The following is a 57671-nucleotide window of genomic DNA, read 5'->3' as shown; positions in this document are numbered from 1 at the left end:
GTGCCCGGATCGTAGGCGATGTCCAGGTCGTAGTGGCGGGCGTCGAAGCCGCCGTTGCCGAGCTGCGGGAAGTAGGGGTCGCCGATGCCGGCTGCGCCGGGCGTGGGGGCGGAGGAGGCGCCGATGACCAGGAACGAGGCCGCCGCGGTGGCGAGGGCCCCTAAACGTGCCGAACGGGAGGGTGCCATGGTCGTCCCTTTCGAGCGTGTGCCGATCGGTGGACGGACACGGACGACTCTGCACTCTCCCGTTCGGGCATGTTCATGACTTTGCCCAGTTGTCATGCGCTACTTGTCGGTTGACTCCTTCGAGCCCGACTCGGGCGCCTCGGCGGTGGCTTCGGCGGCGGCCTCGGCCGTGTCCGAAGCCTGCTCCCCGGAGGCCTCTTCGGAAGCCTCTTCGGCGGACGTCACCTCCTCGGAAACGGCCTCGTCCTCGGACGCCTGCTCCCCGGACGCAGCCTCGTCCTCGGCAGCCTCCTCCGCGGCACTCGCCTCGGCCTCGAGCGCGGCCGACGTCTGCGCCGACTCCTCCAGCACCGCGTCCGGGACCAGCTCCGAGGCCTCCTTCGCCGCCGACAGCAGGACCGTGTCCTGCGGGGCCTGGTCGGCGAAGTTCTCCGGGTGGTGGCAGGCGACCTGCTGACCGGTCCTCAGCTCGACGAGCTGCGGCTCGGTCGTCTTGCAGATCTCCGTCGCCTTCCAGCAGCGGGTGTGGAAGCGGCAGCCGGAGGGCGGGGCGATGGGCGAGGGCACGTCGCCGCGCAGCAGGATGCGCTCGCTCTTCTGGCCCCGGCGCTTCGGGTCCGGCACCGGCACGGCCGACATGAGCGCCTTGGTGTACGGGTGCATCGGCGACTCGTACAGCGCGGCGCGGTCCGCCAGCTCGACGATCTTGCCGAGGTACATCACCGCGATCCGGTCCGAGACGTGCCGCACCACGGAGAGGTCGTGGGCGATGATCACGTAGGTGAGGCCCAGCTCCTCCTGGAGGTCGTCCATGAGGTTGACGACCTGGGCCTGGATGGACACGTCGAGCGCGGAGACCGGCTCGTCGGCCACGACCAGCTTCGGCTTGAGGGCGAGCGCGCGGGCGATGCCGATGCGCTGGCGCTGGCCGCCGGAGAACTCGTGCGGGTAGCGGTTGTAGTGCTCGGGGCTCAGGCCGACCAGCGACAGCAGCCGCTGGACCTCCTTCTTCACCCCGCCCTCGGGTTCCACACCCTGCAGCCGGAACGGCGCCGAGACGATCGAGCCGATGGTGTGACGCGGGTTCAGGGAGCCGTACGGATCCTGGAAGATCATCTGGATGTCGCGGCGCAGCGGACGCATCTGCCCCGTGGACAGCGTGGTGATGTCCTGGCCCTCGAAGGTGATCCTGCCGCCGGTCGGGTCCTGGAGGCGGGTGATGACCCGGCCCATGGTCGACTTGCCGCAGCCCGACTCGCCGACCACGCCCAGGGTCTCGCCCTTGCGCACCTCGAAGTCGATGCCGTCGACGGCCTTCACCGCGCCGACCTGGCGCTGGAGGATGCCCTTCTTGATCGGGAAGTGCTTGGTCAGGCCCTCGACCTTGAGCAGCACCTCGCGGTCCTCGGGCGCCGACGCCTGCTTCGGGACCACGGCCTCTGCGACGGTGTCCGTCTTCTTCGTCTCACTCACAGCTTCGGCGCAATCTCTTCGGTCCAGATCCGCTCACGGTCCTCGGCCGGGAGGTGACAGGCGGACCAGTGCCCGGTGCCCGCCTGCTCCAGCTCGGGGCGCACCGTGCGGGTGACGTTCCCCTTGGGGATGTCCGCGTACGGGCAGCGCGGGTGGAAGGCGCAGCCCGAGGGGACGTTGATGAGGCTCGGCGGCTGGCCCTTGACCGGGATGAGCCGTTCTGAGGTCTCGCGGTCGATCCGGGGCATGGAGCCGAGCAGGCCCCAGGTGTACGGGTGCTGCGGCTTCTCGAAGACCTCACCGGCCGAGCCGCGCTCCACGCACCGGCCGCCGTACATCACCAGGACGTCGTCGGCGATCTCGGCGACCACACCGAGGTCGTGGGTGATCATGATGACCGCGGAGCCGAACTCCTTCTGCAGGTCCCGGATCAGGTCGAGGATCTGCGCCTGGACGGTCACGTCGAGGGCGGTGGTCGGCTCGTCCGCGATGAGCAGCTCGGGGTTGTTGACCAGCGCCATCGCGATCATGGCGCGCTGGCGCATACCGCCGGAGAACTCGTGCGGGTAGCCGTCGACGCGCTTGGCGGGCTCGGGAATGCCGACCCGGTCGAGCATCTCGATGGCCCGCGTGCGGGCGACCTTCTTGCTGACGTCGTGGTGGACCCGGTAGGCCTCCACGATCTGGTCGCCGACCTTGTAGTACGGGTGCATCGCGGACAGCGGGTCCTGGAAGATCATCGCCATCTCGCGGCCGCGGAGCTTGCGCACCTCGTCCGGGGAGGAGGAGACCAGTTCCTTGCCGTCCAGCCAGATCTCGCCGGACATCTGCACGTTCTTGCCACGGGCGCCGAGCCGGTGCAGACCCATGATGGCCTGCGAGGTCACCGACTTGCCGGATCCGGACTCGCCGACGACAGCGAGGGTCTTGCCCTTCTCCAGCGAGAAGCTGAGCCCGTCGACGGACTTGACCAGGCCGTCGTCGGTCGGGAAGTGCACCTTGAGGTCGCGGACCTCGAGGAAGGCTTCGGGTGCCTTGCCGGGGGAAGTGGGCTCGCCCACGGCGGCGCCGGTCTTGGAGAGTTCGGTCACGAGAGCCTCACGCGCGGGTCGGCGGCCGCGTAGAGCACGTCCACCAGGAGATTTGCGATCACGACGAAGAAGGCGGCGAGCAGGGTCACGCCCAGGATCGGCGGCAGGTCGTTGTCGTTGATGGCCTGCACCGCGTACTGGCCGACACCGTGCAGCGAGAACACGCTCTCGGTGATCACCGCGCCGCCGAGCAACAGGCCGAGGTCCATGCCGAAGACGGTGATGATCGGGGTGAGGGCGGCCCGCAGCCCGTGCCGGACCACGACGTTCCGCTCGCGCAGGCCCTTGGCGCGGGCCGTGCGGATGAAGTCCTCGTTCATCGTCTCCAGCATGCCCGAGCGGGTGAGCCGCGCGTAGATGGCGGAGTACAGCAGGGCGAGCGAACACCATGCGGGGAAGAGGGTGTTGGCCCACTCCGAGGGGTTCTCGGTGAGCGGGACGTAGGTGCGGCCGAAGATCGGCCAGGTGTAGGTGAAGAGCAGGATCGCCAGGTTGCCCGTGAAGAACATGGGCAGGGAGACACCGGCGAGCGCGACGCCCATGAAGGTGCGGTCGAAGACCGAGCGCGGCTTCAGCGCCGAGATGACACCGATCACCACACCCGAGAGCAGCCACATCACCGCGGCGCCCGCAGCCAGCGAGAGGGTCACGGGAAGACGGGAGGTGAGCTGCGGCCAGACCGCCTGGTGGTTCTTGAACGAGTAGCCGAAGCAGGGTGCGTTGCAGTGCACCGTGGTGGGGCCGAGGTCGTAGGTGGCGCCGGCCACGATCCCCTTGATGAAGTGCCAGTACTGGACGTAGACGGGCTGGTCCAGACCGAGGTTGTGCTTGACCGCGGCGATGTCCGCCTTCGACGGGCTCTTGCCGATGTACTGCTGCGCCAACTGATCCGCTGTCTGGCCGGCGAGTCGCGGCAGCAGGAAGAAGATGGCGAAGGTGACCGCGGTGACGACCAGCAGCAGGATCACTGCCGCGAACGTCCGACGGAGGATGTACGAGATCACGGGGACCGGCGCTGGTGCCCGCGGGCCGCGTAGCCCGCGGGCACCAATGCCTTCACCTGCCTTCCGGGGCTGCTACTTCTTCGTGGTGCCGAGGTTGAGGTAGTCGTACTGACCACTGAAGGCGGCCGTGGAGACCACGTTGGTGGCGTACGGCGAGCGGTACAGCAGGACCTTGAAGTAGGTCAGCGGCACGATGACGGCGTCGTCCATCGTCTGCTTGTCGATCTGCCCGTACAGCTCGTTGCGCTTGGCCGAGTCCTCGGTCGCGATGGCCTGTCCGAGCAGGTCGTTGACCTTCTTGTTGTCGTACTGCGACAGGTTGGTGTTGCCGGACTGGCTGATCGCCTTGCCGTTCAGGATCTGCTGCAGGAAGCCGTAGCCCGAGGGCCAGTCGGCGCCCCACTGCATCATGATCAGGCCGATGTTCTGCTTGTTGGTGAACTTCGGCACACCCGCGTAGTCGGTGAAGTACTTACCGGACGGGTACTGCTTCAGGCTGGCGTTGATGCCGACCTTCTTCAGCGAGTTGATGATCGCGGTGGCCGCATCGATCTCCTGCGGGCGGTCGGAGCGCGCCGAGATGTTGGTGCTGATCGACGACTTGCCGCAGGCCTTGAGCTGGTCCTTGGCCTTCGCGACGTCACCCTTGTTGCCCGCGCTCGGGTAGGTGTCCGCCTTCTGGTAGCCGGTGATGTCCGGCGGCAGAACGGTGGAGGCGACGTCACCGCGGATCGGGCCGCCCTCGGCGGTCTGCACGGAGACCTTGTCGATGGCGTACTGGACGGCCTTGCGGCACTCGACCTTGTCGAACGGCGCGACCTTGGTGTTGATCGCCATGTAGACCAGGCGGCCACCGTAGGTGTTGTCCGTCGCGGCCTTGCCGTCGGCCGAGTTGATCAGCTCGGCCTGGGTGGAGGCCTGGACGCCGGAGCCCGCGAGGTCGACGGTGGCGTCGCCGGACTGCAGATCCTTGTCGATCGTCTCCGGGTTGACCTTCAGGTTGACGACGATCTTGTCAGGCAGCTGCTTGCGCAGCGGGTCGGTCTTCGGGTCCCAGTTCTTGTTGCGGACGAGGACGGCCTGCTTGCCCTCGTCGTAGCTCTGGAACTGGTACGAGCCCGAGGACACGATGTGCTTGACGTAGTCGACGCCGTCGTCCTTGGCCTGCGGCACCGGAGCCGTCTGCGGCGCGGCGACCAGGTAGTCGAACTCCTGGAAGGCGCGGTTCAGGTGGAAGACGATCGTGGTGGCGTCGGGCGTCTCGATCGAGGACAGGCCCTTGGCGCTCTTGTCCTTGTACGGACCCTTGTACTTGTCGCCGTCCTTCATGAACTGCTGGAAGTAGTTCGGGCCGAGCGAGAGCACGTCACGGGCGAAGTTCGACCGCTCGACGGCGTACTTGACGTCCTTCGAGGTGATCGCCGTGCCGTCCTGGTACTTCAGGCCCGAACGCAGCTTGTACGTCCAGGTCTTGCCGCCGTCGCTCGGGACGCCCTTGCTCGCGGCGAGGTCCGGGACGAGGGTGTTGCCCTTCTCGCCGGGGCCGGGCTGGAACGTCATCAGCGGGCGCGCGTAGAGCCGGCTGAAGTTGTACATGTACGCGTAGTACGTGTTGCCCGGGTCGAACGAGTCGGGCACGTCCGACATCTCGTAGGTGACCGTGCCGCCCTTTTTGTCGGACGCATTGACGACACCCGTGGTCGCCGCGTTGGCACCGGCCGCCTTCGGAGTGTTGCCGTCCTTGTTGTCATCGGCCTTGCTGCAACCTGCAACCAGCAGGCTTGCGGAGCCGATGGCCGCGACCGCGGCCAGCGCTGACCTTCGCATGATGGTCTGCTTCCCCTCCATAGATAGGAAACTTGATGGACTCTCGGGGCTGCCTAGCGGCTGCGGGGGTCGAGAGCGTCTCGGAGACCGTCGCCGAGCAGATTGAACGCCAGGACGGTGATGAAGATGGCGAGGCCCGGCACGATCATGTACTGGGGATCGACCTGGTAGTAGGTGACGGCTTCCCGGAGCATGCCGCCCCAGGACGCCTGCGGGGGCTGGATGCCCACACCCAGGAAGCTCAGGGAAGCCTCGAACAGGATGTTGGTCGGGATGAGCAGCGTCGAGTAGACGATGATCGGGCCGACCAGGTTGGGCATCAGCTCGCGGAAGAGGATGTACGGGCCCTTGGCACCCATGCCGCGGGCCGCGTCCACGAACTCACGCTCACGCAGGGCAAGCGTCTGGCCTCGCACGATCCGGCCCAGGTAGGGCCAGTTGAAGAAGCCGATGACGAAGATGAGCACGCTCAGGTGCAGCGGCAGTCCGTTCAGGCCGAAGGCGCCGCCCTGCAGGGTGGCGGAGATGGCGATCGCGAACAGCAGGAGGGGGAAGGCGAGGAAGATGTCCATCAGCCGGCTGATGATCGAGTCGACCCGGCCGCCGTAGTAGCCCGCGACCACACCCATGATCGCGCCGATCACGTTGGACAGGATCGTGGCGCCGAAGGCGACCACCAGCGAGACCCAGGAACCCTCGAGGATGCGGGTGGCGATGTCCCGGCCGAACTTCGGGTCCACACCCAGCGGGTGATCCATGCTCATGCCGCCCCAGCCGCCCTTGGGCAGCGAGGTGTCGGGCACGATCAGGTCCTGGTGGAAGGCGTTGGGGTCGAGGCCGAGCATGGCCTGGATGGGGCGCGAGAGGATCGCGAGGAGGATCAGCAGGATCACGATGACGCCGCCGACGACGGCGACTCTGTCCCGCTTGAACCGGGACCAGGCGATCTGGCCCAGGGAACGACCCTCGATCTGCCCCTTCTCGGCACCCGCCAGCACAGCCTCCGGCTGTGCCTCGGCTGCCGCCCCGGTGGTCTCGATCGGTGCGGTCACGGTGAGCGACCCCTCTCGCCGGTGGTGACCGGCCTGCGCCTGCCGCGGTTTGCGGCTTTGTCGACTTGCCATCGATCACGAGGTCTTCACCTCGTGTCTGAGTCGGGAGTCTTCAGCGTCGTTGCGATCACCCGCCAGAGCTGACCGCGAAAGTATGCGCAACCGTGATGCAGTGCGGGGGAATCCGTTATCCGAACAGTTGGTAACGGCCCTCGGACGCGGGCCAGTTAAGACAGAACGGCAGATTATGCCCGGTTCTGGACGTACGGGGGAGGTCTACGCGCGCAGAAGCCCACCGGTCACGTCCATTCTGCGATCCGGGCCGGGAACGCGCCGCGCGGCCCCGTCGATCAGTAGCCGTGGACGGGCGGGTACCCGTAACCGGCGGCCGGGGCCTGAGCCTGGGGCGAGGCCTGGAGCTGGGGCTGGGGCGGAGCCGCGTGGGCCTCGCGATCGTAGAACGGGCGGGCGTTGACCCGCATCCACATCACGACCGGGTCGTAGTCGTCCGTCATCGCGACCGTCGAGACCGGCAGCCCCTCCGGGACCGCGCCGACGGACTGCTGCATCATCGCGCGCACCGAGTCGACCGCGGCCGGCGAGGTGTCGTACACGTCCAGGCCGATGGAGAGATACGGCGCCCCGAGCGCGGGCTGCACCCAGGCGCGGCGCAGGGAGCGCAGGGCAGGGGTGCGGTGGGCGTTCTGCGCGAGCAGGGCGTAGAACTGCGGGATCTCGACACCGGGCTCCGACAGCCGGAGGGGGCCGGCGGGCTGGCGGTCCAGGCCGGTGGCGATGCGGCGCAGGTCCAGCCAGGGGATGCCGACGCCGCCGCCGGGAGCATGCGGGTTGAGCCAGAGGCCGTAGTGGTCGGGATAGAGGGTGCGGGCCACGTCGAGCCCGTCGACCACTTCGTAGGAGCGGTTCCAGCCGCTGGCCGAGAGTTCCTGGGCGGAGGTCACACAGGGGGCGTAGCTGAAGCCGTCGACCTCCATGTTCCCGTACTGGGCGTCCGGAGAGCCGGCCTGGCCGTGCCACAGGAGCATCCAGATCTGGCCGGAGGAAGGGGTGGCGAGGGCGCGCAGCAGTGCCTCGTAGGCGTCGTAGCGCCCGGGGGTGACCTGGCGCAGCATGTGCTCGACGCTGCCGCTTGGGCTCGCGCTCACCTGTCTTACCGCCCCTTCGATTCTTGCCCCGCGTTCGGACACAGCTTAAGCGCCGAATGGCTCGGGACCTCGTGTCCGTCGGCGAGTGCGGGTTCGTGGTGGGTTCTCGCGCAGTTCCCCGCACCCCTGGGGGTCGGCTGAGGCTGCGTCGGCTTCTAGTGGCCGTACTGGTAGAAGGGGCGGACGTTTGATTTGAGCCAGTGACCCACGGGGTCCTCGGCCACGTCCAGGAGGACCAGGTTGACCGGCCACTGGACCGGGACCTTGCCCAGAGCTTTACCCAGGGCCTCCAGGGGAAGGGCTCGCAGGTCGCCCTCCCACTGGGAGAGTTCCACGCCCACGAACATCACCGGGTCGGCGGTTTCTATGACGGCCAGGCAGCGGCGGGCCGTGAGGACCACACCCGTCGCCGCGAACTCGGCGGAGGCCGCGGAGAGGAAGTCGACCGGGTCGTCCTGCCAGTCGGGCTCGAAGAGGCGGACCCGGCCACCGCTGCTGGGGCCGTCCAGCGGGGTGCGGCCCGTGCGGCACAGCTCGGCCACCGCCTCGGGCGGGAGCGGGATGCCGACCACGCCGTCGGGGTTGACGGCGATGCCGACCTGCGGGGGCAGGCCGCGGGCGAACTCCACCGCCGGGGCGATGGTGAACGACATGTGGGAGCCGGCCACCTGGCGGAGCTGCTCCTCGGAGCTGAAGACCGGGACGTGGACCTGGCCGTCGATCTCCAGGGTGGGCAGGTCGAGCGGGCCGCTGTCCGGGCCGCCGCCGTTGGGCAGCGGGATCCACAGGAAGCTCCGGCCCAGGACTTCGATGATCCGGCCGCCGGCGGAGGGTATGCCGAGGGAGGCCGAGAGCACCTCCTCCAGCTCGTTGCCGGGCCAACCGCTGTGCGGGTGGGGGTGTGTCTGTGCCGGAATGTCCGCGGGAAAGCCCGCCGCCGAGAAGTCCATCTGCCTGCCGCCTGCTGGGAACCGCCGTTGTGATTCAAAAGGCTAGCGGGTGCCTGTGACACCGTTCAGTCCGATGGCCGGCTCGGTCCGGTGAACGACTCATTCCGGTGACCGGCCCGGTCCGTGAGCGGCTCCGGTGATCGGCTCGTTCCGGGGCCCGACCGGGCCCGGGGACGGTTTCTCCGGACCGATGACACCGCTCGGCCCCGCTCCGGCTCCGTCCTCACTCCGGCCGGGCGGCGAAGCCGATGCGGCGCAGGACGTCCGCCGCGTCGCGGTCCAGCAGCACCGCCGAGCCGCAGCCGGCGGGCAGCTCGCCCCGCTCCACCGCGCCGACCAGACGGGCGGCCGTACGGCGGTGGCGGCCGAAGGCGTACCGGGACACGCCCCTGCCCCGTTGCCGCTGCCCCTCCCTGGCCGCCGCGGGAGCCACGTCGAGAAGGAGCAGGTGCAGGGTGCCGCCGCGGCGCCGGGCCTCGCGGGCCAGCCAGGCACGCACCCAGGCCTGGGTGCCGCAGTCGTGCACGACGACCCCCTCGCCGGTGCGCAGGGCGCGGCGCAGTCCGGCGTAGTGGGCGAGGCGGACCAGCGGGCGGTAGAGGGCGTACGGCAGGAGGCGTGGCAGGCGGGCCGCCCAGCGGTCCCGGGTGTCCTGGGAGTCGACGCGGTGGCCGAGGACCGCGCGGTGCATCAGGGTGGACTTGCCACTGCCGGGCAGGCCGGCGATCACCACCAGGTCACGGGGGCCGAAGAGCAGGGCGTGCGGGCCGCGCCCGGCGCGGTCGCGCAGGTCGCGGACGACGGGGGCCGGGCGTTCGGCGCAGCGCTCGCGGGCCGGGGCCGGGCGCTGCCCGGGCACCGCGACGCCGGTGGCGGCGTAGGCCGTGGTCCTGTTCACCGTGATCGTCCTCCCCTGTGGGCCTGCAAAGGTCATGCCCCTCGGATGCAAAGAGAAGGTAATGCGCGGTGTCCGGCCGTTGGGTGCGCGTACTGCCACAGGTCGGTTACAGATGCGGGCCCTGACGGGTGGGGGTCCGGCGTGCAATGATGTGGCCGCCAACTGCATATCGGCCGCTTGAATCCGCGCGGGAGAGTTCCCAGCAGCCTTCGCTGGGACGCCGAAGGAGCAAGTCCCTCCCTTGAATCTCTCAGGCCCCGTTACCGCGCGGGCGAGGCACATCTGAAAAGCGGGCCGCTGTGTCAGTGGCTCCACCCAAGGTGCAAACCGTGATCGTCCCTGTGGCGGTCCCGGCGAACCTCTCAGGTTCCGATGACAGATGGGGAGGAACGTTCCTCGCCTGTCATACCTGCCCTTGGGAGACGACCGACCGATGAGCAGTACCGAACCCACCGAGCTGCGCCACACCGCGCTGGACGCGCTGCATCGCTCGCTCGGTGCGACGATGACCGACTTCGCGGGCTGGGACATGCCCCTGCGCTACGGCTCCGAGCGCGACGAGCACGTCGCGGTGCGGACCAGGGCCGGACTCTTCGACCTCTCCCACATGGGCGAGATCACCGTGACCGGACCGCAGGCAGCCGCCCTGCTGAACTACGCCCTGGTCGGCAACATCGCCTCCGTCGGCGTCGGCCGCGCCCGCTACACCATGATCTGCCAGGCCGACGGCGGCATCCTGGACGACCTGATCGTCTACCGGCTGGCCGAGGCCGAGTACATGGTCGTGGCCAACGCCTCCAACGCCCAGGTGGTGCTGGACGCGCTGACCGAGCGCGCCGCCGGCTTCGACGCCGAGGTCCGCGACGACCGTGACGCGTACGCGCTGATCGCGGTCCAGGGTCCCGAGTCCCCCGGGATCCTGAAGTCCCTCACCGACGCCGACCTGGACGGCCTGAAGTACTACGCGGGCCTGCCCGGCACGGTCGCCGGCGTCCCCGCGCTGATCGCGCGCACCGGCTACACCGGCGAGGACGGCTTCGAGCTGTTCGTGAAGCCCGAGCACGCCGTGGAACTGTGGCAGGCGCTGACCAAGGCCGGCGAGGGCGTGGGCCTGGTGGCGTGCGGCCTGTCCTGCCGGGACACCCTGCGCCTGGAGGCGGGCATGCCGCTGTACGGGCATGAGCTGACCACCTCGCTCACCCCCTTCGACGCCGGGCTCGGCCGGGTGGTGAAGTTCGAGAAGGAGGGCGACTTCGTGGGCCGCGAGGCGCTGACCGAGGCCGCCTCCAGGGCTGAGCAGAACCCGCCGCGGGTACTCGTCGGGCTGATCGCCGAGGGCCGCCGGGTGCCGCGCGCCGGCTACCCGGTCGTCGCCGGCGGCGCGGTGATCGGCGAGGTCACCTCCGGTGCCCCCTCCCCCACCCTGGGCAAGCCGATCGCCATCGCGTACGTCGACGCGGCGCACGCGGCGCCGGGCGCCGAGGGCGTCGGCGTGGACATCAGGGGGAGCCACGAGCCGTACGAGGTCGTGGCTCTGCCCTTCTACAAGCGCCAGAAGTAGACACTGGGCGCGGTCCGTACCCGAAGCGTGACCCTGCGCACATTCATCTGCTCACCAGCAGAACCAGTAGTCCCCCATTCATCAGCACTCCCGCGCGTACAGGAGAATTCAGGCCATGAGCAACCCCCAGCAGCTGCGCTACAGCAAGGAGCACGAGTGGCTGTCGGCCGCCGACGAGAACGGCGTCGCGACGGTCGGCATCACCGAGTTCGCGGCCAACGCGCTCGGCGATGTGGTCTACGCCCAGCTCCCCGAGGTCGGCGACACGGTGACCGCGGGCGAGACCTGCGGCGAGCTGGAGTCGACCAAGTCGGTCTCCGACCTGTACTCCCCGGTCACCGGTGAGATCGTCGAAGCCAACCAGGACGTGGTCGACGACCCGTCGCTGGTGAACTCCGCCCCCTTCGAGGGCGGCTGGCTGTTCAAGGTTCGCGTCACGGAGGAGCCGGCCGACCTGCTCTCCGCCGACGAGTACACCGCCCAGAACGCCGGCTGAGGAGTCGTAGCCGTATGACTGTCCTGAACACGTCCCTGCACGAGCTGGACCCGGAGATCGCCGCCGCGGTCGACGCCGAGCTGCACCGCCAGCAGTCGACGCTGGAGATGATCGCCTCCGAGAACTTCGCGCCGGTCGCGGTGATGGAGGCCCAGGGCTCGGTCCTGACCAACAAGTACGCCGAGGGCTACCCGGGCCGCCGCTACTACGGTGGCTGCGAGCACGTCGACGTCGCCGAGCAGATCGCCATCGACCGGATCAAGGAGCTGTTCGGCGCCGAGTACGCCAACGTGCAGCCCCACTCCGGAGCCTCCGCGAACCAGGCGGCCCTGTTCGCGCTGGCCCAGCCCGGGGACACCATCCTCGGCCTGGACCTGGCGCACGGCGGCCACCTGACCCACGGGATGCGGCTGAACTTCTCCGGCAAGCAGTTCAACGTGGTCGCCTACCACGTGGACGTCGAGACCGGTCTGGTCGACATGGCCGAGGTCGAGCGGCTCGCCAAGGAGCACCGTCCGAAGGTGATCATCGCGGGCTGGTCGGCTTACCCGCGTCAGCTGGACTTCGCCGAGTTCCGCCGGATCGCCGACGAGGTCGAGGCGTACCTGTGGGTCGACATGGCGCACTTCGCGGGCCTGGTCGCCGCCGGTCTCCACCCGAACCCGGTGGAGTACGCGGACGTGGTGACCTCCACGACCCACAAGACGCTCGGCGGCCCGCGCGGCGGCATCATCCTCGCGAAGAAGGACTTCGCGAAGAAGCTGAACTCGTCCGTCTTCCCGGGCTTCCAGGGCGGCCCCCTGGAGCACGTGATCGCGGCCAAGGCGGTCTCCTTCAAGGTCGCGGCGAGCGAGGACTTCAAGGAGCGCCAGCGCCGTACGGTGGAGGGCGCGCGGATCCTCGCCGATCGGCTGACCGCCGCCGACGCCCGCGAGGCCGGCGTGAACGTGCTGTCCGGCGGTACGGACGTGCACCTGATCCTGGTCGACCTGCGCGAGTCCGAGCTGGACGGGCAGCAGGCCGAGGACCGTCTCCACGAGGTCGGGATCACCGTCAACCGCAACGCCGTGCCGAACGACCCGCGTCCCCCGATGGTCACCTCGGGCCTGCGGATCGGTACGCCCGCCCTCGCCACCCGCGGCTTCACGGCCGAGGACTTCGCCGAGGTCGCGGACGTGATCGCCGAGGCGCTGAAGCCGTCCTACGACGTCGAGGCCCTCAAGGCCCGGGTGAAGGCCCTGGCCGACAAGCACCCGCTGTACCCGGTTCTGAACAAGTAAGACACCTTTTGCGGGGCACCGCGCACACTGGAAAGAACAGCGCGCGGTGCCCCCGCACCCCGCACCATCCCTGCACGACCCCGCACCACCCCGCATTGAGGAGTTCCCGTGGCCATCTCGGTCTTCGACCTGTTCTCGATCGGCATAGGCCCGTCCAGCTCCCACACGGTCGGTCCGATGCGCGCGGCGCGCATGTTCGCCCGCCGGCTGCGCAACGAAGGCCTCCTGGAGAAGGCCGCCGCCGTCCGCTGCGAGCTGTACGGCTCGCTCGGCGCGACCGGCCACGGCCACGGCACCCCGAAGGCGGTGCTGCTCGGCCTGGAGGGCGCCTCGCCGCGCACCGTGGACGTGGAGACGGCCGACGAGCGGGTGGAGAGCATCAAGAGCACGGGCCGGCTCTCCCTGCTCGGCGAGCACGAGATCCCCTTCTCCTTCCACGACGACCTGATCCTGCACCGCCGCAAGGCCCTGCCGTACCACGCCAACGGCATGACCATATGGGCCTACGACACCGCGGGCACGGAGCTGCTCTCCAAGACGTACTACTCGGTCGGCGGCGGCTTCGTCGTGGACGAGGAGGCGGTCGGCGCGGACCGCATCGTGCTGGACGACACGGTCCTGAAGTACCCCTTCCGCACCGGTGACGAGCTGCTGCGTCTCACCGCAGAGACCGGCCTGTCGATCTCCTCCCTCATGCTGGAGAACGAGCGGGCCTGGCGCACGGAGGCGGAGATCCGTGCGGGCCTGCTGGAGATCTGGCGGGTGATGCAGGCCTGTGTCGCGCGGGGCATGTCCCGCGAGGGCATCCTGCCCGGCGGTCTGAAGGTCCGCCGCCGCGCGGCCGTCTCGGCCCGCCAGCTGCGCGCCGAGGGCGACCCTCTGGCGCACGCGATGGAGTGGATCACGCTCTACGCGATGGCGGTGAACGAGGAGAACGCGGCGGGCGGCCGGGTCGTGACCGCCCCGACGAACGGCGCGGCCGGCATCATCCCGGCGGTCCTGCACTACTACATCAACTTCGTGCCCGGCGCCGACGAGGACGGCATCGTCAGGTTCCTGCTGGCCGCCGGCGCCATCGGCATGCTCTTCAAGGAGAACGCCTCGATCTCCGGCGCCGAGGTCGGCTGCCAGGGCGAGGTCGGCTCCGCCTGCTCGATGGCCGCGGGCGCCCTCGCCGAGGTCCTCGGCGGCTCCCCCGAGCAGGTCGAGAACGCGGCCGAGATCGGCATGGAACACAACCTCGGCCTGACCTGCGACCCGGTCGGCGGCCTGGTCCAGATCCCCTGCATCGAGCGCAACGGCATGGCCGCGGTGAAGGCGGTCACGGCCGCGAAGATGGCGATGCGCGGCGACGGCTCGCACAAGGTGTCGCTGGACAAGGTCATCAAGACCATGAAGGACACCGGCGCGGACATGAGCGTCAAGTACAAGGAGACGGCCCGCGGCGGGCTCGCGGTGAACATCATCGAGTGCTAGGGAAATAGGCCCTGACCAGCGCGTTCGTTCCTTTCGGCGCTGTCAGGTCCTTCTGCTCGGCGGTTCGCGGCGCCCTCGGTCACCGTTCGGAGACGGACGACCGTCCCGTGGGGTGTACCGGCGGGCGGACGCCCCGGAGAAGCAGGAGCGTGTGCCTGTCCCGCCCGCGGGACAGGCACACGAGCTGCTCTTGGTGGCCGGGGTCGGACAGTCCGACGAGGACCGCCCCACCCCGCCGGGTCCGGCTGGAGTACTAGCGGGCGGAACCCTCCCTGCGATAGAGGACACCCTCGCTCCACACCAGGTCGAGCTGGCCCCACTCGATCGCCGACGCGACGTCGGGGAAGAAGCTGCGGCCGTTGTAGTTCGCACTCGTATTGCAGAGGACCGGAATTCCGCTGCACTTGTAGTACTCGCGCAGAATGGCGTGCAGGTTCGGGTCGTCGGACTCGTTGACGGTCTGCAGCCGTGCGGTGCCGTCCAGGTGCATGACCGCCGGAACCCGGTCGATCCATTCGGGGCGGACCCAGTGCTCGAAGAGCATGTGGGGATCCGGCGTGCCCGGCTCGAAGACGGTGGGAGCGTGCTCTTCGAGGCAGATGGGCGCGACGGGCCGGTAGTGCTCCCGGCGCTTCACGTCGTTCAGGAGCTTCTTCATCTTCGCGTCGGTGGCGGGGGCGATGATGCTGCGCCCGCCGAGAGCCCGGGGCCCCAGTTCCGCGCGGCCGTTGAGCACGACCACGGGCTCGCCCGTGGTGTGCAGGAGCCGGGCCAGCTCTTCCGGGCTGCACGACGACGTGCTCCAGCCCTGCGGCACCTCCTGCGTCGGCTCGAGGGCCGGCCCGAGCCGGGTGCCCCATTCGATCGGCCGGAGGCCGTCACCGCCGGCCGCGGCGAGGCAGGCCGTGCCGATGGCGACACCGGAGTCGTCGGGGAACGGCGGCACCCACATGGCCTTGATCGTCGGGTGGGAACGCAGTGCACTGTTCCACTTGATGTTCAGCGCACAGCCGCCCGCGAAGCAGAGGTTCCACGCGCCGCCGCCCTTCCACGCCTGGATCTTCCTGGTCACGCGGTCGATCAACAGCTCCTCGAGGAAGGCGTGGACGCTGGCCAGCACGTCCTCGTCGCAGACACCGAGGACGGTGGTGCGCCGCTGCACCGCCGTGAGGAACTCGTGCACGTAGGCGTGCGACTTCTCGCCGGTGCTGCCGCACCCGATGATGTTCTGGCGGTAGGTCCGCACCCGGGGTGAGTCGGCGTCGAAGTACTCGAAGAACTCCTCCCGGAAGACCGCCTTGATCTCCTCCCGCGGCGTGCCGAGGGCGATGTACGCCATCATCTTTCCGGCGACGGAGAGGTCGTCGACATTGGTCGACTTGTTCTGACGCTTGAACGGCCCCCAGTACTGCGAGGTCATCGAGTACGTGTGGCCGATGAGCGGGAACGCCTCGCCACCCGGCTCGATGCGCCCGTCGGCGTCGACGCAGTACAGCCGGGGGAAGCAGCCGCCGTCCCAGACCAGGACCATCGACGGCTCGCCGCGACGGGCGAACGGGCTCGTACAGTAGGCCGACGCGAGGTGGCCGGCCACGTGGACGTAGCTCTCGTAGTCATGGGCCTGGCCGCCGATGGCTATCCGACCGTGGTGGCCGGGCAGTCCCGGGTCGGGCACCCGGTCCGTCTCCCGGTAGGGGGCGACGAGGAGTTCGGTCCGGGTACCGCCGCTGAGTACCGACACGTGACCGTTCGTGGCGCCGTCCCAGCCGTCCACCGCCCACTTGCCGACGTCGCCGAGCCCGAAGCCGAACCCGGACATGATCGTGACCAGGTCGTCGAGTTCGTCCACGTTGCTGTACCGGGCACCGTTGGCGATCTTCTGCATCTCGATGTTGAACACGAGGCGGTCCTCGTCGAGCAGCGCGATGCCGCCGCTCTGGGTGAGCTTCAGGCCTGCCGTGATCATGGTTGTGCTTCTCCCGTGTGTATGAGGACTCACATGGCTGTGCGTCGGGTGACTCAAAGTTCTTCGTGGTCGAGTTCGGCCAGCGGCCGCCGGCCGTCGGCGACCATGGCGTCGAGCAGGTTTCGGTAGAACTGCGGGATGCACTCGACGAGATCGGGGTGAACGAGGTCCGCCGCGATCTCGAAGTCGCAGCGGAATCCGTCCGCGCGATCGACGATGTTCAGCGCCAGGGGGTTGCCGGTGTGCGTGATCGGCAGCGGGTCGGCCTCCGACACCGCGAGCCCGTCCATGGCAGGCACCGCCACCTGGCGGTAGAACGACATCGACGTCGTGAACAGCTCGCTGCGCAGTCCGGCTCCGGACGGGGCGAACTCCGTGATCAGGTCCGCGAACGGGTGGTCCTGGGCCTCGAGGCCGTCCACCAGCTGCGCCAGGACCTCGGCCACGTAGTCCGCGACCAGGATGTCCGCCGGGCGCCGCAGGCGCAGCGGCAGCAGGTTCGAGCAGTAGCCGACCACCTGGTCCAGTTCCGGCGGCCGCCGGGCGGACGCCACCGGTACGACGACGTCGTCCTGACCGGTCAGACGGTGCTGCAGGGCGGCCCAGGCCGCGACCAGATAGGCGAACACCGTGACGCCCTCGTCACGGGCGGCGTCGCGGATGCGACCGCAGAACTCGGGGTCGAGGAGGATGCTGTGCCGCACCGCACGGTAGGGGAAGCTCACGTGCTCCCCCGACGTCGGGAGTGCCGGTGTGGGCGCCTCCTTCAGCAGGGTGTGCCAGTAGTCGCGGTGCTCGGCGGCCGCGGGCCCGGCGGTGACCCGCTCGTGCCAGGCGACGTAGTCCCTGAACTGGGCGGCCGGCGACAGCTGGGGGCTGGTGCCCCGGCAGCGCGCGTTGTACAGCGCGACGAGGTCGTCGAGGATGACGCTGTAGGACCAGCCGTCCACGACCGCATGGTGCATCGAGATCAGCAGCAGGTGCCGTTGCGGGTCGGCCTGCACCACCGCGGCGCGGAACACCGGCCCGTCGACCGGGTCGAGCGGCCGCTCGGCCCAGCTCCGCAGGAAGTGCTCGAGCTCGTCCTCGTTCGCGCAGGTGTGCTCGGTCAGCAGCCCGCCCGGCGCCGTCGGTGCCGAGGAGTGGACGACGAGCGTGTCGCCGTCCGCAGCGAACGTGGTCCGCAGGGCCTCGTGGCGGGCGACCACGCCCTGCACGGCGGCGCGCAGCGCCTCGTGGTCGAGCGTTCCGTCGAGCCAGAACCCTAGGGACATCTCGTAGGCGCGCACGTCTCCCTCGTCGAGGGCCCGCAGCTGCCGCTGCGCGAGGGTGCTGCGCGGCGCCGCCGGAAGCGGCCGGGTCCCGGCCGGGCTCGTCCGGCTGTCACCGAGCATGCCGTTGTCCCGCAACTCGGCGACGGACTCGCGAACCGCGTTGCGAATGTGGTCGAGATCGGCCTGCTCGTGCGCGGTGGACAGGAAGAAGTTGCGCAGCTCCCAGACGAACACGCCCCGGTCGAGCAGGTTGAAGTAGAACGGATCCATGTTCCTCTCGTGCTCGAACTTGAAGATCGAGGAGAACCGGCGGACCTCGATCGGCATGTCGAGCTCGCGGAAGTCGGCGTTCAGCTGGTCCACGAACGTCTCGGTCCTGCGGTCCAGGTCCCGCTGCAGACCGGGACCCTCCGCGCGGAGGTGGTCGAGGACCGCCTTGGCCGCCACCATGGACAGCGGGTGCTGGTTGAACGTGCCGGCGAAGAAGGTGGATTCCACCGTCGGGCGGGAGTCGTCGCCGAAGTTCCAGACGCCGCCGTCGATGGAGTCCATGACCCCGCCGCGTCCGGCGATCACGCCGAGCGGCATGCCGCCACCGATGATCTTGCCGTAGGTGGCCAGGTCGGCCTCGATGCCGTACAGGCCCTGGACGCCGGCCTGGTGACAGCGGAAGCCCGTCACCATCTCGTCGAAGATCAGCTTCGTGCCGTGCGACCAGGTGATCTCCCGCAGCCTGCGCAGGAATTCGGGCTTCTGCACGCCGGGGGTGCGCAGCGTCACCGGCTCGGTCATGACCGCCGCGAGTTCCGAGCCGTGCTTGTCGATGAAGTCGAGCGCCTCTTCCGTGCCGAACTCGAGCACGTACACGTTCTCCACCGCTCGCGGCGAGACACCCGGTGCGAGCGGCTTGGTGTGGAACACGCCGTTCTCGTTGGACGGCACGCCGAGCACATTGTCGAAGTGGCCGTGGTACGCCGTGGAGAAGACCACGATCTTGTCGCGGCCGGTCGCCGCCCGGGCCAGGCGAACCGCCGTCATGACGGCTTCGGTGCCGGTGTTGAGGAAGGCGGCCCGCTCCATGCCGGTGAGTTCGAGCAGGCCGGCCGCGACGTCCTCGACCAGCTGGGTGCGCGGCCCGAGGCTGAAGCCGATGTCCATGCGCTCGCGCACGGCCGACATGACGGCGGGCGGGTTGTGTCCGAGCAGGTGGACTCCGTACCCCAGGGTGAGGTCGACGTACTCGTTGCCGTCGATGTCCCACAGCCGCGCGCCCTGACCGCGCTCGGCGGCGATCGGGTACAGCAGCTCCTTGGTCGACGGCCGGAAGCCGATGCTGGACCGGCTGTCGGCCACCATCGTGCGGAACCGCTGGGCGAACTCCTTCGAGCCCCTCGTGCGGGCGCCGAGCCGATCGGCCAGAGCCTTCATGTAGCGGGCGCGCTGCGCCGTCTCCACGGGGTCGGACTTGGCGCCACGGCTGCCGGGGGCGAGTGGGATCACCGACTTGGCCTCAGCCGGCCGCACGGCGGGCACCGGTACGGTCGCCGACGCGCCCGCCGGGGGCCCGGTGGCCGGGCGGACCGCAAGGGTCGGCTCGGCGCCCGCCAGCAGATCGAGCTGGCGCTGCATGACCAGGAGCTGCTCCTTGATCAGGTTCTGCACCGCCGTCGAGACACCGGTGGTCGAGACACCGGCCGTCGAGACACCCGTCGTCGGGGATCCGACCGCCGGGGATCCGACCGCCGGCGTCACGACCGCCGGCGTCACGACCGCCGGCGTCACGACTGCCGGTATGCCGCCGATCGGCGCCGGCGCCGGGGGGTCGGCCGCCGGGGTCGGCATCGGCACGACCGGCTCGGCCACCGGGGTGGACGTCGTGCCGACGGTGGTGACGGCAGGGGCGGCCGCGGCGGGCCTGACCGTCCCGGCTCCCGGCAGCTTGTCCGCCGGCGCGTGCGCGGCGAAATAGTCGGCCAGGTCGGCCGGGGTCTGCACGTCGCCGAAGAGCTGCCGGAGCGACACCTTGCAGCTGTAGCGGTCGTCAAGGACCCGCAGCAGTCCGAGCAGCGCCATCGAGTCCGCGCCGAGGTCCGTGAACGAGACGTTGGGGTCCAACTGGTCCGGCTGGATGTCGAAGTAGCCGCCGACAATGGTGACGACCTCTTGGAGCAGTGGCTCCACGGTGCTCTCCTGGTGGTTGGTTCGGCGATCAGCGTTGGGGGCTTCGGACATCAGGTGGTTCCCGCCCGGCGGCGTGGCGCCCGAGGCGCGGTCGCCGAGGACTCCGCCCGGTCCGGGTCCAACCGGGCCGCCAGCTGATCGATCGTCGGATGCGTGAGGAGTTGGATCGCCGTCAGCGGCACGCCGAGTTCCTGCGCGATGCGCCGGGCGAGCCTGACCGCGAGCATCTCGTCGCCGCCCAGGTCGAGGATGCTCACGTCGTAACGGTCGACCTCGGTCCTCAGTGCCTCGGACCAGATCTTTGCCAGCGCCCTCTTCAGCTCCTCGCCGCCCAGCCGCCGGGGAGCGACCACGGCGGGCCGCACCGGCTCCGGGCCGGCCCACTGCTGCTGGATGCGGCGCTCCAGCTCGGTGCCGGAGACCGCGAGCCGGGACGGCGCGTCGTGACGCAGTACGAGGTCGAGGACGTCGACGCCCTGCTCCGCCGAGAGCGCCTCGCAGTTGACGGCGACCAGTCCGCCCGTGCCCGAGGACCGGGCGTCGAGGAAGCGGCCGGCGGCCGCGTCGCCCGCGTCCCCGGTACCGCCCAGCAGCGAGGCCAGGGAGGACATCATGATGCCGAAGTCGGCCGGTGCTTCGGCGAAGACCTCGTCCAGCACCAGCGCTCCGCGGACCCTCGGGGCGAGGATCTCCCGCCAGGCGGCCCGGTCGGTACGGTCGATCCGGCGGTTCGCCCGGTCGAGCGGCACGCCGGCACAGTGGAACCAGCCGTCGATCCGGCCGAACCGGTGCTGCGCGCCGGCGACCAGCTCCCGCATCGCCTGCGCGTCGGTGACGTCGGCGGCTGCCGCCATGACGGTTCCGCCGAGCCGTTCGACGGCGCGGACGACCTCGATCTTCCGGCTGACCGGATCGGCGGCTCCGTGCTCGGCGATCCACCGGTCGAACGCGTCCGCGGGCGGGAGGGGGGTCCGGCCGGTGAGCACCAGCCTGGCCCCGGCGACGCGGGCCAGGTGGCCGGCGACGGCCAGGCCCGTCCGCCCGAGACCGCCGGTGACGAGGTACACACCGCCGCGCCGCAGCCGGCTCGTCGGCTCGAGGTGGCCGGGGTCGGCCGCCACGGGGACGAAGTGCCGTGTCCAGCGCTGCCCGTGCCGGAACGCGACGGGGGTCGCGGTCGGGGCGGCGACCTCCGCGAGGAGGGCTTCCGGCGCGACGGCGGCCGTGCCGATGTCGATGCCCCGGCAGCGCAGCCCGGCGAATTCCCGAGCCATGACGGTCAGCGCGGCATCGGTCATCGCGGCGGCCGGCGCGACGGCCTCGGCGCCCGTGATGTCGTGCACGTCGCGGGCCACGACCGCGACGTGTCCGCCTGCACCGCCGCGGCCGAACTGCCGGGCGATGTCGAGTACGGAGAACAGCCCGAGGTCGCAGGCACGGTCCAGGTCGTCGGTCGCGTCGCTCCCCGGAGCGATGTCGAGCGACCACAGGTGCACAACCCGCTCGGGGGTCAGCCCGTCGGCGGCGAGCGCGGCGAACAGCCGCTCGTAGTCGCCGGGGTCCGCGGGATCGACGGCGAAGCCGGCGTCGACGCGGCTGAAAGCATCGCCGGGACGCACCAGGACCACGGCGGCTCCGCGTGCGCGCAGGGCGCCTGCCAGCAAGTCGCCGACTCCACCGGAATCCGCGAACACCAGCCACGGGCCGGCGGGCAGCGTTTGGGCCGCGTGCGCGCCGGCCGCCGGACCGAGGCGCTGCCACGACTGCGTGTAGAGCGACTCGGCCGGGTTCTGGGCGCGGGCCGGTTCCTCGGCCAGAGCGCGGGCCGGTTCCTTGGCAAGAGCGCGGGCCGGTTCTGCGGCGGAGATCCTGGCCGGTTCCGCGGCGGAGGTCCTGGCCGGTTCCGCGGCGGAGGTCCTGGCCGGTTCCGCGGCGGAGGTCCTGGCCGGTTCCGGGGCGGAGGCGGTGGGCGGCTCAAGGCGGAGGAAGGTGCGGTTCAGCGGCTGCACCGGCAGCGGGACGCGGCGGGGGCGCCCGCCGGACCAGGCCGACCAGTTGACCGGCACGCCCCCGGTCCACAGGCGTGCCGCGGCGGTCAGCAGCCGGGTCACGGGCGGCAGCCCCTGTTCGGCGTCGAGGCCGAGATCCGCGGGCAGCACGCCGGGCGGGGTCCCGATGGCCAGCACGACCGCACCGTCGCCGGACCGGCCCGCGAACGCCTCGGCGAGTCGGCCGCCCTCCCACACGTCCCGGGTCCAGTGCAGCGGGTCGAGCGCCCGTGCCTGCGGCAGTTCGCCGCCGACGAAGGCCGACAGGACGGGGATCCTCGGCGCCCTCGGCCGCACCTCGGGCGGGCCGTCGAGCAGCCCGGCCCGCCAGGACAGCAGCGCCAGTGCGTCGTCGGGGTCGAGGACACCGGCGAAGCAGGCCGCGAGGACCTCGCCGGCCCCTTCTCCCCCGGCCGCCTCCGGCCGGACGCCGGACTCCGTCCACAGCGTCGCGAGCACCTGACCAGCCGTCACCTGCGCCGTGGGCGGCTCGCCGGGGTCGATGTCGGCAGCCCCGGTGAACCGCTCCGCCGCGTCGGCGACTGCGGGCAGCTGCGCGGCCAACGCCTGGAACTCCTCGGCCGTGACGTCGCCGAACAGGAGGGAGACGGCCGGGGTGGTCTCCGCCGCCGTTCGGCCCGCGGCCTTCCCTTCGGCCAGCGCGCGCAATCCGGCCGCGGCGGCGACGTGCCCGTCCGCGGCGACGGCGTAGCGGTGGGGGAAGCCGCGCCGGCCCTCCCGCAGCGTGTAGGCCACGTCGGCGAGGTCGGGGGCGTCCGCCTGCTCCAGCGCGTCGGCCAACCGTCCGGCCAGCTCCCGCAGCGCCGTGTCGCTCCTGGCGCTCACCGCGAGCAGCTGCGGACCGCCGGCGGCGGCCGGCCGGTCGGGCAGCGGGGGTGCCTCCTCGAGGACGACATGGGCGTTGGTGCCGCCGACGCCGAACGAGCTGACACCGGCCCGCCGGGGGGTTTCTCCCGCAGGCCAGGCCATCGGCAGGGTGTTGATGTAGAACGGGCTGCCGACCAGGTCGATCCGGGGATTGGGCCGGGTGAAGCCCGGGTGGCCCGGGATCTCCCGGTGCCGCAGCGCCAGCACCGTCTTGATGAGACCGGTGATCCCCGCCGCGGCGGCGAGGTGCCCGACGTTCGCCTTGGCCGAGCCCAGGGCGCACTGGCCCGGCCGGGCGCCGCCCTCGACGAAGGCCTCGTTCAGCGCGTCGAACTCGATGGGGTCGCCCAGGACCGTGGCGGTCCCGTGGGCTTCGACATAGGTGATGGTGTCGCTGTCCACCTCGGCGACCGCCTGCGCCTCGGCGATCACCGCGCGCTGCCCATCGATGCTCGGGGCCGTGTAGCCGATCTTGTCGGAACCGTCGTTGTTGATCGCCGAGCCCTTCACCACGGCAAGGATCTGATCGCCGTCCTCGATCGCCTCGGCCAGCCGTTTCAGGGCGACCAGGCCCACCCCGTCGCCGAAGGTCGTGCCCGCCCCGTCGGCGTCGAACGGACGGCACCGCCCGTCCGGGGAGAACATCATCCCCTCGCTGAAGACGTAGCCCGGGTAGGGGTTGGCGATCACCGAGACGCCACCGGCCAGGGCGACGTCGCACTCACCCGCGAGCAGGCTCTGCACCGCGATGTGCACCGCGACCAGCGACGTCGAACAGGCGGTCTGCACATTGACGCTCGGCCCCTTGAGACCGAGCTTGTAGGAGATCCTGGTGGTCAGGTAGTCCTTGTCGTTGGCGATCATGAGCTCGGTGCCGGTGTAGCCCAGCGGGTCGCAGGAGCGGGCCACGACGTTGGTCAGGTACGTGTTCATCGACGCGCCGGCGAAAACTCCGATGGCCTGATCGCCCGCTCCACCGGAGTAGCCGATGGTCTCGAGCAGTTCCCAGGCGACCTCGAGCAGGATCCGCTGCTGGGGATCGAGCAGGCGCGCTTCGCGCCGGGTGAAGCCGAAGAACTCGTGGTCGAAGTCGAACGCGTCCGGCAGGTGCGCAGCCCGCCCGACATAACCGGGATCGCGCAGTACCTGCTCCGGCACCCCGGCGGCCACGAGTTCGGCGTCGGTGTACGTGGTCAGCATGTCGTCCCCGGCGCGCAGCCGGCTCCAGAACCGTGCCAGATCAGGAGCGCCGGGGAACCGGCCGCACATCCCGATCACGGCCACATCGTTCGCCCGGGGCGCCGGGCCGAACGTGTCGATGTCAGACATCCCTACCTCCATCGGCATCCGGGCGGTGGCGCTCTCGCGCGCGCAGCCGCGCGCTGCGGGCCGTTCCCTCCGCCAGCTGCACCCGCCGGCTCGTCGCCCGGCCCCGGCCGGTGCCCGCACCCTCCGCGGCGACGGTCCGGGCCAGGCGCCGGGCCAGGCTGGCCACAGTCGGGTAGCGGAACAGCTCGGGCACCTTCAGCGGCCCGTCCGCGGCCTCGTCGGCGAGCTGCTCGTGGACCTGCATCAGGAGCATGGAGTTGCCGCCGAGATCGAAGAAGTTGTCGTCGCGTCCGATGCCCTCGCGTCCGAGCACCTGCTGCCAGACGGCCGTGACCCGCCGTTCACGGGCGCCGAAGGCGGCGCCGCCGCCGGGCTCGGTCTGCGGGGCCGCGCCGCCGGCCCGGCGCACCGGTGCGGTGCGCCGGTCGACCTCGGTCGCCATCGGCAGTTCGGCCACACTGCGGCCGGGGTCCGCGACGGCGGCCCGCAGCAGCGCCAGGTAGTTCCGGCTCGCCCCACGGGCCGCCGGGGTGGGGAAGACGGACTTGCGGTGCTTGAGCACCCCGACGAGCCGGTCGCCGTCGTGCACGACCTCCAGCACGAGCTCGAGCTGGTCGTCCTGCTGGTCCAGCCGGTACGGCACCGCGGTCAGCCCGGCCCAGGCGACCGGGGCGGCGCCGTCGTCGGCCACGTACAGGCCCGCCTGCGCCGGGTACCGGCTGGGCTTCTGATAACTGAACATCGCCTGGAAGACCGGGTTGCGGCCGTCCAGCCGGCGCGGTGCCAGCTCGCTGACGAGCAGCTCGAACGGGTAGTCCTGGTGCTCGAGCGCCTCCACGACGGTGCGGCGCGTCCGGGCGAGCTGCTCCCGGAAGGACACCGCGGCGCCCAGATCGGCGCGCAGCACGACGGGATTGACGAAGTTTCCGACGCACTCGGCCAGCGCCGTGTCGGTCCGGCCCGAGACCGGGGTTCCCACCAGCACGTCCCGCTGTCCGGAGTATCGGCCGACCAGGACCTGGAAGACCGACAGCAGCACGGCGTAGGGCGTGACCCCTTCCTGCTTGGCCAGCGCGAACACGCCCTGGGCGAGCTCGGCGGGGAAGGGGAACACCACCGATCCGCCGTCGTCGGCGTCCGCCGGGTCGGGATCGAACCGGGGCCATTCGGTCGGCTCGGGCTGACCGGAGAGCTGGTCGTGCCAGTAGGCGCGTGCCCTGCCGCCCCTCTCGCCGCCGATCAGGTCCCGCTGGTACGCGACGAAGTCGCTGTAGGGGACGTTGCGTCCGGGCAGCTGCGACGGACGCCGTTCGACCTCCGCGAGGTACAGCTGCTCGAGCTCCTCCAGGATCACGCCGAGCGACCAGAAGTCGCACACGATGTGATGGACGGCCAGCAGGACGACGGCCTCCCCCGGTGCCACCGGGTACACCCGGACCCGGACGGGGGATCCGGACATGAGGTCGAAGGGCTCGCGGTAGGCGCTGCGCACCGCGTCCTCGAGCTGCTGCTCGCTCCACCGACGGGCGTCCAGCTCCGCGAAGTCCGGATCGAGCCACCCGTGCACCGTCTGGCGGCCCGCGGCGTCCTCCTTGCCGCCCGTGCCCACACGGCCGAAGGTGGTGCGCAGGGCCGCGTGCCGCCCGACGAGCGACCGGACCGCGCCGCGGAACGCGGCGGAGTCGAACCCGTCGGTGAACCGGACGGTGAAGGCGACGTTGTAGGACGCGCTGTCCGGGTCCATCTGATGCAGCATCAGCAGCGAGCGCTGGCCGTACGAGAGGGGGTGATCGGTGCGCGCCTGAGCGGCACGTGACCGGAGCGCCGCCTCCAGCTTCTTCCGCATGTCGTAGTCGGTCATGAGCATCGCTCCTCGGTCGATCCGGCGGCGTCATGGTCGGCGAGCCAGGGCAGGAGCGCCTCGATCTGGTCCTCGGTCAGCGAGTCGACGGAGGCCAGGAGCCGTTCCGCCTCCTGCGGCGAGAACGGAGCCGCGTCGGCCGCGGAGGGGGCCTCGGCGGACGGGACCGCCGCTGCGGCCGCCGGCGTTTCGCGCGCCAGACGGTCGGCCAGCTCGTCGACGAGCAGACCCAGGGCCTTGCCTTCGAGCAGGCCGGTGAGCGGCAGGTCGATGTCCAGGTCGCGGAAGATCTGGCCGCGGACCTCGACCGCCACCAGCGAATCGAGCCCGGCCTCCTGCAGCGAGAGGTCCTCGTCGACGGCGGTCTCGGGCATGCCGAGCCGCGCGGCCAGCATGACCCGCAGGTAGTCGAGCACCAGCTCGCGGCGGCGTTCGGGCGTGGCTCCGAGCCAGTCCCGCCGCAGGCGCCTGACCGACTCCGCCCCGTCCTGGGCGGGCGTCCCGGTCTCCTCGTCCGCGGCGATCGACCGACCGCCGGGGAACCTGGCCAGGTAGCGGGACCAGTCCACGGAGAAGACGCCGTACCGGCCGCGGGGCGCGGCCAGGAGCCGGTCGAGTGCGGCGAAGGCCGGATCGGGCTCCAGCGGGGTGAACCCGCCGTCCAGGATCCGGTCCTGCAGGCGTCGGCTCAGCCGCGCCACCATGCCCGCCTCCCACGGTCCCCAGTTGATGCTCAGGGCGGGCAGCCCCAGGCCTCGCCGGTAGTCGGCGAGCCCGTCGAGGAAGGCGTTGGCGGCCGCGTAGTGAGCCTGCCCGGGCGCGCCGAGCAGAGCCGCCGTGGAGGAGAAGAGGATGAAGTGCTCCAGGTCGATGCCCAGGGTGGCGCGGTGCAGTTGCCAGCCGCCGGCCACCTTCGGGTCGAGCACCGCCTGGAAGCGGTCCCAGCTCAGCTGCGGCAGTACCGCGTCGTCGAGCACGCCGGCCGCGTGGACAACGCCCTTGAGGCCGCCCCACTCCCGCCCGGCGCGCTCGACCAGCTGGTTGACCGCGGCCTCGTCCGTCACGTCCAGGCCGACCAGGGTGACCTGCAGCCCCGACCGCTCCAGCTCGCGGACCTGCTCCTCCGTCCGCGCCTCGGGGGCGCGGCGCGAGGCGAGCACGACATGGCGCACCCCGTGCCGGGCCAGCCACGCCGCCGTCCGCAGGCCGAGCGCCCCGGTCCCTCCGGTGATCAGGTAGCACCCGTCCGCGCTGAGACGACCCGGAAGCGCCGCCGGCGTCGACTCGCGGCGCAGCGTGGGCCGGTGGACCCGGCCGTCCCGGATCGCGGCCTCCGCCGGCGCGTCGGCCGGGGCGAGCACGTCGGGGAGCATCCGCAGCGCGCGGGAGAGGTCCCGCGGGTCCACGTCGAGCAGCCGCACGCCCAGCTGGGGCGCTTCCAGCGCCGCGCTCCTGCCCAGGCCCCACAGCATCGACCCGTACGGGTCACAGGCCTCGGCGGGCTCGTGCACGGCCACCGCGCCGCGGGTGAGCAGCACCACGGAGCCGGGTGTCCAGCCCGCGCGCTCGGCGGCCCGCACGAGCGCGGGCAGGCTCCCACAGGCGGTTCGCGTCTCCTCTCCGGCCGGACCGAGTCCGTCAAGACCGAGGCAGTGCAGAATCCTCGCCGGCCCGGTGTCGCGGAAGAGCCGCGCCAGGCTCTCGGCGTCGGCGGGATCCAGGGCGTAGCGGTTCTCGTCGTGGCGGACGAAGCTCTCGCCCACCTCGGCGATCACGCACCGGCTTCCACGCGCCTGAAGTGCCGTGACCGCGTGGCGCCAGTGCCCCTGGCGGTCTGCCAGAACGATCCACGGTCCGGCCGCGGGCGACGCACCGTCGGTCGCCGGGCTCGGTTCCCATGCCTCGGCGTAGATCGCGGCCTCGGTCTTCGGCCGGGCCGGTTCGCCGCTCGGCGAACGGAAGGACACCGCCCGCAGCTCGAGGCCGAAGAGCTCGAGCAGCGGGTTGCCCTCGTGGTCGGTCAGCGAGACGTCGGCCACGGCCCGCGAGGGCTCGGCCACCCGGTGTCGAATGAGCGCCACACCGGATTGCGCCGCGTTCCCCGGCGCGTGGAACACGGCCCGCTCGATCCGGAACGGCAGCAGCACCCCGTCCTCGGGAGCCTTCCGGACGATCCGTGCCGCGATCGCCAGCTGGACGCAGGAGTCGAGCAGCGCCATCGTCCGCTCGCGCGCCGAGGAGGCCGCGAAGACGAGGTCGCCGGTGCTGTCCTCACCGGCGAGGCGCAGCTCCTCGATCCACTGGAACGCCGGGCCGAAGCGGAAGCCGGACGCCTCGAAAAGCGGGTACAGCTCCGCCGCGGAGACCGGGCGGCCGGCCCGGTAGCCGGACGGATCCGTCCACGGCCGAGGCGGCTCGGGATCGGCTCCGACCTGTTGTATCCGCCCCTCCGCGTGGACCTGCCAGGAGTCGTCGGAAAGCGGGGCGTCCTCGCGCACCAGACTGAGCGACTGAGCGACGAACCGGCGCTCCCCGGCCGGGGTGAGCACGAGCTGGACTCGCCGCCCGACCTCGCCGACCTCCAGAGCACGCGGGAACACCAGGTCCTCGACGACCGCCGCGGACTCGGCGGCCACCGCCTCCACCAGGCATGCCGTGTGGTAGGCGCCCGGCACGACGAGACGGCCTGCGATCTCGTGATCCGCCAGCACACGCGGGGCCTGCGCGGCCACCGTGGTCTCGTAGCGCCGCTGTGCGGAATGGGGCAGGGCGAGCCGGTTCAGCCCGGGCAGATCGCCGGCCGGTTCCGCGGCGGGCGCGGCGTCGGCGACGGTCGGCGCCGAGGTCGGCGCCTTCGTCTGTGCCGGCGCGATCCAGTGCCGGGTCCGGGCGAAGGGGTACAGGGGGGCGGGCACCTTGCCCGCGCGCAACGGCGCGTAGTACTCCGCCCAGTCGACCGGTACCCCGGCCCGCTCCAGGCGGGCCAGGTGTACGAGGACCGTGGCGAGATCCGGGTTCCTGGGGGCCAGGCCCGGCAGCCAGACGACGTCGCCGCCGGACTGGGCGCGGCCCGAGGTGGTGAGCGTGCGGCCGGGACCCACCTCGAGGAAGAGCGTGCATCCCCCCTTGAGGAACCCGCCGATGCCGGAGGCGAACCTGACCGGCGAGGTGAGCTGGCGTCCCCAGTACTCCGGGCCGATCTCGTCGCCGGCCGCCCACGTGCCGGTGAGGTTCAGGGCCATCGGCACGCTCGGCGGCCGGTGGGTGATCCGGCCCGCCGCCTCGACCAGGGCGGGAACGGCGGGGGCGACCAGGGACGAGTGGAAGGCGTGCGTCGTCTCCAGGGCGATCGTGTCCCAGCCCCGCTGCCGGAACGCACTCTCCAGCGCGCTCATCTCGGCGTCCGTGCCCGAGACGGTGATCCGTTCCGGCGCGTTGTACGCGGCGACCGCGGCCGAGCCGCCCTGTGCTTCGACCAGGCGCTCCAGCTCGGCCACGTCGGTACAGCCCACGGCGACCATCCGGCCGCTGCCGGGAACGGCCGCGAAGGCACGACCGCGTGCGGCCACCAGCTCGAGGCCTTCCTCGGGGCTGAACACCCCGGCCACGCAGGCGGCCGCGTACTCGCCCAGGCTGTGGCCGACGACCGCGTCCGGCCGCACCCCGCACGAGGCCCAGAACTCCGCCAGCGCGACCTGGAGGAGGAAGACCGCGGGCTGGAGCAGTTCGGCCCGCGCCTGTGCCGCCGGGTCGGCGAACACCTCCAGCGGACCGACTCCGGTGAGGCGGCGGAACAGCTCCGCATGCCGGTCCAGCGCCGCGCGGAATGCCGGGTGGTCGCGGTGGAGCTCGACGGCCATGCCGGCGTACTCGGAACTCTGTCCGGGGAAGAGGAACCCGATCGTCGGCTTGCCCCGCCCGGATTCGCCCGCGTCCGCCTGCCCGGTCCCGTCACGCAGCCACGACTCGATGCGCTCGGCCGCGGCCTGCTCGGAGTCGGCGAGCACACTGAGCCGGTGCCGCAGCGTGCGTCGTCCGGTGTGGCTGGTGCAGGCGAGGTCCGTCAGAGCCGCGCCGGGCTCGCGCAGCCGACTCGCCCACTGCCCCGCCAGGGACTGCAGCGCCTCTGCGCTCTTCGCGCTGATCGTGATGAGCTCGGGTCCCGGACGCCGGTCCGTCGGCGTGCGTTCCGGCGCCTGCTCGAGTACGGCGAAGGCATTGGTGCCGCCGATACCAAGGGAGTTGACCGCCGCCCGGCGCGGGGATCCGGGCAGGGGCAGTGGCTGCGCGTTGACGAACAGGCCCGACTCGTCGAGCTTCAGCCGGGGGCTCGGCGCCGTGAAGTACGGGCTCGGTGGGATCTGGCCCCGGTGCAGGGCCAGCGCGGCCTTGATCAGACCGGCGATGCCCGACGCCGCCTCCATGTGCCCGATCAGTGCCTTCACCGAGCCGATGGCGCAGGGAGCGTCGTGGCCGAACAGCTTCTTCAGCGCTGCGATCTCGGTGGGGTCGCCGAGCGGCACACCGGTGCCGTGCGCCTCGATGTAACCGATCGTGGCGGGGTCGACGCCGGAGACGGCGAGCGCCTGACGCATCGCGTCCAGCTGGCCCGGCAGGCTGGCTGCGCCGTAACTCGCCTTGCCGCCCCCGTCGTTGTTGATCGCGGTGCCGAGGATGGTGGCGTAGACGGTGTCGCCGTCGCGCAGCGCGTCGGCGAGCGGCTTGAGGACGACGGCGCCCACGCCGCTGCCGAAGATCGTCCCCTGCGCGCTGGCATCGAACGGGCGGCAGCGGCCGTCCGGCGACAGGATGCCGCCCCGGCGGTGCCAGTAGCCGGCGGCGGCGGGAAGCCGGATGTTCACGCCGCCGGCCAGCGCCGCGTCGCACTCGCCGCGCAGCAGGCTCTGACAGGCGAGGTGCACCGCGACCAGCGAGGTGGAGCAGGCCGTCTGCACCGTCAGACTGGGCCCGGTCAGATTGAGCTTGTACGACACCCGGGTGGCGAGAAAGTCCTTGTCGGAGCCGAGCTGCTCGAGCGAGGCCGTGGGGTCGGCCAACGGCCCGGCGTTGTCCAGCACTTCGGGGAGATAGCTGGTGAGGACTCCGCCGCTGCCGGCGAAGACCCCGACCGAGGAGCCGGCCCCGGCCGACGAGCGCAGGCCCGCGTTCTCGAGTGCGTGCCAGCACGTCTCCAGGAAGACGCGCTGCTGCGGGTCCATGACGGCGGCCTCGCGGCCCGAGATGTCGAAGAAGGCCGCGTCGAAGAGGTCGATGTCGTCGATCGAGGCGGTCGCCTTGACGTAGTCGGGGTCCTTGAGCCACTTCGGGTCCACACCGCCGCGGAGCAGTTCCTCGTCGCCGACGTCGCGGATCGCCTCGCGTCCGGCCAGGATCGCGTCCCAGAACTCGTCCACGTCCGCGGCTCCGGGGAAACGCGCGGCCATGCCGATGATGGCGATCGGCTCCCCGCCGGGCTGCTGCCGGCTCACGACGGCTCGCCCGCACCGAGCCGGGGCCCGCTGACCGGGTCGTACGCCTGCAGGAGATCACCGACCGTGCGCACGCTGGTGAAGGGCACCTCGTCGGAGAACGGGTCGATCTCCAGCTCCATCTCCAGGACGGCGACGAGCCGGGCGAGGCTCAGCGACGTCAGACCGAGCTGATCGACGAGCAACTGATCCTCATCCAGGTGCTCGACCGGCCCGGCCACCTCGTTAACGATCTCGAGCAGCACGGCCTCGACCGTCTCTCGCCTGTTCATGCGAATCGAACTCCCGTTCAGGTTTGCCTGGTCCCCGTGGTCGGGGTCAGCAGGTGTAGCCGCCGTCGACGGTGATGGTCTGGCCGGTGATGAAGCCCGCCGAAGGCGAGGAGAGGAATCGGATGACGCCGAGCACGTCCTCCACCGAGCCGAGCCGGCCCAGGGGTGTTCGACGCACGATGCGGCGCAGTTGGTCAGGGCTGATGCCTGCGGTCATGTCGCTGTCGAAATAGCCGGGGGCGACGCTGACCACGCGGACCCCGGCCGGGCCGACCTCCCGGGCCAGACCTCGGGTCAGCCCGTCGAGCGCCGCCTTCGCAGCGCCGTACACCGCGACACCGGTCTGCCCGCGCAACGCGTTGATCGACGACAAGTTGATCACCAGACCGTCCCGGCGGGCCAGCATCGGCTTGAGACAGGCGCGGGTGAGCAGGACCGGAAGCGTCAGGTTGGTCCGCAGCGCGGCGTCGATCGCCGCCGGGGAGGTCAACGTCAGCAGGCCCTCGAGCCCGACCGCGGCGTTGTTCACCAGCACGTCGATGCGGTGGTGGCGGCGGGCTGCCGCGCGGACGAACTCCTCGACCGCCGAGGCGTCCGTTCCGTCGACCGCGGACCAGAAGAGCGCGTCAGGTTCGCTCGACTCGCGCAGCGCGGCCAGTTCGGCGGATTCGGAACGGCTGAAGGTCTCCACCCGGTAACCGCGGTCCAGGAAGTCCGTCACGAGCGCCAGCCCGAGACCGCGGCTGCCGCCGCTGACTACCGCCACCGGACGCTGATCTGCAGCACCGTTCATGCCAGACCTCCCCTTCGCTTGAACCGCTCGCCGTGCAACGGCACGTCCGAGACAGTGATGACCGCCGGAACCTTGTGCGGCGGAAGCTTCTCGGCGCAGAACCGACGCAGCCGTCGGCTCAGCGCCCGCCGCTCCTCCGCCTCGACCAGCTCCACCGTGGCCACGACGACGTTCCCGGTGACGGCGTTCGAGCGTCCGCTCACCACGACGTCCCTGACGTTGCCCGCCCGCAGCAGCACGTTCTCGACCTCGGCGGGGGACACCTTCTCGCCGCCGACGTTCACCAGCGCCGAGAGCCGCCCGAGCACGCGCAGCGAACCGTCCTCGGCCACCTCGACCGCGTCCCCGGTGTTGAGCCACCCGTCGTCGTCGAACGGGCTGGGCGCATTGAGATACCCGAGCATGCTGCTCGGCGACTTGATCCAGAGCACCCCGTCGCGCACGGCCGTGCTGAACCCGTGCCCTCCGACGTCCATCTGCAGTGACTCCGACGAGACGGACCGCGTGGGCAGGATGCCGGTCTCGGTGAGGCCGTAGGTCTGCTTGAACTGCACCTGAGGGAACACCTCGGACGCGTGCGCGAGGGTGACCTCGCGCATCGGCTCGGTGCCGTAGGTGACCAGCTCGAGCGAGGACAGGTCGTGATCCCGATGGGCGCCGGAGAGCAGCAGCATGTTGAGGAAGGTCGGCGTGGTCGGCAGCACCTGGACCCGGTGACGCTCGATGGCCTCGCACGCGTGCTTCGGGGTGCGTCGCGGCTCGGTGACCACCGTGCCGCCGCCGACGAGCGTGCGGAACAGCGTGTTGACTCCGCCGATGTGGTCGAGCGCCATGAACTGGAGCGTTCGCCGGGGACGGGACGACGCACGGAATCCGCCGAGCAGCCGCGGCAGCGAGAGCAGTGCCGCCTTGCTCTCCCCCGTCGAACCCGAGGAGAACAGCAGCAGGCCTGCCTCCCCGGAGTCGGCGAGCTTCGTCAGGAGCCCGGGCCGCGGCCCGTCCGGTGCCGTGATCGTCTCGACGGTCCACTCATCGGGACCGTCGAACTCGATGACCCGGGTCGCGTGCGCCGTCGCAATCCTGCGCGCCCGCTGTTCCTTCGGCGGATCGGCGGGGGCGAAGGGAACCACGACACCGCCCCGGACGGCCAGCGCCATGAAGAGCGCGACCACCGCCGGGGAGGCGTTCCCGACGACCGCCACGATCTCGCCCTCGGCCACCCCGAGCCGATCCAGCTCGGCCAGCCAGCCGGTGGTCCGCTCGGCGAGCTCGCCACGCGTGACCGTGCCGCCGTACCCGGCCATCGCCTCGGCTTCGGCCCGCTCCTGGAGTTGTGACAGCAGCCAGTCCATCGTGCCTTCTCCACCCCCGCTTGTCATGCGCCCGCTTCCTTCGCCCAGGCCACCCGGTGGCGACCCGAGCACGATCCCGCCGCCATCGTCATGAGCTCCTTCTCCTGCCCAGCGCGGGCCGGGGCGAGCTGCCGCCGGCACCGAGCTGAGCGGCGACATCCCCGATCGACTGCGCCTCGAAGATCGCCTGCAGGGTCAGCTCACAATTCAGGACGGCACGCACCCGGCTGATGACGATCATGGCGAGCAGCGAATCCCCGCCGAGATCGAAGAAGTTGTCGTCAAGGCCCGCCTGAGGCACGCCGACCACCTCGGCCACGATCTCGCACAGCTGCCGCACCCGGACGTCACCGGACATCGAGACGCTCTGGGCTGCGCCCGGCACGGTGCTCGACGACTTGATGCCCGGCAGTGCCTTGCGGTCCAGCCTGCCGTTGAGAGTGCTCGGGAACGTGTCGAGAACCTCCACCCGGTCGGGCAACAGCGCGGAGGGGAGTCTGCCGCGCAGGAATTCCCGAACGGTGGCGGGCGTCAGCCCGTCCCGGCCTTCGTCGCCGGGCGCGATGTACGCCACCAGTTGGGCCATGCGCGTGCCCGCATCGGTCACGATGACAGCGGCGTGCGCGACGGCAGGGTGCGCGAGCAGTGCAGCCTCCACCTCGGCCGGCTCCACGCGCAAGCCGCGGATCTTGGCCTGGTCGTCGAGGCGGCCCCAGAGCTCCAACTGCCCGTCAGGACGCAGCCTGCCCTTGTCACCGGTGCGATACATGCGCTGTCCCGGGACGCGGCTGAAGGGGTCGGCGACGAATCGGCTGCTGGTGTACGCGGGCTGTCCCGCATATCCCTGGGCCACGCCGGGTCCGCCGATGCAGATCTCGCCGACGAACATGGGCGGCAGCAGCTGGAGCTGGTCGTCGACGATGTAGATCTGGGACGTGCCGGCCGCGCGCCCGGCCACCTGCCGTGGCTGTTCGCGAATCTCCGCCGCGGTCGTCTCCACCGTGCACTCGGTGAGGCCGTACTTGTTGAACGCGAGCAGCCCGGGCTGGTCGTGCAGGCGCTGCCACAGCCGGTCGGACGCCTTCTCACCACCGATCACCAGGATCTTCGGCGGATGCGGGAGGGCCAGGAGTCCGTCGTCGACCAGGATCTCCATCTGGCTGCTGCTGCAGTCGAGTACGTCGATCGCCGTCTCAGGATCCCTGCCGCGGGCAAGGAGCCGGAGCGGATCCGTGCTCTCTGCTTCGTCGAGCAGCAGCAGCCGGTGCCCGAAGGCGATCATGCCGAGACACTGGTTGATGAATACGTCGCAGGTCAGGGAACTCAGCGCACCGACGTTCACCTGACGGCCTTCGGGCAGCCGTGCGTACATCGGCGCCAGTCGGGTGGTAGCGAGCGCGACCAGGCTCGCCTGCTCGACGACCACGCCCACCGGCTGCCCCGTGGCGCCCGAGGTGAAGACCACGTAGGCCGGAGCCGCGGCCGGGCGACGGACGACGCCACCGCCACGGACAGCATCCCCGTCCGCAGGCTTCGCCTCGTTCGCCAGGAGCACGGCCGTCGAAACGGTCTCCACCCCGGCGAAGGCCTCGTCCGCGATGAGCAGGGTGATGCCCGCCTCCTCGAGGAGCAGGCGGCGGCGGGCCTCCGGGTGCTGCGGATCCAGCAGCAGGAATGCGCCGCCCGCACACCAGGTGGCGAGCATCGCGACGATCAGATCGCTGCGCCTGGCCAGGCAGATCCCCACCATGGTGCCGGTCCGCACGCCGCGAGCCTGCAGGCCCAGGGCCATCGTCTGGGCCCGGCCATCCAGTTCGGCGAACGTGAGCCGTTCCCCATCCGCTACGACTGCCTCCCGCTCGGGTACGGTCGCGGCGGTCAGTTGGAACAGGTCCCACGCGGACGCGCACTCTGCGGGGGCACGGCCGTCCTGTGGTGCGCCGCTCGCGCCGAGCGCCAACGCTTCCGTCAGTGCGGCCCGGCCGACCACCGGGATACTCCCGAGCGTGGCACCGGGCGCCCGGCTGAGTGAGCACAGCAGACTTCCGTAAGCGTCGGCGAACCGCTGCATGGCCTCGTCGGAGAACCGCCGGCGGTTGTATTCGACGGTGACGGTGACGTCGCCTGCTCGCCGTTGTACGTCCAGTGACAGGTCGAACTGGAGCCCCGACAATTCCACGGCTTCGGGCATGGGCGTCACCTGGAGACCGTCCAGCGCCCATACGTCGCTCGGGTCGAGCGTGCCATAGCTGATGGCAGCCTGAAACAGGGGGTTGCGGTCGGCTTCCCGCTGCGGAGCCAGCGCCGCGACCACGGCCTCGAACGGCACGTCCTGGCAGTCGAGCGCGTCGTAAATCGTTTCGCTCACGACGCCGAGAAACTGATCGAAGGTCAGTGTCGGTGCCACTGTGCAGCGCAGCGCCACCGTATTGGAGAAGAACCCGATCGTTCCGAAGAGGTCCGGGTGCGGTCGGTTGAGCACCTGCGTGCCGACGGTGATGTCGCTCGCTCCCGCCCAACGCTGCAACAGAACGAAGTACACCGCGAGCATGCCTGCGAACGGAGTGACCGAGCGATCCCTGCAGAATGCTTCGAATTCCGCCATCGCGTTCTCCGGAAGAACGACGGGGAGCCGGCGACCGACGGTCCCGCTTTCCCCACCGTCCTCGGGCAACCGTGCCGGCTGAACACCCGCCAGCTGGCCGCGCCAGTAGTCCAGGCCGTCACGATCCACCTCGGGGCTTTTGCCTGCCGGGCAGAAGTCGGAGTACTGCGCGGCCGGCGTCGCGAAGGCAGGAGCGTTCGGGTCGGCGTATGCGGCACGGAGCTCGTCCGCGAATATCTGCGCGGAAACGTCGTCGGTGATGAGGTGATGGAAGACGATGACCACGAGATGCAGTCCGGACGATATCCGTATCGCACTCGTTCGCCAGAGCGGTCCCGACGCAATGTCAAACGGAAGCTCGAGCAGCCTTCCGGCTTCGGCATCCGCCCATGTCCGACGCTCGTCCGGCGAGTCCCCTTCGGCGTCGACGACATCGAGCAAGGGCTGTGCAGGGCCTTCGGCCGCGTCATGCACCACCTGGACGACTTCGCCGCCACGCTCCACAAACGCACTGCGCAACGCGTCATGCCGGTTGTGCAGCACCTCGAGCGCACGCTCGAGCCGGTCCACTGCAAGATCTCCGGCGACGGCGAGGGCGGTCCCCCAGACATCAGCCGAATTATCCGGTCGCAGGATCGACGCGAAGTACATCCTCCGCTGCGCGGACGTGGCGGGAACCACCCGCGAACGACGCTCGGTCGCGAGGCCACCACTACCCGGATCCGGCATGTCCTGCCAATTTTCGTGACGCATTCGAGGCACGAATGCCCTCCAACCGATCGGCCATGTCTACAGGGTGCAAAACGAGAGACCGAGATGAGCGGTCTGCCTGTGTCGGTGGTCGTCCTGCGGACCCGCTACAGCGGCAGACCGACGTGGTATTGCGACTGCCCGCAGGAACCTGCGGGCAGAGCCATCACGATCTCCGTCACCACGACACCGCCTGATCATAAGTGGCCCCATGCGTGTACCTGCATCTCCGTGCCACCTCGCTACCGACAAGTGAGCCGGCCCGGTGACATCGCCTCCTGACTGGGATAGCCGGGCCACCTGACCGCAGTGATCAAAGCAGAGCCTTTCGCTCCCGGCAGGTGATCGCAGCACAGGGTCGACCCATGTCTCGCCAGCTAGACAGGGAGCACAACGCGGAGCGGCCGCCAGAAAGGCTTCGACTGACAACTATCAGGTACGGCGCAAAATATCGAAGGTGCCGGCCGGGTCGACACGTGGTATTCGAGAAAGAGCCGCGGATTGACGGCGCATAACACAACGGCCGTTTTTGAGACGGTTGATCGGTGCTGTCGTCGAGTGGTCATACTGTCGGGCGTGACGGAAAAACACCTCGCCCTGCGCAATGAGGAATTGGTGGCACTTACGGAGGGGCTGGGAAATCTGTTCGCCCGGCCCGAGCCGCGGGAGGTGTTCGCGGACCTGATGGACGGCCTGTTGGCAGGATTGGGCCGGGTGAACGGGTGGACTCTGGCGGCACGGGCGGGGCACGCCACGCCGCACCGGGTGCAGAAGTTCCTGAATGCCGCCTCCTGGTCGGCCGACGCGCTGCGGGACCGGGTGCGCGAGTACGTGCTGGCCGAGCTCGGCGACCCGGGGGCGACGCTGGTGCTGGACGACATCCAGGTGCAGAAGAAGGGGACCCGGTCGGCCGGGGTCGCCCGCCAGTACTGCTACCTGACGAAGGATGTGCGCAACTGCCAGGTGATGGTGATGCTCACCTACGCGACCGCGGGCGGGCACGCGTTCATCGACCGGGCCCTGTACCTGCCCGAGTCGTGGGCCGACGACCGGGGCCGGTGCCGGGCGGCCGGAGTGCCCGACGAGGTCGCGTTCGCCACCAGGCCACAGCTCGGACTGCGGATGCTGGAGCGTGCGCTGGCCGCCCGGGCGCCGTTCTCCTGGGTGGCGGCAGACTCCGACTACGGGCGCGACCCACAGCTGCGGGCCTGGCTGCACGAGCGTGCCCTGCGCTACGTACTGGCCGTCCCCGTCGACCTGCCGCTGTCCGGGCCGCCGGGCACGGCCCGCCGGCCGAAGGCGGAGCGGGCCGCTGACCTGCTGCACTACGGCATCAGCCGGGACCGGTGGGCACGCCACTCGTGCGGCGAGGGCAGCAAGGGGCAGCAGTTCTACGACTGGTCCGCCTTCGAGGCGGAGGTCCCGGGGCAGGCACCCGCGGCCGGGTTCGCCCACTGGCTGCTGGTCCGCCGGTCCACCGAGAAGAAGCAGCTGACCGGCGGCCCGTTCGACTACGAGTACGCCTTCTTCCTGGTCCACGCGCCCGTCGTCACCCCGGTCCCGGAGATGATCTCCCGGGCCGGGGTGACGTGGCAGGTCGAGGAGGACAACCGCGAGGGAGAGCATCTGGTGGGCCTGGGCGGCTACCAGGTCCGCACCTGGACCGCCTGGCACCGGAACGTCACCTGCGCGATGCTCGCGCTGGCCTTCCTCGTCGTCCAACGAGCCCGGCACTCCCGGCCCGAGCCCTTGCAGGCCGACGCGGGGAGAGCGGAGGGAACCGCCCCGGCCGCAGCGTGCGCCGAGAGGACCGGCTGACTTCGCCGTCCACCCCTGCCCGCGCCGTCCTGCCCCCCATCACGGCAACGCCTGTGGGCCCCAGCAGTGCCGGCGGCGCATCGAATACCGGACGGTGCCGCCGTCGCCCACTATCACCACTGCGGCTACCTGCTCCCGCCCTGATCCGCCCCCCGGAAGTACTGCGTTCAATTGCTTACACAGCATCAAGATCTGCTGCTGTAGTACGTGTTCATTACCTTCGGTGATCGATACGATCGGCGACGATCAAGGGCTACATGGAACGTGTCCAGGGGGAAACTGATGCGTACAAATGTCACCTCGGCCAGGCACCGCAGCACAGCCGTGCAGCAGATGGCAGCGGCAGGTCTCGCACGGCCACAGCGGAGCTCGGGCGTCCAGCTCCACAAGTCCGGCCTGCTGTTCACGGCCAATCAGAGCTTCAGCACCTGGGAGCAGCTCGGCTCCGAGCTGTTCTCCTTCGCCGATTCCTCCGCCTGGTGGATCGCGGACTGGCTGGTCTACGGGGAGTCCACGTTCCATGACCGTTACGAGGAAGCCATCAGGCGAACGTCCCTCAGCTACCAGACCCTTCGCAACTACACCTGGGTCGCACGCAGGTTTCCGCTGAACCGCAGGCGGCAGGGCCTGAGCTTCAGCCACCACCTCGAGGTCGTGGCGCTCGAGCAACCGGAGCAGGACTACTGGCTGCGGAAGGCGGAAGAACTGAGCTGGAGCAGGAACAAGCTGCGCCAGCACGTCCGCAGCAGTCTGCTCATACGGCAGGGCGAGCTGACGCGGCCGGACACCGAGGACGAGGCAGACGGCGTAGACGCCGCAGCGGCCGGGCCCGCGTCGACGCCAGTCATCCTCAACGCCACCTCCGCGCCCGAAGCACGCCCGCTGAATCTTCAGTTCTCGGCCGAGGACCTGGCGCGGCTGGAGAGGGCCGCCAGGAGGGACAGCGAGTCGATCGAGACCTGGGCGGCGAAGATCGTGCGGCGCGCCCTTGCCCGTTCCTGACGGGGCAGCCGCGCCGGGAGGCCTCCCGGCGCGGCCGTGCCCGCTCCGGTCCGGCCGCGCCGCAGTCCGAAGAGCCCCCCCCCATAAGGCCAAAGGCAGTCGGCTGTCCGGCCGTCCGCCGCAAGGACGCCCCCGTCCGCTGCTGGACCTGGCCGAATCGGCGTCGGCCTTTTCGCCATCGCGCTCTGAACTCAGGCACAGACCTTCACCATCCGGCGGATCGAGTCGGTGACCCGGTCTGCGCACGAGGACAGATAGAAATGGCCGCCCGGGAACAGTTCCGATCCAAAGCCGCCGGCGGTGAACTGCGCCCAGGCCAAGGCGTCGTCGACCGGCACGAGGGGATCGTTGTCGCCGACCATCGCCATGACCGGGCAGGCAAGGGGCCGCGTCGCCGGTGCCGACTCTGCGTACGCGGTCAAGGCCGCGTAATCCGCGCGCACGGCGGGCAGGATCATCCGCACCAGCTCCGCGTTGCCGAGCAGGCCGCCTTCGGTGCCGTCCAGCCGGTGCAGCTCCGCCAGAACAGCGGCGTCGTCCCACAGGTGGACCGGATCGGGACGCAGTCGGGATGGCGCCCGGCACCCGGAGACGATCAGGGCGGCAGGACCGGCAAGCGGCCCTGGCTCCAGGCGCCGGGCGACCTCGTAGGCGACTACGGCGCCCAGGCTGTGTCCGAACAGCACCAGTGGGCCGAGCCCGTCCTCCTCCCGGTCGGCGAGTGCCGCAGCCACCCCGTCGGCCAAATCGGCGATCGACCGGGCCGACGGTTCGGCCAGCCTGTCCTGACGGCCGGGGTACTGGACGGCGAGCGTCTCGACTGCGGGCGAGAGCCGCTGGGAGAGCGGGAGGTAGAAGCTCGCCGCGCCGCCCGCGTGTGGAAAGCACAGCAGCCTGGCTGCTCCAGCCCGGGCATCTCGGTAGCGGCGGAGCCACACGTCGGTCCGCACGGCGCTCGCGCTCATCGCCGCCTGTCTTCGTGTCGGCGGTGATTCCGGCGGCGCGCAGCCGTCGCATTCTGCGTTCGAGTGCTTGCGGCTCGTTCGCCGGAGGAACGGCGTTCACCGTCCGGCTGGAGAACCTGGGCGAGTGAGGAGATCGTCGGGTGGGCGAAGAAGGCGGTCAGCGGGATGTCGATGCCGTGCCGGTCGCGCAGTTCCTGGCGTACCCGTACGACCAGCAGTGATGTGGTGCCGACGTCGAAGATGTTCTCCGTGACGCTGACCCGGGAGACGCCCAGCACCTCGCACCACAGCTCGTGCAGCAGATCCTGAACAGGTCCCTTCGGGGGGACGTGGTCCGTACTCGATGTCTGTTGCCGGGCGATGCTCTTCAGGGCGTTCCGATCGGTCTTCCCGTTCGGGGTCAGGGGGAACGCCGGCAAGGTCAGGACGCGGCTCGGCACCATGTGGTCGGGCAGGCTCTGCCGCAGCGCTGCCCGCGTTCTGTGCTTCAGAACGCGCAGCAGAGCACCCTGCCTCGGGTCGTTGCTGAGCGGCCCGTCGATCGCCGGCCGATGGTGCAGGAACCGCGCCTGCGGCCCGTCCGCGTGGCTGTGGCGGACGAACGTCGTCCGAACGCGCCCGTGCTCCGGGAACCGCGAGGACCAGGCGTGGTGCGACTGCCGGCCGTAGCGGGCAGCCAGCTCATCGAGTTCCTCCGGCGAGCACGAGGGGAGGAGTACGTCGTCGTCCGCCACGAGCTCGACGAAGCGGGCTACGCGGGCGTTCGGGATGCCATCGACGACGACGGCATCCGCGTGCGACGCGCTGAGCATCCTTTCCAGACCGGCGAGACCGCCGATCTCCTCCCAGGCGTAGCACTCGCGGGGCTCCGTTCGATCCGGTGTCCCGCCGCCCATCTCGAGCAGGACGTCGTAACGGAAGCGCGTCATCTCGTTGTCGTACCCGGACGTCTTGAGCGACACCTGGATGCCGGTCACCGCCGGCAGCGCGTCCTGCAGTGCCGCGAAGTACCCGGGGTCGATGAGCAGTTCGTCCTCTTCCAGCGCGTGTCGGGCGGCGAGGGTGCGCAGTTCCGCGGGCCGGATCCGCTCGTCCGCCCGCAGAACGCTGGCGTGGAAGGCTTCCGTCAAGCGCAGGCTTCGCAGGTCACCGACGAAGATGTGGCCGCCCGGAACAACGATCTTGCTTGCCTCGGTCAGCACCTCCGTGAGGTAGTCCCGGCCGGGAAAATACTGGGCGACGGAGTTGAGCACCACGCAGTCGAAGAGCTCCCCGGCCGTCACCTTGCTGATCTCCGTGGCAGTCGCCGTGGCCAGCCGCACCCGATCGGCGATCCCCCGCCGAACCACCGCGTCCCGCACCTCCCCGATGGCCTTCGCGGAGAAGTCGACACCCAGGTAGCCGTCGGTCGCGGGGGCGAGCCGTAGCAGCAGCGAGCCGGTGCCGCAGCCGATCTCCGCGATGGTGCGGGCACCCGTGCCCGAGATCCGCGCGGCGGTCTGCGCCACCCCGTCCTGTCTGTCCGCCGCGGGCAACAACTGCGTGGTGCAGCTGCTCTGCCGGCCCTTCAGATCGAAGTCGTCCTCCGCGGCGGGCCCGTCCTCGGCGTGGGTGTTCTCCCAGATGGTGGGCCGGACGTCCGTGGTGTCACCGGCCTGCTCCGGCACGCTCCGAGGCGTCACGAAGGTGACCAACTGGTCCTCTCCTGCGGCGGTCGGCACGGCCAGCGTGCAGGCGTCGCGGACCCCGGGGCAGGCCCGGGCCGCAGCATCGACGTCCCCGCACTCCACGCGGTGCCCACGGATCTTCACCTGGTCGTCGAGACGCCCCAGGTACTCGAGGCTTCCGTCGGACCGCCACCTGACGAGGTCCCCGGTGCGGTATACCGGCACCCCTTGGAGCTCGGTGAACCGCTGCGCGGTCAGTTCGGGTCGACCGAGGTAGCCGAGTGCGAGACCCGCACCACTGATGCACAGCTCGCCCGGCACCCCCATGGGGGCCTGCCGACCGGCGGCGTCGGTGACGAACAGGCCGGTGTTCGCAATCGGCCGCCCGAGTCCGGTGACGGTGTCCAGCCGCCGCAGCACGGCACGCGTCGACCAGATGGTGGTCTCCGTCGGTCCGTAGAGGTTGTGGACCTCGGGTCCCAACGCGGTCAGCGCCTGGGCGAGCGAGTGCGGAAGGTGCTCTCCGCCGCTCCATATCTGCCTCAGCGCAGGCGGCGCGACGGCTTGGGAGGCGGTGTAGAGCTTCCAGGTCGCCGGGGTGGCCTGCACCACGGTGATCTCCTCGTCGGAGAGCAGCCGATGCAGCCGTTCCGGGTCGCCCCCGACCCCCGGCGGTCCCATGACCAGCGTTCCTCCGGTCAGCAGCGGGAGCCAGAGCTCCAGTCCCGCGATGTCGAAGGAGAGCGATGTCAGCGCGAGCATCCGGTCACCCGCGTCGAAACCTGTCTCGCGCGCGAAGTCGTCCAGCAGGTTCCCGAGGCTCGTGTGCCTGACCAACACCCCCTTGGGGTTGCCGGTCGAACCGGAGGTGTAGATCACGTAAGCCACGCTGTCGCCGTCCGGCGCAGGAACCGGCTGATCGGCCGGGGCGGCGGACATCGGCTCGTCCAGCAGGAGCAGCTCGGCACCCGCGGGCACCGGGATGCGGTCCGCGAGGTCATGCGTGCTCATGAGGACCTTGATGCCCGCGTCACACGTCATGTGCTCCAGCCGGGCGCGGGGGTACGCCGGATCAAGAGGGACGTAGGCGCCTCCTGCAATCCAGACGCCGAGCAGGCCTGCGGGCAGGTCGCGGCCGCGGGGAAGCGCGACGCCGACCAGATCGCCCGGCCGCAGCCCGCGTGCCGCCAGCTCCGCACCGATCGCCGCTGCTCGCTCGACGAACTGGGCATAGGTGTAGGCACCGTCCGCCGCTCTCACCGCCACGGCGTCCGGTCGTCGATGCGCCGTCCTTGCAAGTCTGGCTGGCAGCGCACGGGAGTCGACCGGATGCGTGGGGCCGGTGCCGAGCCCGGCCAGCTCGGCCAGCTCCTCCGCATCGGACAGTTCGATGCTCTCGACGCGGACATCCGGGTCGGCGGCGACGACGTCCCACACCTGCCGCAGGTGCCGGCCGAATCGCTCCGCCGTGACCCGGTCGAAGAGATCGGTCGCATACTGCAGGCGGCAGTCGAGACCCTCGTCGCGGGGAGCCACCTCGAGCACCAGGTCGAACAGTGAGTTCTCGGTCCGGGCTCCGATCGTCTCGAGGCCGGCGTCCGGCAGGTCCATCGAGGGTTCGGGGCCGTTCTGGAACGCCAGCATCACCTGGACCAGCAGGTTGTGGGACAGGCTCCGCTCCGGCGCCATACCGTCGACGAGTTCCTCGAAGGGGACGTCCTGGCGTGCGGCAGCCGTGAGGGACGCTTCCCGGGTGCGCTCGAGGTATGCGGCGAACGACGGGTCGCCACTCATGTCCGCCGGGATGACGAGGGTGTTCTCGAACGCGCCGATGAGCCGCTCGGTTTCGGCCGACGCGCGGCGGGCCGCCGGGGTGGCCACCAGCAGTCGCGCCTGCCCCGACCAGATACGCAGGACCACCGAGAACGAAGCCAGCACCATCATCTCGAGGGTTGCGCCATGCTGCTGTGCCACGCTCTCCAGGTTGCGGACCAGCGAGGGCGGAACGCGCCAGGACGAGGACGCCCCGGCGAACGTCTGCACGGCCGGCCGAGGGCGATCGGCCGGCAGGTCGAGCACCGTGGGAAAGCCGGACAGATCGCTCAGGTGTGCCGTCCGCTGTTCGATGGCGTGCGGCGTCTTCGCCGCCTCGCGCTGCCCGACCACGTGGTCGACGTAGCTCATCGGCACCGCGGGGAGGGCCGGCACCGTGCCCAGCCTGTCCTGCCGGTACAGTTCCGCGACCTCGCGCAGGAAGATCCCCATGGACCGGGTGTCCGACACGATGTGGTGCAGCACGAACACCAGCACTGCGGTGTCACCGCTTCCTCGCACCAGGCCCACGCGCACCAGGGGAGCATCGGAGAGGCTGAAGGGCTCGCGGGCGAACCTCTCCACCTCGGCGAAGACCGAGGCGTCGTCGGACGCGTCGAGCGTCTGCACCGTGACTCGCGCCTCGTCCAGCACATGCTGGACGGGAACGCCGTCCTGGACGTCGAAGCGGGTCCGCAGCACCTCGTGCCGGCCGATCACGCCGTTGACGGCCCTTTCCAGTGCCCGCACGTCCAGCTCGCCGCGCACCGCGAACTGTGCGCGCAGGTTGTGCAGGGCGGTCCCCGGCACCAGCTGCTCGATGAACCAGAGCCGCTGCTGCGAGAAGGAGGTCGGGTTCGTGCGTGCGTCAGAAGTCATCGGTCGGCCTGCTTCCGGTTGAGTTCCGCCGGGTCGATCGCAGCGCAGTGATCCAGCAACGCCGGATGCAGGTAGGGAGTCCGCCCGAAGCTCCGCGGGGCCGTGTCGACCCGCAGCGCGAGGTCGTGCTCGGCGTAGGCGTCCCAGTCGATCTGCACGCCTCGTTGCCAGAGGTCTCCGACGGCCTGCAGGAACGACCAGCCCTCTGCGGCATCTTGATGGGTCGTCATGGCCAGGGTGGCGTCCACGGCAACGCCGCCACGCCGGGCCGCGTCGAGCAGCCTCGTCCCGCTGGTCAACTGGAGGTACACGGCCTCCGGGTACTCGGACACCACGGTGCGCACGGCCTCGTCGACGAGGCCGTGATCCTGGAGTTGCGCGCCCCAGTATCCGGGATCGGATGCCTCCTCGCCGGTCAGCCACGTTCCGGTGGCACAGGAGATCGTCGGCGTCGCGGGAGCCTGCAGCCTCACATCGCGCATCTGCCGGGTGAAGCGGACCGCAGCCTCCGCCTCGCCCGATGTGTCGGCCATGGCCCGGGCGCGCCAGCACACCGCTCGGGCCGAGTCCTCGAACGAGAGGACACCGCTCAGCTGAGCTGCGGTCAGCTCACCGACCCCCTCTCCCACGAGCAGGTCGGGGCTGATTCCCAGATCGGCGAGCAGCGCGTGCTGCCCGACGCCCAGCAGGTGCAGCACCGGCTGCAAAGCCTCTGTGGCGCTCGGCAGCTCACCGTGGAGGAACGCGGCGCGTACCGCCGCGAACATCTCGGGAGCCAGGGTGTGTTCCATGGCGGCGAGACCGTCGTCGACGGTCGATCGGAAGACCGGTTCCGCCTCGTAGAGCGCGAGCGCCGCCTTCGACGGCCTGACGTCCTCCCCCGGAAGCATGAAGACCAGTGCCGGCGGCGCTTCGGGAGCCATGCGGAACCGCTCCGGATCCGGCCAGCTCACGCCGGTCGTGCTGCCGTCCACAGGTATCAGCGCGGTTGCGCGGGCCTTCAGTTCGGGGCGGCCGGTGCGCAGTGTGTGGCCGATGTCCCGTCGGACACCGGCTGCGGCGTCGTCCACGGCTTCGCGCACGGCTCCGACGGTTGCCGTCAGGCGCTCCGGATCGTCTGCGGACAGCGGCAGCAGTTGCCAGGACCGCCCCTTGCGCGAGGCGATCCGCACCTCCGGCACGGCGTCGCCGATGATGATGTGCGCATTCGTCCCACCCAGCCCGAAGGAGCTGACGGCCGCGTAGCGGCCACCGTCCGAACGCTGCCAGGCGACCGGCTTGTCCGCCAGCACAAAGGGCGTCCGTTGCAGGTCCGCCGGTCGTGCTCCCCCCACCAGGGGGGCGTTGGGTGGGATCTCGTTGTGGCGCAAGGCCAGGAGGCAGCCGATGATGCCCGCTGCGCCTGCTGCCGCAGTGAGGTTTCCGATGTTCGCCTTGACGGAGTGGAGCCGACACGCGCCCTCGCTCGCCCCGGTGGACCGGAAAGCCTGGGTCGCAGCGTCGATCTCCAGGGCGTCTCCGATACGTGTGCCCGAGCCGTGGCCCTCGAGCAGGCCGATGCTGGAGGCCTTCAGCTCGGCGACGTCGAGGGCCTCTTCGATCAACGCGACCTGACCGTCGAACCCGGGCGCGGTGAAGCCGGCGCGCTCCCGGCCGTCGTTGTTCACGGCGGTGGCGGCGACCACGCCGAGAATCGGGTTGCCCTCGGCCAACGCCACGTCCAGCCGACGCAGGAACAGCACAGCGACGCCGTTGCCGTCGACCGTGCCGTCGGCCGAGGCCATGTACGGCTCGCAGCGCCCTCGCGGTGAGTGGATGCCGTCCTCGGCGAACCTGTAGCCCGCGTCGCGCACGTTGACCGCGACGCCCCCTGCCAGTGCCGAATCGCACTCGCCGGCAAGGATTGCCTGGGATGCGAGATGCACGGCAACGCTCGAGGACGAGCAGGCGGTCAGCACGGTCATCGACGGACCGGTGAGGCCGTAGGCGTAGGAGATCCGGCTGGACAGGTAGTCGGGATCGGTTCCGATCGCGAGCCTGGCGAGGTCGAGGTCACCACCGGACGAGGCCTGGTGGACTTCGATCCGGGCACCGTAGTCGCTCGTGCGCGCCCCGAGGAACACTCCGACGCGACCCGGCAGCGAACCGATGAAGCACCCTGCACTCTCCACCGCGCGATAGCTCGCCTCCATGATCACGCGATGCTGCGGGTCGGTCAGCTCCGCCTCGGACCGACTGAGGCCGAACGCCTTCGGATCGAACCCGAGGCTGTCGTGCATGGGATACACGACGGGCACGTATGCAGGGTCCTTGTAGATGCGATCCGGTACTCCGCGCCGCGCCAATTCCGCACGGTCGATTTCGCGCCGACCGGAGCGGCCGGTGCTGATGATTCGCCAGAATTCCGCTGTGTCCCGGACACTGGCGGCACGAATCGACATCCCTACCACGGCAACACGATCAGGCATCACATTACCCACTTCATGAACAAGCTCGACCTATGTGGGAGTTGCTCTCGACAGCAACCCATGAATGGAGACGCGGACCGTCCCTGGTCAATGGTGCGGCCCATGACACGAGGCCCGCGGCCCTTCACCTGGTTCAAGGCCGCCGAAGAGGACCTCCAGTGCCTCGCCGGCTCAGCTTGAACGCCTCCCGGTGAACGACGAGTAATTGCACAGTGGATTAGAGACTCAGGACACTGGCTGCAGCCAAGTTTGTCTCGCCAGCGAGACGGACGCAATGTGAGCTCAAATGCTCTGATGCTGCGCCGGCGGCGGCCGGTTACAGTCACGTGGCCGTGACGCTGACCTATGATCAGTGCACGGGATCACTACCGCTCATGACCGGTCGGCCGTCTCCTGTTGCGATATGCAGGCCGTTTGATTGATTCCTGAGGAGAGTCCGTGGCGAATCCGTTCGACGATGAAGAAGGCGCATGCCTGGTCCTGGTCAACGACGAGAATCAGCATTCGCTGTGGCCTGCGTTCAGCAGCGTACCGGCCGGCTGGACCGTGGTTCATGGCGAGGACACTCGCCAGAACTGTCTTGATTATGTTTCCGGGCACTGGACGGACATGAGGCCGGCCAGCCTGATCAGGGAGATGGGCGATGAACCTCGTTAGAAAGGTGTCGGATACATGGTGAGCGACAGCGAGTTCCGCAACCCCATGGACGCGCTGGTGGTCGGCAGCGTGCAGAGCCTCATGGGCGACACGAACATCGGCATCGATGACAATTTCTTGGACATCGGCGGCAACTCCATCGTCGCAGTGCGCCTCGGGCAGCTCCTGAGCAAAGAACTTGGGATACCCCGCATCACCCGCATCATCTTCAAGAATCCAGTGCTCAGGGACCTCAGCAATGCGCTCAGCGACCTGGTTGACGATGCGGTCTGACTGCACCGCAGTCGCCGCGCTCCAAACTGCTTGCCGGAGCGCGGCTACACCGCTGGTGTCCGGCAGCGGCGCACCACAGGATTTCCGCCGTCCCGGTCTCGACCGGCTCACGTTCTTTCTTGACGGCTCTCTCGGCCTTTGCCGGACATTCGACCGAAAGCCGAAGCCGTAGCAGGCACGCCTTGGTCGGCGGGCCGGCGGCGTTGGACGTGCCATTTTCACGATGCGCCCCACATGCTGAGCGCAGGTGGTGAGGACTCCACCTGCGTCAGCCGCGCGCGTCGAAGTCATCTGCACCCCTGCCACCACCGTCCAGGACGGGTGACGGAAGACAGCCATTAGTTTGTATGCAATCAGATCGGCAGCAGATCAGGATACTGCAGCGCGAGAGCCCATCTAAAGCCCTCTGAATTCGCTGACTCGCGCCCGGCTGCCGCAGCGATCTCGCAGAAGGCTGCCACAGGGGAAGGTGTCAAATGACTTCCGACGTAAGCGCAGCGTCGCCGCAGGACCTGTTCCGACGGACCAAAGTCAGCGCTGTCGACGAGCGGACGTTTATCTTCAAACTCTTCATCGCATACGCCATTTGGGCGCTCGGTGCGGCGCTCGCCCTGTCGAGCGGGCCGTGGCCGCTGCGGGCGCTGGGCGTCTTCTTGATCGGCGCGATGTATTCACACTGGCTCGAACTGCAACACCAGTGTCTGCACCACTCGGCATTTCGACGTGCCCGCTGGCACCGGATCGTCGGCGTCCCGCTGGGCGTGCCCATGCTGGTCTCGTACAGCCATTACCGCGTCCGGCATCTGCAGCACCACCGCTATCTGGGCACCGACCAGGATTCGGAGTTCTTCGGCTTCGACTCGCGCCAGCCCGTCACCTGGGGGGTCCTGGTCCGTGAGGCCCTGGCCTTCGGCCGGCTGGGCGGTGCGGTCGCGGACGTCGCGCGCGCCTGGACCGGCTCCTGGACGTACGACACCGGACAGATCGCACCGGCCCGCAGGCGTGAAGTGGTCGCCGAATACCGGCTGTTCGTGCTGCCGATCCTCGCGGCTGTCGCGCTCGTCGCACTCGGCCAGGGCAGACTGGTGCTGTCGGTGTGGCTGCTTCCCCTGCTGGTCGCGGTGCCTCTGCACTTCCTCGTCGAACTGCCCGAGCACATCATGTGTGACAACACGAGCACAGACGTGCTGCGGAACACCCGCTCCATAACCGGGAGTTGGTTCAGCACCTGGTACACCAACGGCAACAACCTGCACATCGAGCACCACGCGGCCATGGTCGTCCCGATCAACCAGCTCCGTCAGCGGCACGATCTGACGCTGTCGTACGCGAAGCACACCTCCTCCAGCTACCCGCAGTTCTTCCGTGCCATCGCCCGGGAGGCCACCGCCAACGGCCCAAGGGCCCGTGCGGCGGACGGCACCCGTGCCGAATAGCACCACCCTTGCCGAAGGGCGGAGCTGGTGATGCCGCCGGCCCACCGCCCACTTCGTCACGGACCGCGAGCCGGTGGAAGCCTCATGACGTCGAACCTGTCGGCGGCACTCACGATGGCCCTCCCCCGGCTCGTGGGCACGGGCGCGGCTCCTTCCGCCTGTCCTCGCCCTACCGGGTGATGGTTCGCAGGGCCTCATCGGCAGCACGGAAGAAGCGGCGGGGCAGGGAGAGCAGCGCCCTGAGCCATGTCGCGCAGTCGGCATGAACACCATCCCTGTCCCACCCGCGCAGTACCGGAGTCGCGAACGCATGGGACGCACTCAAGAAAGTAGGACGGCATGAGCGACACCTCGGAGCGGCCGCGCGAGCAGTCCCCCGTCAAGCACGCCCTGCTCGTGCGGCAGCTCGAGGAGCACGCCGCGGCGACGCCGACCGGGATCACCAGGCGGCCTGCGGGCGCGGGCGCTCCCTTGTCCTTCGCACAGCAGCGCCTGTGGCTCCTGGACCAGCTCGGCCCCGGGGACCCGGCGTACAACATGCCGTGCGCCCTGCGTCTGTCGGGTCCGGTGGACCTCGGCGTGGCGACCCGTGCCCTCCAGGCCCTGGTGCGGCGGCACGAGACCCTGCGGACCACCTTCACGTCGGTCGACGGCGAGCCGGTACAGACGATCGCCCCGGCAGACACCTACGCCTGGGAGCCCCGGATCGTCGACCTGCGCCGCGCGGACGACGCCGAGGAGCGGGTACGGGGGCTCGTGGCGGAGCACGCGCGGGCGCCGTTCGACCTCAGCCGGGGTCCCCTGCTACGGGTGACGCTGTTGACGGTCACCGAGCGGGAAACCGTCGCGTTGATCAACCTGCACCGCATCATCGCCGACGACTGGTCGATGGCGACGCTGACGACCGAGTTCGGCCGTCTCTACGACGCCTTCCTCGCGGGTGCCGCCGATCCGCTGCCACCGCTCGCCGTCCAGTACGCCGACTACGCCCACTGGCAGCACGAGCAGCTCGCGGGCGGCGCGGCCAACCCGATGGCGCGGGGGCTGGCGCACTGGCGCAAGCGGTTCAGCGGCGAGCTGCCCACCCTGCGGGTGCCGACCGACCGCTCGCGGCCGCCGGTGCAGACATACGCGGGCCGGACCCGGTCGTTCACCCTGTCCGCCGAGGTGACCGCCGGGCTGCGGGAACTGGGGGGCGCTTCGGACACCACCCTGTTCATGACGCTGCTCGCCGGATACTCGGCCCTGCTGCACCGCTACTCGGGCCAGGACGACATCGTCGTGGGCACGTCCGTGGCCGGCCGTCACCGGCCGGAGACCGAACCGCTCATCGGCCGCCTGGTCAACATCGTGGCCCTGCGCACGGAGCTGGCCGGCGACCCGACCTTCCGCGAGCTGCTCTCGCGTACCCGGCAGGCGTGCCTGGCGGACTTCGCCCATCAGGACGTTCCCTTCGAGCGCGTGCTCGAGGAAGTGCGGCCGGACCGCGATCCCAGTCGCGCCCCGCTGTTCCAGACGATGCTGTCGCTGCGCAACGTCCCCCGGGCCGCGCCGGACCTGACGGGACTGCGCATCAGCCCGTTCTGCGACGAGGACCGGGCCGAGGCGATGTACGACCTGAGCCTGGACGTGGTCGACGAGGGCGAGCGGCTGCGCTGCGACTGGGAGTTCAACGTCGACCTGTTCGTCGACGCCACCGTCGAGCGTATGGCCGCCCACTTCGAGCGGCTGCTGGCCGGTGCCGTGGCGAACCCCGATCTGCCGCTGTCCCTGCTGCCGCTGCTCTCGGAGCCGGAGCGGGCCGAGATGCTCACCCGGGACAACCGGATCTCCGTCGAGATCGCCCCCGACGCGTGTGTGCACCACCTCTTCGAGGAGCACGTCCGCGCCACACCCGACGCCGTGGCGGTGGTGGACGGGGAGGACCGGGTCAGCTACCGCGAGATCGACCGGCGGGCCGGGATCATCGCCGCCCGGCTGCGCGCGCTCGGCGTCGGCCCGGAGTCCCGGGTGGGGCTGTGCGCGCCGCGCTGCTCCGACTCGGTGGCGGCCTTGCTCGGCATCCTCAAGGCGGGTGGCGCGTACGTGCCACTCGACCCGGCCCACCCGGTGGACCGCCTGCGGTACGTGCTCTCGGACGCCTCCGTACGCCTGCTCCTGACCCGCCGCGACGTGGTGGACTCGATACCGGGACTCACCGACCGGGCGAGCGTCGGCTACTTCGACGACTGGCTCGCCGAGGGCGCCGGTGCGGCGGAGGGCGGGTCGGGCGCGGAGTCCGCCGTCACGCCGGTGCCGCACGCCGAACCGAACGCGGACAACCAGGCGTTCCTCGTGTACACCTCGGGCTCGACCGGCCGCGCCAAGGGTGTGATGCTCACCCACGGCGCCCTGATGAGCGCCTTCCGCTCCTGGGAGCGGGTCTACGGCCTGGGCACGGTGGTGCGCCGGCACCTCCAGGCTGCGAACATCGCCTTCGACGTGTTCACCGGCGACATGGTCCGCGCACTGTGCTCCGGCGGCACGCTGGTTCTGTGCCACCGTGAGACGCTGCTCGATCCGGCGCGGCTGTACGCGCTGCTCCAGCAGGAGCGGATCGACTTCGCCGACCTCGTCCCGGTCGTGATCCGCCGGCTCAGCGCCTATGTGGCCGAGCAGGGGCGGCTGCTGGACAACTTCAAGGTGCTGGCCGTCGGCGCGGACATCTGGTTCATGCAGGACTACTGGAACCTGGCGAAGCTGTGTCCTCCCGGCACCCGCCTGGTGAACTCGTACGGCATCACCGAATCGACCGTGGACAGCGGACTGTTCGAGACTCCGATGCCCGAGCGCGGCGACGAGGAGCCGGTCCCGATCGGACGCCCGCTGCCCAACACCGAGTTCTACGTGCTCGACAGCCGTCTCCAGCCGGTGCCCTTCGGAGTGAACGGCACCCTCTACATCGGCGGCCTTGCCCTGGCCCGGGGCTACGTGGGGCGTCCCGAGCTCACCGCCGAGCGATTCCTGGCCCACCCCTTCTCGGACCGGCCGGGCGCCCGCCTGTACAACACCGGCGACCTGGCGCGGGTGCTGCCCACGGGTGACGTGGAGGTGCTGGGCCGGGTGGACCGGCAGGTCAAGTTGCGTGGGTTCCGGATCGAGCTGGAGGAGGTCGAGTCGGTACTCGGCCAGCACCCGGACGTCCAGGCCGCCGCCGTGGTCGTCCACGATGACGCCCAGGGCGAGCGGCGCCTGGCCGGCTACGTCGAGCCGCGGGCGGGACGCAGCACCGACCCGGTCGCTCTCCTGCAGTACCTGCGCACCCAGCTTCCTTACTACATGGTGCCGTCCACCATCACACTGCTCGAGCGGATGCCGATGAACGCGAACGGCAAGCACGACCGCAGGGCGCTGCCCGCTCCGGCCCCCGTGGCGGACCCGGTCGAGCGGCCCGCCGCCGTGTTCGCCACCGCCACGCAGGAGCACGTCGCACGGATCTGGTCCGAGGTGCTGGGAGCCGACGAGGTCACCGCCGAGGACGACTTCTTCCAGCTCGGCGGACACAGCCTGCTGGTGCCACGGGTCTTGTGCGCACTGCGCCGAGCCTTCGGCGTGGACCTGCCGCTCATCACCCTGTTCGAGGCGACGACGGTGGAGGAGCAGGCCCGACGCGTCGACCTCGCCGCGTCGGCACCCGCTCCGTCCGGGGCCCCTGCAGGGGGCGCGCCCGAGCAGGGTCGGCTGGAGGCCCCCGCACTGTAGGCTCCCTCGCCGCAGCCGAGCGGCGGCGAGGCCAGATGTACATGATCTGGCGCCGGTGCCCGGACCGCACCGCCGACCGCGTCCGGCACCGGCCCGGGAGTGTTCCGGGAGTGCCCGGTTCGGTCCGGTGTTGGCCGGGACCACCCCGACCTGGGACGAGCACGGCCCCTGTGGCGATGATGAGCCAGGTCCACGGGTCGGCGGTGTCTCGGCCTTCAGCCGGATCAACGTGGTGCACAGAAGAGGCAGTTCCGCGTCCGCATGCTCCGGCCAGGGGCCGCGGCGGGTGGGCCCGGGGTCATCCTGGTCCCAGGCCGCCGCCTCGGCGGTCCCGTGGTGTGTGGCGGGTTTCTGGAGGTGGTGGCGTCGTCCGCCCGACCCGGGCGGACCGCGTCCAGGAGAGCGCCCCATGAGGTGCGGCCGGACTCCGGAGCGGCGACGGGGGAATACGGCCGGCCGGGCACGAACCGGTCCGAACTGCGGTCGCCACGTCCGTGGACGTGGCAGAACAACCGCTCATCACTGGTCGGCGCATCGGGCCGCGGCCAGTGTGAGCCAGAAGAGCGCATCCGCGCGGGCGTGGAGAGACTCGTAGAACTGGACCCGGAAGCGGGACAACAGGCCCGGCGCCCCACTTCCGGGCCCATCGACGCGCTGGCTCATGGGCAGCGGCCGTTCCTCACCTGCTTCGTCACGCGACGTCTCGAAGCGTCAAGAACGGCCGTCTCACAGGGCCCGGGATACGGCTCGGCGAGCACGGCCCGGGCGGGGACCTCGACCCGGAGCCGGGGTGCCGACAGCCTGCCCCGGAGCAGTGGGCAGGCCAGGCTCGAGGCATCCGGGGAACGTGCCGGGGACCGCGATCAGCGGACCCGGGCCACCACGCCGAGGCGGTAGCCGTTGGCCGGAGGCATGCCCCCGGGGCGGACGAGGTGGGGCACCGCCACGTCCTACTCCTCCGGATCCCAGCCGATGAGCAGGTCGAACAGACCCGCGTCCCCGTCGATCTGCAGGGACTCCAACGGGATCCGGTCGTGCACGAAGAGGCCCAGCTCACTGGCCGTGCCACGGACGGAGACGCCGGCCGCTTCCAGGCCCTGGGCGGCATCGGTGCCGGGCGCGGGGAGACGGGCGGAGCGTGCGCCGTCGCCGTCGACCGTGAGGCGCCAGGAGGGGCCCTCGGCGGCTTGGAAGTCGAAGGCAGTGGGCTTGTGCGGCCAAGGGCTCGTCGTTGCGCACGAGGTGGACAGAAACACCTCGACGGTGTCGAGTGCCACCTCGTCCGGCAGCGGCTGCGGGGCGCCCAGGGCGATCTGGGCGTCGTAGGTGCGCACCGCGATCTCCTGGAGCTGGTACCGGGCGACGGCACCGCAGGTGTGCGGCAGCTGCGAGGCGCCCCACCCGGTCCAGCAACCGCGATCCGGGCCGGCCTTTCGCAGTGCGTCCAGCAGTTCCTGCGTCGATGCGGCCAACCAGGCCGGCACAGCCTCACGCTCCCGGGGCGCGGCCGGGAAGCTCTCCGGCGCGGGCTTGGCCGTGGCGGCGGGCCCGGCGCTGATGGTGGCGGCCCAGCGGCGGCACCCCCGGCCCAGGTACTGCACCAGATCGAACAGCGTCCACTCGGGACAGGTCGGCACCTGCACGTCGAGGCTGGGCGCGGCGGCGACTGCGGCGCGGAAGGCGGTCGATCGATCGTCGATCAATTGCAGCAGATCGGAAAACTCCAGAGTCTTTTCCACTCCGGATGTCTATCACCGTGCTCCGGTAAACGGACAGCGTTCTTCATGGACGACGTAGCGCACGAAATGACCCGTCAGATACCGCCTGCCAAAAGGACTCCGCATGCCCGCATTTGCATCGGACAAATGCGTTCGGGCGATCGGCGGGACGAGGCGTGCCGCCCTTGTCTCGCCGGCAAGACAGGAAAAGAATCCGGCCTGCGAAGGCTTCGCGAAGTTCCCGGTTGTCTCAACAATGAGGGCGCGAACCCCGGTTCGCCATCGATCTTCGCCGAGAACTGACCCGGGCGTACTGGGATTCCCCCAGCACCGTCGGCAGTGATGCGGCGCCGGAAAGTTCGAAGGATTGGAGTTCCGTCATGGCGCCCCTTGAGGATGCCGCGTCCGAGCAGGTCGGCTCCGCTGAACCGATCAGGGCGCACCAGGTCGAGGTCATCAGGGCCTTGTTCGCGGACGTCCTCGGTGTTACCGACGTCGGCCCCGGGGACCACTTCCTCGGAATCGGCGGAGATCTCCCGACGGCGACCCGGCTCGTCCGCCGGATCCGCACCGAACTCGGTGTGGAACTCGCGCTGCGGGACTTCCTCAAAGACCCGACACCGGTGGGGCTGGCTGTCCGGTTCGGCGCCCCCGTCGCGAGCCTGGCCGAGCTCCTCGGTGCGGATGACGCCGGCCCCGGACCGCGGCTGCCGCACGTACCGGCTTTGCCGGACCCGGCAGGGGGCGACGCGGCGATCCACGCCGAGATCACCGAGCGACTGCGTCGGATCACGCCGGCTCTTTCCGCTGACTCGGCGGCTGCCACCGGCGGGACAGTGCTTCTCACCGGCGCGTCAGGCTTCGTCGGGGCCTTCATACTGGCCGACCTGCTCTCGCGCGGCCGGCAGGTCGCCGCTCTGGTGCGGGGCGGTGAAGCGCGGCGCGCCGAGCTCGTCCTGCATCTGGAGCGGCTCGGCCTCTGGCGGGACGACTACGCCGCCCGGCTCGACATCGTGGCCGGTGACATCGCCGAACCGTCGCTCGGCCTGGACCGTGCCACGTACGACGAGCTGGCGCAGAGCGTGGGCGGGATCGTGCACTGCGCAGCCTGGGTCAACCACGTCCTGCCCTACGCCATGCTCGCCGCGGCGAACGCGCACAGTGCTGCGGCGATTCTGGAACTCGCCGTGACCAGGCGCCGCAAGCCGGTGACCTTCGTCTCGACCAAGGGGGTGCTCTTCCCGGAGCACTACCCGCCGGAGACCGAGATCACCGCCGGGCCCGTGGTTGCGCTCCCCCCGGATCCCGACGGGTACGGCCGCTCGAAGGCGGTCGCCGAGGCCTACTTCGCGCGCGCCGCCGAACTCGGGGCCTGTGTGTCGGTCGTGCGGATTCCCGGCGTCTTCGGTGACGGCGGCGCGCGCCAGATCCAGCGCAACGACGCGGTGTGGAGCTGGACCAAAGCCATCCTGCTGACCGGGCGCTACCCGAGCAGCTACGACCTCCCCGGCAACGAGCTGTTCCAGGCGGTGCCCGCCGACGTGGTGGCGCACGTCGTCATCGACCTCGCCCGGCCGTCGGACGAACCGGGCTGCCGCTTCGTCAACGCCGTCCCGAACCGGGTGTGCAGCACGCGCGACTTCGTCGCCGGCCTGCGCGAGGCGGGGCACGCGCTCGAGCCCCTGGACGACCGCGAGTGGTACGCGGCGGTGGGCCGTCTGGATGTCGACGAGGTGTGGGTCGCCGCGGTGGCGGGCCAGCTCGCGACGCTGCCGGAGATCGAACTTCCGCAGCGGTTGCCCCGGTTCTGCGTCGATGACGAGCCGGCGGTGTCGGAGGCCGTCAACGCGGCGGCGATCTGGACGCCCCAGGACGTGGCCGGGTACATCCGGTCGCTGGAGAAGGCGACGGACGGTGACTGAGCCCGCCACCGCCCTGCAGGTGCCCGGCCGAGTCGGCGTCGGC

34 protein-coding genes, 1 pseudogene and 1 riboswitch (1 of these 36 running past the window's edge) are annotated in these 57671 nt (G+C 70.4%); of the genes and pseudogenes, 11 read left to right on the top strand and 24 right to left on the bottom strand.

Translation table 11 applies throughout. From position 1 onward, the window contains the following. From AB0H32_RS13530 to AB0H32_RS13490, 9 genes are all read right to left on the bottom strand, one after another. Positions 1-188: the beginning of a M1 family metallopeptidase gene (locus AB0H32_RS13530; protein WP_361118946.1), read on the bottom strand. 1204 nt of this gene lie to the left of the window's left edge; the window shows 188 of its 1392 coding nt (coding positions 1-188); its start codon is at positions 186-188; its stop codon lies off the left edge, out of view. Between the two features lie 99 nt (positions 189-287). Then, a complete protein-coding gene (locus AB0H32_RS13525; protein WP_361118944.1) occupies positions 288-1661 on the bottom strand; it encodes a dipeptide ABC transporter ATP-binding protein in 1374 nt (457 codons plus the stop codon). After that, positions 1658-2752 (bottom strand): ABC transporter ATP-binding protein, encoded by a 1095-nt coding sequence (locus tag AB0H32_RS13520; RefSeq protein ID WP_361118942.1) that lies wholly within the window; start codon positions 2750-2752, stop codon positions 1658-1660. The genes AB0H32_RS13525 and AB0H32_RS13520 overlap by 4 nt, the downstream gene beginning before the upstream one ends. Continuing rightward, entirely contained in the window at positions 2749-3756 is a 1008-nt protein-coding gene (locus tag AB0H32_RS13515; protein ID WP_361118940.1) for an ABC transporter permease, read from the bottom strand. Before AB0H32_RS13515 ends, AB0H32_RS13520 begins: the two co-directional genes overlap by 4 nt. Before the next feature lie 72 nt (positions 3757-3828). After that, positions 3829-5604, bottom strand: coding sequence for an ABC transporter substrate-binding protein (locus AB0H32_RS13510; protein WP_361118938.1), 1776 nt, complete (start codon positions 5602-5604; stop codon positions 3829-3831). 32 nt (positions 5605-5636) lie between these two features. Continuing rightward, positions 5637-6635, bottom strand: coding sequence for an ABC transporter permease (locus AB0H32_RS13505; RefSeq protein ID WP_361118936.1), 999 nt, complete (start codon positions 6633-6635; stop codon positions 5637-5639). A 350-nt stretch (positions 6636-6985) separates the two neighbouring features. After that, positions 6986-7801, bottom strand: coding sequence for an enhanced serine sensitivity protein SseB C-terminal domain-containing protein (locus AB0H32_RS13500; protein ID WP_361118934.1), 816 nt, complete (start codon positions 7799-7801; stop codon positions 6986-6988). 155 nt (positions 7802-7956) lie between these two features. Continuing rightward, positions 7957-8751, bottom strand: coding sequence for an enhanced serine sensitivity protein SseB (locus AB0H32_RS13495; protein WP_361118932.1), 795 nt, complete (start codon positions 8749-8751; stop codon positions 7957-7959). Between the two features lie 223 nt (positions 8752-8974). Continuing rightward, positions 8975-9649, bottom strand: a complete 675-nt coding sequence (locus AB0H32_RS13490) for an AAA family ATPase (protein WP_361118930.1) — start codon at positions 9647-9649, stop codon at positions 8975-8977. Between the two features lie 178 nt (positions 9650-9827). Further along, a riboswitch (glycine riboswitch) is annotated at positions 9828-9925 on the top strand. A 157-nt stretch (positions 9926-10082) separates the two neighbouring features. On the opposite strand from AB0H32_RS13490, the gene gcvT reads away from it, so the two are divergent. From gcvT to AB0H32_RS13470, 4 genes are all read left to right on the top strand, one after another. After that, on the top strand, positions 10083-11210 hold the full coding sequence (gcvT, locus tag AB0H32_RS13485; RefSeq protein ID WP_361118928.1) for a glycine cleavage system aminomethyltransferase GcvT: 1128 nt from the start codon (positions 10083-10085) through the stop codon (positions 11208-11210). A 115-nt stretch (positions 11211-11325) separates the two neighbouring features. After that, on the top strand, positions 11326-11706 hold the full coding sequence (gene gcvH / locus AB0H32_RS13480) for a glycine cleavage system protein GcvH (protein ID WP_361118926.1): 381 nt from the start codon (positions 11326-11328) through the stop codon (positions 11704-11706). A gap of 14 nt (positions 11707-11720) precedes the next feature. Continuing rightward, the gene (glyA, locus tag AB0H32_RS13475) at positions 11721-12986 is read left to right on the top strand and encodes a serine hydroxymethyltransferase (protein WP_361118924.1); all 1266 of its coding nucleotides are present in this window, start codon (positions 11721-11723) and stop codon (positions 12984-12986) included. A 108-nt stretch (positions 12987-13094) separates the two neighbouring features. Beyond that, entirely contained in the window at positions 13095-14462 is a 1368-nt protein-coding gene (locus AB0H32_RS13470) for an L-serine ammonia-lyase (protein ID WP_361118922.1), read from the top strand. A gap of 253 nt (positions 14463-14715) precedes the next feature. On the opposite strand, the gene AB0H32_RS13465 is transcribed toward AB0H32_RS13470, so the two are convergent. The 9 genes from AB0H32_RS13465 to AB0H32_RS13425 form a co-directional block, all read right to left on the bottom strand. Then, positions 14716-16428, bottom strand: coding sequence for a carbamoyltransferase N-terminal domain-containing protein (locus tag AB0H32_RS13465; RefSeq protein WP_361118920.1), 1713 nt, complete (start codon positions 16426-16428; stop codon positions 14716-14718). A gap of 53 nt (positions 16429-16481) precedes the next feature. Next, positions 16482-19883, bottom strand: a complete 3402-nt coding sequence (locus tag AB0H32_RS13460; protein ID WP_361118918.1) for an aminotransferase class III-fold pyridoxal phosphate-dependent enzyme — start codon at positions 19881-19883, stop codon at positions 16482-16484. A 50-nt stretch (positions 19884-19933) separates the two neighbouring features. Beyond that, positions 19934-24148, bottom strand: a complete 4215-nt coding sequence (locus AB0H32_RS13455; RefSeq protein ID WP_361118916.1) for an SDR family oxidoreductase — start codon at positions 24146-24148, stop codon at positions 19934-19936. After that, entirely contained in the window at positions 24141-26009 is a 1869-nt protein-coding gene (locus AB0H32_RS13450; RefSeq protein ID WP_361118914.1) for a condensation domain-containing protein, read from the bottom strand. Before AB0H32_RS13450 ends, AB0H32_RS13455 begins: the two co-directional genes overlap by 8 nt. Further along, on the bottom strand, positions 26006-31498 hold the full coding sequence (locus AB0H32_RS13445) for a type I polyketide synthase (RefSeq protein WP_361118912.1): 5493 nt from the start codon (positions 31496-31498) through the stop codon (positions 26006-26008). The genes AB0H32_RS13450 and AB0H32_RS13445 overlap by 4 nt, the downstream gene beginning before the upstream one ends. Then, positions 31495-31770 (bottom strand): phosphopantetheine-binding protein, encoded by a 276-nt coding sequence (locus AB0H32_RS13440; RefSeq protein WP_361118910.1) that lies wholly within the window; start codon positions 31768-31770, stop codon positions 31495-31497. Before AB0H32_RS13440 ends, AB0H32_RS13445 begins: the two co-directional genes overlap by 4 nt. A 46-nt stretch (positions 31771-31816) precedes the next feature. Beyond that, on the bottom strand, positions 31817-32563 hold the full coding sequence (locus AB0H32_RS13435) for an SDR family oxidoreductase (RefSeq protein WP_361118908.1): 747 nt from the start codon (positions 32561-32563) through the stop codon (positions 31817-31819). Beyond that, the gene (locus tag AB0H32_RS13430) at positions 32560-33942 is read right to left on the bottom strand and encodes a fatty acid--CoA ligase family protein (protein ID WP_361118906.1); all 1383 of its coding nucleotides are present in this window, start codon (positions 33940-33942) and stop codon (positions 32560-32562) included. Before AB0H32_RS13430 ends, AB0H32_RS13435 begins: the two co-directional genes overlap by 4 nt. A 61-nt stretch (positions 33943-34003) precedes the next feature. Continuing rightward, a complete protein-coding gene (locus AB0H32_RS13425; protein WP_361118980.1) occupies positions 34004-37300 on the bottom strand; it encodes an amino acid adenylation domain-containing protein in 3297 nt (1098 codons plus the stop codon). Between the two features lie 546 nt (positions 37301-37846). Between AB0H32_RS13425 and AB0H32_RS13420 the strand changes: the two genes are divergently transcribed. Together AB0H32_RS13420 and AB0H32_RS13415 are read left to right on the top strand one after the other, a co-directional pair. Beyond that, positions 37847-39088, top strand: coding sequence for an IS701 family transposase (locus AB0H32_RS13420; RefSeq protein ID WP_361118904.1), 1242 nt, complete (start codon positions 37847-37849; stop codon positions 39086-39088). 282 nt (positions 39089-39370) lie between these two features. Beyond that, positions 39371-40090, top strand: a complete 720-nt coding sequence (locus AB0H32_RS13415; RefSeq protein ID WP_361118902.1) for an LmbU family transcriptional regulator — start codon at positions 39371-39373, stop codon at positions 40088-40090. Between the two features lie 191 nt (positions 40091-40281). Here AB0H32_RS13415 and AB0H32_RS13410 read toward each other — a convergent pair whose 3' ends face one another. From AB0H32_RS13410 to AB0H32_RS13400, 3 genes are read right to left on the bottom strand one after another with little or no spacing between them, the layout of a single operon-like run. After that, the gene (locus AB0H32_RS13410; RefSeq protein ID WP_361118900.1) at positions 40282-41055 is read right to left on the bottom strand and encodes an alpha/beta fold hydrolase; all 774 of its coding nucleotides are present in this window, start codon (positions 41053-41055) and stop codon (positions 40282-40284) included. Next, entirely contained in the window at positions 41052-45413 is a 4362-nt protein-coding gene (locus AB0H32_RS13405; protein ID WP_361118898.1) for an amino acid adenylation domain-containing protein, read from the bottom strand. Before AB0H32_RS13405 ends, AB0H32_RS13410 begins: the two co-directional genes overlap by 4 nt. Continuing rightward, a complete protein-coding gene (locus tag AB0H32_RS13400) occupies positions 45410-47881 on the bottom strand; it encodes a type I polyketide synthase (protein ID WP_361118896.1) in 2472 nt (823 codons plus the stop codon). Before AB0H32_RS13400 ends, AB0H32_RS13405 begins: the two co-directional genes overlap by 4 nt. A 438-nt stretch (positions 47882-48319) precedes the next feature. Between AB0H32_RS13400 and AB0H32_RS13395 the strand changes: the two genes are divergently transcribed. The 4 genes from AB0H32_RS13395 to AB0H32_RS13380 all read left to right on the top strand — a co-directional run bounded on the left by AB0H32_RS13395 (position 48320) and on the right by AB0H32_RS13380 (position 53988). Continuing rightward, the gene (locus AB0H32_RS13395; protein WP_361118894.1) at positions 48320-48538 is read left to right on the top strand and encodes an MbtH family protein; all 219 of its coding nucleotides are present in this window, start codon (positions 48320-48322) and stop codon (positions 48536-48538) included. 15 nt (positions 48539-48553) lie between these two features. Continuing rightward, positions 48554-48811 (top strand): phosphopantetheine-binding protein, encoded by a 258-nt coding sequence (locus tag AB0H32_RS13390; RefSeq protein WP_361118892.1) that lies wholly within the window; start codon positions 48554-48556, stop codon positions 48809-48811. Between the two features lie 476 nt (positions 48812-49287). Beyond that, entirely contained in the window at positions 49288-50247 is a 960-nt protein-coding gene (locus AB0H32_RS13385) for a fatty acid desaturase (RefSeq protein ID WP_361118890.1), read from the top strand. A 339-nt stretch (positions 50248-50586) separates the two neighbouring features. After that, positions 50587-53988, top strand: coding sequence for an amino acid adenylation domain-containing protein (locus tag AB0H32_RS13380; protein ID WP_361118888.1), 3402 nt, complete (start codon positions 50587-50589; stop codon positions 53986-53988). Between the two features lie 365 nt (positions 53989-54353). Here the strand turns inward: AB0H32_RS13380 and AB0H32_RS13375 are convergent. From AB0H32_RS13375 to AB0H32_RS13365, 3 genes and pseudogenes are all read right to left on the bottom strand, one after another. Then, positions 54354-54542 (bottom strand): annotated as a pseudogene (locus tag AB0H32_RS13375) (transposase); the annotation flags it as partial. After that, a complete protein-coding gene (locus AB0H32_RS13370) occupies positions 54508-54651 on the bottom strand; it encodes a hypothetical protein (RefSeq protein WP_361118982.1) in 144 nt (47 codons plus the stop codon). The gene AB0H32_RS13370 and the pseudogene AB0H32_RS13375, both read right to left, overlap by 35 nt. A gap of 287 nt (positions 54652-54938) precedes the next feature. After that, positions 54939-55727, bottom strand: a complete 789-nt coding sequence (locus AB0H32_RS13365; protein WP_361118886.1) for a maleylpyruvate isomerase family mycothiol-dependent enzyme — start codon at positions 55725-55727, stop codon at positions 54939-54941. Positions 55728-56086: 359 nt separating this feature from the next. Here AB0H32_RS13365 and AB0H32_RS13360 point away from each other — a divergent pair, with 359 nt between their 5' ends. Next, complete coding sequence (locus AB0H32_RS13360; RefSeq protein ID WP_361118884.1) at positions 56087-57628, top strand: SDR family oxidoreductase; 1542 nt, start codon at positions 56087-56089, stop codon at positions 57626-57628. The last annotated feature ends 43 nt before the right edge of the window (positions 57629-57671 follow it).

Source organism: Streptomyces sp. NPDC020362 (genome assembly GCF_040642095.1).
Classification (GTDB): Bacteria; Actinomycetota; Actinomycetes; order Streptomycetales; family Streptomycetaceae; genus Streptomyces.
Note: the sequence above shows the minus strand (reverse complement) of the source record. Positions and strands in the feature narration are given on the sequence as shown.

Excerpts from the sequence above, each read along its gene's own strand:
- AB0H32_RS13510 (WP_361118938.1), bottom strand. The coding sequence starts at position 5,604 with ATGGAGGGGAAGCAGACCATCATGCGAAGGTCAGCGCTGGCCGCGGTC.
- AB0H32_RS13495 (WP_361118932.1), bottom strand. The coding sequence starts at position 8,751 with ATGGACTTCTCGGCGGCGGGCTTTCCCGCGGACATTCCGGCACAGACA.
- gcvT (WP_361118928.1), top strand. The coding sequence starts at position 10,083 with ATGAGCAGTACCGAACCCACCGAGCTGCGCCACACCGCGCTGGACGCG.
- gcvH (WP_361118926.1), top strand. The coding sequence starts at position 11,326 with ATGAGCAACCCCCAGCAGCTGCGCTACAGCAAGGAGCACGAGTGGCTG.
- glyA (WP_361118924.1), top strand. The coding sequence starts at position 11,721 with ATGACTGTCCTGAACACGTCCCTGCACGAGCTGGACCCGGAGATCGCC.
- AB0H32_RS13465 (WP_361118920.1), bottom strand. The coding sequence starts at position 16,428 with ATGATCACGGCAGGCCTGAAGCTCACCCAGAGCGGCGGCATCGCGCTG.
- AB0H32_RS13455 (WP_361118916.1), bottom strand. The coding sequence starts at position 24,148 with ATGTCTGACATCGACACGTTCGGCCCGGCGCCCCGGGCGAACGATGTG.
- AB0H32_RS13450 (WP_361118914.1), bottom strand. The coding sequence starts at position 26,009 with ATGACCGACTACGACATGCGGAAGAAGCTGGAGGCGGCGCTCCGGTCA.
- AB0H32_RS13440 (WP_361118910.1), bottom strand. The coding sequence starts at position 31,770 with ATGAACAGGCGAGAGACGGTCGAGGCCGTGCTGCTCGAGATCGTTAAC.
- AB0H32_RS13435 (WP_361118908.1), bottom strand. The coding sequence starts at position 32,563 with ATGAACGGTGCTGCAGATCAGCGTCCGGTGGCGGTAGTCAGCGGCGGC.
- AB0H32_RS13430 (WP_361118906.1), bottom strand. The coding sequence starts at position 33,942 with ATGACAAGCGGGGGTGGAGAAGGCACGATGGACTGGCTGCTGTCACAA.
- AB0H32_RS13415 (WP_361118902.1), top strand. The coding sequence starts at position 39,371 with ATGCGTACAAATGTCACCTCGGCCAGGCACCGCAGCACAGCCGTGCAG.
- AB0H32_RS13410 (WP_361118900.1), bottom strand. The coding sequence starts at position 41,055 with ATGAGCGCGAGCGCCGTGCGGACCGACGTGTGGCTCCGCCGCTACCGA.
- AB0H32_RS13405 (WP_361118898.1), bottom strand. The coding sequence starts at position 45,413 with ATGACTTCTGACGCACGCACGAACCCGACCTCCTTCTCGCAGCAGCGG.
- AB0H32_RS13400 (WP_361118896.1), bottom strand. The coding sequence starts at position 47,881 with ATGCCTGATCGTGTTGCCGTGGTAGGGATGTCGATTCGTGCCGCCAGT.
- AB0H32_RS13390 (WP_361118892.1), top strand. The coding sequence starts at position 48,554 with ATGGTGAGCGACAGCGAGTTCCGCAACCCCATGGACGCGCTGGTGGTC.
- AB0H32_RS13385 (WP_361118890.1), top strand. The coding sequence starts at position 49,288 with ATGACTTCCGACGTAAGCGCAGCGTCGCCGCAGGACCTGTTCCGACGG.
- AB0H32_RS13380 (WP_361118888.1), top strand. The coding sequence starts at position 50,587 with ATGAGCGACACCTCGGAGCGGCCGCGCGAGCAGTCCCCCGTCAAGCAC.
- AB0H32_RS13370 (WP_361118982.1), bottom strand. The coding sequence starts at position 54,651 with ATGAGCCAGCGCGTCGATGGGCCCGGAAGTGGGGCGCCGGGCCTGTTG.
- AB0H32_RS13360 (WP_361118884.1), top strand. The coding sequence starts at position 56,087 with ATGGCGCCCCTTGAGGATGCCGCGTCCGAGCAGGTCGGCTCCGCTGAA.